Origin of the sequence: Gryllotalpicola koreensis, assembly GCF_039538185.1 — a bacterium.
In the GTDB taxonomy this organism is placed as follows: Bacteria; Actinomycetota; Actinomycetes; order Actinomycetales; family Microbacteriaceae; genus Gryllotalpicola; species Gryllotalpicola koreensis.
The window spans coordinates 102,900-157,857 of the sequence record NZ_BAABBW010000004.1 but is presented as its reverse complement, the minus strand read 5'-3'; the positions used below and the strand labels follow the sequence as shown (position 1 = coordinate 157,857).

The 54,958-nt window shown below is 70.7% G+C and carries 57 protein-coding genes and 1 tRNA gene (1 of these 58 running past the window's edge); 27 read left to right on the top strand and 31 right to left on the bottom strand.

Annotation, left to right across the window (positions count from 1 at the left end):
• Positions 1-53 precede the first annotated feature (53 nt).
• Positions 54-806 (top strand): phosphoglyceromutase, encoded by a 753-nt coding sequence (locus ABD708_RS12575; RefSeq protein WP_344754935.1) that lies wholly within the window; start codon positions 54-56, stop codon positions 804-806.
• 58 nt (positions 807-864) lie between these two features.
• Here ABD708_RS12575 and phoU read toward each other — a convergent pair whose 3' ends face one another.
• Entirely contained in the window at positions 865-1,518 is a 654-nt protein-coding gene (gene phoU / locus ABD708_RS12570; RefSeq protein ID WP_344754933.1) for a phosphate signaling complex protein PhoU, read from the bottom strand.
• A gap of 200 nt (positions 1,519-1,718) precedes the next feature.
• On the opposite strand from phoU, the gene ABD708_RS12565 reads away from it, so the two are divergent.
• Together ABD708_RS12565 and ABD708_RS12560 are read left to right on the top strand one after the other, a co-directional pair.
• Positions 1,719-2,909, top strand: coding sequence for a sensor histidine kinase (locus ABD708_RS12565; protein ID WP_344754931.1), 1,191 nt, complete (start codon positions 1,719-1,721; stop codon positions 2,907-2,909).
• Complete coding sequence (locus ABD708_RS12560) at positions 2,906-3,589, top strand: response regulator (protein ID WP_344754929.1); 684 nt, start codon at positions 2,906-2,908, stop codon at positions 3,587-3,589. The genes ABD708_RS12565 and ABD708_RS12560 overlap by 4 nt, the downstream gene beginning before the upstream one ends.
• 52 nt (positions 3,590-3,641) lie before the next feature.
• Here ABD708_RS12560 and ABD708_RS12555 read toward each other — a convergent pair whose 3' ends face one another.
• A complete protein-coding gene (locus ABD708_RS12555) occupies positions 3,642-4,169 on the bottom strand; it encodes a hypothetical protein (RefSeq protein WP_344754927.1) in 528 nt (175 codons plus the stop codon).
• Between the two features lie 203 nt (positions 4,170-4,372).
• On the opposite strand from ABD708_RS12555, the gene ABD708_RS12550 reads away from it, so the two are divergent.
• From ABD708_RS12550 to rlmB, 4 genes are read left to right on the top strand one after another with little or no spacing between them, the layout of a single operon-like run.
• Positions 4,373-4,855 (top strand): CarD family transcriptional regulator, encoded by a 483-nt coding sequence (locus ABD708_RS12550; protein ID WP_120788372.1) that lies wholly within the window; start codon positions 4,373-4,375, stop codon positions 4,853-4,855.
• A 28-nt stretch (positions 4,856-4,883) separates the two neighbouring features.
• Positions 4,884-6,020: a 2-C-methyl-D-erythritol 4-phosphate cytidylyltransferase gene (gene ispD / locus ABD708_RS12545; RefSeq protein ID WP_344754923.1), complete on the top strand. Its 1,137-nt coding sequence runs from the start codon at positions 4,884-4,886 to the stop codon at positions 6,018-6,020.
• Between the two features lie 46 nt (positions 6,021-6,066).
• Positions 6,067-7,485, top strand: coding sequence for a cysteine--tRNA ligase (gene cysS, locus ABD708_RS12540; RefSeq protein ID WP_344754921.1), 1,419 nt, complete (start codon positions 6,067-6,069; stop codon positions 7,483-7,485).
• 6 nt (positions 7,486-7,491) lie between these two features.
• Complete coding sequence (gene rlmB, locus ABD708_RS12535; protein WP_344754919.1) at positions 7,492-8,502, top strand: 23S rRNA (guanosine(2251)-2'-O)-methyltransferase RlmB; 1,011 nt, start codon at positions 7,492-7,494, stop codon at positions 8,500-8,502.
• A 97-nt stretch (positions 8,503-8,599) separates the two neighbouring features.
• On the opposite strand, the gene ABD708_RS12530 is transcribed toward rlmB, so the two are convergent.
• A complete protein-coding gene (locus tag ABD708_RS12530; protein ID WP_344754917.1) occupies positions 8,600-9,895 on the bottom strand; it encodes a DUF4032 domain-containing protein in 1,296 nt (431 codons plus the stop codon).
• A gap of 87 nt (positions 9,896-9,982) precedes the next feature.
• Complete coding sequence (locus tag ABD708_RS12525) at positions 9,983-11,074, bottom strand: ABC transporter ATP-binding protein (RefSeq protein WP_344754915.1); 1,092 nt, start codon at positions 11,072-11,074, stop codon at positions 9,983-9,985.
• Positions 11,075-11,254: 180 nt separating this feature from the next.
• On the opposite strand from ABD708_RS12525, the gene ABD708_RS12520 reads away from it, so the two are divergent.
• From ABD708_RS12520 to ABD708_RS12510, 3 genes are all read left to right on the top strand, one after another.
• Positions 11,255-12,259 carry a DsbA family protein gene (locus ABD708_RS12520; RefSeq protein ID WP_344754913.1) on the top strand — a complete coding sequence of 335 codons (1,005 nt, stop codon included), beginning with the start codon at positions 11,255-11,257 and terminating at the stop codon, positions 12,257-12,259.
• Positions 12,260-12,319: 60 nt separating this feature from the next.
• Complete coding sequence (locus ABD708_RS12515; RefSeq protein ID WP_344754911.1) at positions 12,320-13,303, top strand: beta-ketoacyl-ACP synthase 3; 984 nt, start codon at positions 12,320-12,322, stop codon at positions 13,301-13,303.
• Positions 13,304-13,340: 37 nt separating this feature from the next.
• Positions 13,341-13,413, top strand: a tRNA-Thr gene (locus ABD708_RS12510).
• A gap of 42 nt (positions 13,414-13,455) precedes the next feature.
• On the opposite strand, the gene ABD708_RS12505 is transcribed toward ABD708_RS12510, so the two are convergent.
• Both ABD708_RS12505 and ABD708_RS12500 read right to left on the bottom strand, forming a co-directional pair.
• Positions 13,456-13,650, bottom strand: coding sequence for a helix-turn-helix transcriptional regulator (locus ABD708_RS12505; protein WP_344754909.1), 195 nt, complete (start codon positions 13,648-13,650; stop codon positions 13,456-13,458).
• A complete protein-coding gene (locus tag ABD708_RS12500; protein ID WP_344754908.1) occupies positions 13,650-14,075 on the bottom strand; it encodes a hypothetical protein in 426 nt (141 codons plus the stop codon). The genes ABD708_RS12505 and ABD708_RS12500 overlap by 1 nt, the downstream gene beginning before the upstream one ends.
• 319 nt (positions 14,076-14,394) lie before the next feature.
• Between ABD708_RS12500 and ABD708_RS12495 the strand changes: the two genes are divergently transcribed.
• Complete coding sequence (locus tag ABD708_RS12495; RefSeq protein WP_344754906.1) at positions 14,395-15,051, top strand: hypothetical protein; 657 nt, start codon at positions 14,395-14,397, stop codon at positions 15,049-15,051.
• On the opposite strand, the gene ABD708_RS12490 is transcribed toward ABD708_RS12495, so the two are convergent.
• Entirely contained in the window at positions 15,048-15,677 is a 630-nt protein-coding gene (locus ABD708_RS12490) for a TetR/AcrR family transcriptional regulator (protein WP_344754904.1), read from the bottom strand. The genes ABD708_RS12495 and ABD708_RS12490 overlap by 4 nt on opposite strands.
• Before the next feature lie 122 nt (positions 15,678-15,799).
• On the opposite strand from ABD708_RS12490, the gene ABD708_RS12485 reads away from it, so the two are divergent.
• The 5 genes from ABD708_RS12485 (at position 15,800) to ABD708_RS12465 (ending at position 20,221) form a co-directional block, all read left to right on the top strand.
• Complete coding sequence (locus tag ABD708_RS12485) at positions 15,800-16,018, top strand: hypothetical protein (protein ID WP_344754902.1); 219 nt, start codon at positions 15,800-15,802, stop codon at positions 16,016-16,018.
• 219 nt (positions 16,019-16,237) lie between these two features.
• Positions 16,238-17,437, top strand: a complete 1,200-nt coding sequence (locus ABD708_RS12480) for a hypothetical protein (protein WP_344754900.1) — start codon at positions 16,238-16,240, stop codon at positions 17,435-17,437.
• 47 nt (positions 17,438-17,484) lie between these two features.
• Entirely contained in the window at positions 17,485-17,922 is a 438-nt protein-coding gene (locus ABD708_RS12475; RefSeq protein WP_344754898.1) for a MarR family winged helix-turn-helix transcriptional regulator, read from the top strand.
• Positions 17,919-19,655 (top strand): MFS transporter, encoded by a 1,737-nt coding sequence (locus tag ABD708_RS12470; RefSeq protein WP_344754896.1) that lies wholly within the window; start codon positions 17,919-17,921, stop codon positions 19,653-19,655. The genes ABD708_RS12475 and ABD708_RS12470 overlap by 4 nt, the downstream gene beginning before the upstream one ends.
• Positions 19,652-20,221, top strand: a complete 570-nt coding sequence (locus ABD708_RS12465; RefSeq protein WP_344754894.1) for an isochorismatase family protein — start codon at positions 19,652-19,654, stop codon at positions 20,219-20,221. Before ABD708_RS12470 ends, ABD708_RS12465 begins: the two co-directional genes overlap by 4 nt.
• A gap of 80 nt (positions 20,222-20,301) precedes the next feature.
• Here the strand turns inward: ABD708_RS12465 and ABD708_RS12460 are convergent, their stop codons facing one another.
• Genes ABD708_RS12460 through ABD708_RS12435 form a run of 6 tightly spaced genes read right to left on the bottom strand, consistent with a single transcriptional unit; the run spans position 20,302 to position 29,045 of the window.
• The gene (locus ABD708_RS12460) at positions 20,302-20,598 is read right to left on the bottom strand and encodes a hypothetical protein (RefSeq protein ID WP_344754892.1); all 297 of its coding nucleotides are present in this window, start codon (positions 20,596-20,598) and stop codon (positions 20,302-20,304) included.
• A gap of 51 nt (positions 20,599-20,649) precedes the next feature.
• On the bottom strand, positions 20,650-21,669 hold the full coding sequence (locus ABD708_RS12455) for a zinc-binding metallopeptidase family protein (protein ID WP_344754890.1): 1,020 nt from the start codon (positions 21,667-21,669) through the stop codon (positions 20,650-20,652).
• A 9-nt stretch (positions 21,670-21,678) separates the two neighbouring features.
• On the bottom strand, positions 21,679-22,557 hold the full coding sequence (locus ABD708_RS12450) for a transglutaminase family protein (protein ID WP_344755630.1): 879 nt from the start codon (positions 22,555-22,557) through the stop codon (positions 21,679-21,681).
• A 2-nt stretch (positions 22,558-22,559) separates the two neighbouring features.
• Positions 22,560-25,079 carry a circularly permuted type 2 ATP-grasp protein gene (locus tag ABD708_RS12445; RefSeq protein ID WP_344754888.1) on the bottom strand — a complete coding sequence of 840 codons (2,520 nt, stop codon included), beginning with the start codon at positions 25,077-25,079 and terminating at the stop codon, positions 22,560-22,562.
• Entirely contained in the window at positions 25,076-28,411 is a 3,336-nt protein-coding gene (locus ABD708_RS12440) for a transglutaminase family protein (RefSeq protein WP_344754886.1), read from the bottom strand. Before ABD708_RS12440 ends, ABD708_RS12445 begins: the two co-directional genes overlap by 4 nt.
• 34 nt (positions 28,412-28,445) lie before the next feature.
• On the bottom strand, positions 28,446-29,045 hold the full coding sequence (locus tag ABD708_RS12435; RefSeq protein WP_344754884.1) for a helix-turn-helix domain-containing protein: 600 nt from the start codon (positions 29,043-29,045) through the stop codon (positions 28,446-28,448).
• Positions 29,046-29,238: 193 nt separating this feature from the next.
• Here ABD708_RS12435 and ABD708_RS12430 point away from each other — a divergent pair, with 193 nt between their 5' ends.
• The 5 genes from ABD708_RS12430 (at position 29,239) to ABD708_RS12410 (ending at position 35,318) form a co-directional block, all read left to right on the top strand.
• Positions 29,239-30,810: an NCS1 family nucleobase:cation symporter-1 gene (locus ABD708_RS12430; protein ID WP_344754882.1), complete on the top strand. Its 1,572-nt coding sequence runs from the start codon at positions 29,239-29,241 to the stop codon at positions 30,808-30,810.
• 8 nt (positions 30,811-30,818) lie between these two features.
• Entirely contained in the window at positions 30,819-31,565 is a 747-nt protein-coding gene (locus ABD708_RS12425) for an aspartate/glutamate racemase family protein (RefSeq protein WP_344754880.1), read from the top strand.
• 95 nt (positions 31,566-31,660) lie between these two features.
• Positions 31,661-32,863 (top strand): amidase family protein, encoded by a 1,203-nt coding sequence (locus ABD708_RS12420; RefSeq protein ID WP_344754878.1) that lies wholly within the window; start codon positions 31,661-31,663, stop codon positions 32,861-32,863.
• Positions 32,860-34,083, top strand: coding sequence for a pyridoxal-phosphate-dependent aminotransferase family protein (locus tag ABD708_RS12415; protein WP_425553291.1), 1,224 nt, complete (start codon positions 32,860-32,862; stop codon positions 34,081-34,083). Before ABD708_RS12420 ends, ABD708_RS12415 begins: the two co-directional genes overlap by 4 nt.
• On the top strand, positions 34,080-35,318 hold the full coding sequence (locus ABD708_RS12410) for an allantoate amidohydrolase (protein WP_344754876.1): 1,239 nt from the start codon (positions 34,080-34,082) through the stop codon (positions 35,316-35,318). The genes ABD708_RS12415 and ABD708_RS12410 overlap by 4 nt, the downstream gene beginning before the upstream one ends.
• Here the strand turns inward: ABD708_RS12410 and ABD708_RS12405 are convergent.
• Positions 35,315-36,181 (bottom strand): NAD(P)H-binding protein, encoded by an 867-nt coding sequence (locus ABD708_RS12405; protein ID WP_344754874.1) that lies wholly within the window; start codon positions 36,179-36,181, stop codon positions 35,315-35,317. The two genes, ABD708_RS12410 and ABD708_RS12405, sit on opposite strands and share 4 nt — an antisense overlap.
• An 82-nt stretch (positions 36,182-36,263) precedes the next feature.
• Between ABD708_RS12405 and ABD708_RS12400 the strand changes: the two genes are divergently transcribed.
• Positions 36,264-36,980 (top strand): TetR/AcrR family transcriptional regulator, encoded by a 717-nt coding sequence (locus ABD708_RS12400; RefSeq protein WP_344754872.1) that lies wholly within the window; start codon positions 36,264-36,266, stop codon positions 36,978-36,980.
• 27 nt (positions 36,981-37,007) lie between these two features.
• Here the strand turns inward: ABD708_RS12400 and ABD708_RS12395 are convergent, their stop codons facing one another.
• Together ABD708_RS12395 and ABD708_RS12390 are read right to left on the bottom strand one after the other, a co-directional pair.
• Positions 37,008-37,874: a DMT family transporter gene (locus tag ABD708_RS12395; RefSeq protein ID WP_344754870.1), complete on the bottom strand. Its 867-nt coding sequence runs from the start codon at positions 37,872-37,874 to the stop codon at positions 37,008-37,010.
• The gene (locus ABD708_RS12390; protein ID WP_344754868.1) at positions 37,874-38,758 is read right to left on the bottom strand and encodes a MurR/RpiR family transcriptional regulator; all 885 of its coding nucleotides are present in this window, start codon (positions 38,756-38,758) and stop codon (positions 37,874-37,876) included. Before ABD708_RS12390 ends, ABD708_RS12395 begins: the two co-directional genes overlap by 1 nt.
• A 24-nt stretch (positions 38,759-38,782) precedes the next feature.
• Here ABD708_RS12390 and ABD708_RS12385 point away from each other — a divergent pair, with 24 nt between their 5' ends.
• Complete coding sequence (locus ABD708_RS12385) at positions 38,783-39,679, top strand: oxidoreductase (RefSeq protein WP_344754866.1); 897 nt, start codon at positions 38,783-38,785, stop codon at positions 39,677-39,679.
• Between the two features lie 22 nt (positions 39,680-39,701).
• Here the strand turns inward: ABD708_RS12385 and ABD708_RS12380 are convergent, their stop codons facing one another.
• Entirely contained in the window at positions 39,702-40,280 is a 579-nt protein-coding gene (locus ABD708_RS12380) for a nucleotidyltransferase family protein (protein ID WP_344754864.1), read from the bottom strand.
• Positions 40,281-40,316: 36 nt separating this feature from the next.
• Here ABD708_RS12380 and uraH point away from each other — a divergent pair, with 36 nt between their 5' ends.
• On the top strand, positions 40,317-41,144 hold the full coding sequence (uraH, locus tag ABD708_RS12375; protein ID WP_344754862.1) for a hydroxyisourate hydrolase: 828 nt from the start codon (positions 40,317-40,319) through the stop codon (positions 41,142-41,144).
• 1 nt (position 41,145) lies between these two features.
• On the opposite strand, the gene ABD708_RS12370 is transcribed toward uraH, so the two are convergent.
• The 3 genes from ABD708_RS12370 to ABD708_RS12360 all read right to left on the bottom strand — a co-directional run bounded on the left by ABD708_RS12370 (position 41,146) and on the right by ABD708_RS12360 (position 43,520).
• Positions 41,146-41,421, bottom strand: a complete 276-nt coding sequence (locus ABD708_RS12370) for a hypothetical protein (RefSeq protein WP_344754860.1) — start codon at positions 41,419-41,421, stop codon at positions 41,146-41,148.
• A gap of 89 nt (positions 41,422-41,510) precedes the next feature.
• Positions 41,511-43,031, bottom strand: coding sequence for an HNH endonuclease (locus tag ABD708_RS12365; RefSeq protein WP_344754858.1), 1,521 nt, complete (start codon positions 43,029-43,031; stop codon positions 41,511-41,513).
• 57 nt (positions 43,032-43,088) lie between these two features.
• Positions 43,089-43,520, bottom strand: coding sequence for a bleomycin resistance protein (locus ABD708_RS12360; RefSeq protein WP_344754856.1), 432 nt, complete (start codon positions 43,518-43,520; stop codon positions 43,089-43,091).
• A gap of 94 nt (positions 43,521-43,614) precedes the next feature.
• Here ABD708_RS12360 and ABD708_RS12355 point away from each other — a divergent pair, with 94 nt between their 5' ends.
• Genes ABD708_RS12355 through ABD708_RS12345 form a run of 3 tightly spaced genes read left to right on the top strand, consistent with a single transcriptional unit; the run spans position 43,615 to position 44,896 of the window.
• Positions 43,615-44,142, top strand: a complete 528-nt coding sequence (locus ABD708_RS12355; protein ID WP_344754854.1) for a GNAT family N-acetyltransferase — start codon at positions 43,615-43,617, stop codon at positions 44,140-44,142.
• 32 nt (positions 44,143-44,174) lie between these two features.
• Positions 44,175-44,579, top strand: a complete 405-nt coding sequence (locus tag ABD708_RS12350; RefSeq protein ID WP_344754852.1) for a VOC family protein — start codon at positions 44,175-44,177, stop codon at positions 44,577-44,579.
• Complete coding sequence (locus tag ABD708_RS12345) at positions 44,576-44,896, top strand: winged helix-turn-helix transcriptional regulator (RefSeq protein ID WP_344754850.1); 321 nt, start codon at positions 44,576-44,578, stop codon at positions 44,894-44,896. Before ABD708_RS12350 ends, ABD708_RS12345 begins: the two co-directional genes overlap by 4 nt.
• Here ABD708_RS12345 and ABD708_RS12340 read toward each other — a convergent pair.
• From ABD708_RS12340 to ABD708_RS12290, 11 genes are all read right to left on the bottom strand, one after another.
• Positions 44,893-45,414 carry a nucleoside deaminase gene (locus ABD708_RS12340; RefSeq protein WP_344754848.1) on the bottom strand — a complete coding sequence of 174 codons (522 nt, stop codon included), beginning with the start codon at positions 45,412-45,414 and terminating at the stop codon, positions 44,893-44,895. The genes ABD708_RS12345 and ABD708_RS12340 overlap by 4 nt on opposite strands.
• Positions 45,411-46,274, bottom strand: a complete 864-nt coding sequence (gene pucL, locus ABD708_RS12335) for a factor-independent urate hydroxylase (protein WP_344754846.1) — start codon at positions 46,272-46,274, stop codon at positions 45,411-45,413. Before pucL ends, ABD708_RS12340 begins: the two co-directional genes overlap by 4 nt.
• The gene (allB, locus tag ABD708_RS12330; RefSeq protein WP_344754844.1) at positions 46,274-47,635 is read right to left on the bottom strand and encodes an allantoinase AllB; all 1,362 of its coding nucleotides are present in this window, start codon (positions 47,633-47,635) and stop codon (positions 46,274-46,276) included. The genes pucL and allB overlap by 1 nt, the downstream gene beginning before the upstream one ends.
• Before the next feature lie 34 nt (positions 47,636-47,669).
• Positions 47,670-50,435 (bottom strand): molybdopterin-dependent oxidoreductase, encoded by a 2,766-nt coding sequence (locus ABD708_RS12325; RefSeq protein WP_344754842.1) that lies wholly within the window; start codon positions 50,433-50,435, stop codon positions 47,670-47,672.
• Positions 50,432-51,256 carry an FAD binding domain-containing protein gene (locus tag ABD708_RS12320; RefSeq protein ID WP_344754840.1) on the bottom strand — a complete coding sequence of 275 codons (825 nt, stop codon included), beginning with the start codon at positions 51,254-51,256 and terminating at the stop codon, positions 50,432-50,434. The genes ABD708_RS12325 and ABD708_RS12320 overlap by 4 nt, the downstream gene beginning before the upstream one ends.
• 65 nt (positions 51,257-51,321) lie before the next feature.
• A complete protein-coding gene (locus ABD708_RS12315) occupies positions 51,322-51,792 on the bottom strand; it encodes a MogA/MoaB family molybdenum cofactor biosynthesis protein (RefSeq protein ID WP_344754838.1) in 471 nt (156 codons plus the stop codon).
• Positions 51,789-52,271 carry a cyclic pyranopterin monophosphate synthase MoaC gene (gene moaC, locus ABD708_RS12310; protein ID WP_344754836.1) on the bottom strand — a complete coding sequence of 161 codons (483 nt, stop codon included), beginning with the start codon at positions 52,269-52,271 and terminating at the stop codon, positions 51,789-51,791. The genes ABD708_RS12315 and moaC overlap by 4 nt, the downstream gene beginning before the upstream one ends.
• Positions 52,264-53,448 carry a molybdopterin molybdotransferase MoeA gene (locus ABD708_RS12305; RefSeq protein WP_344754834.1) on the bottom strand — a complete coding sequence of 395 codons (1,185 nt, stop codon included), beginning with the start codon at positions 53,446-53,448 and terminating at the stop codon, positions 52,264-52,266. The genes moaC and ABD708_RS12305 overlap by 8 nt, the downstream gene beginning before the upstream one ends.
• A 38-nt stretch (positions 53,449-53,486) precedes the next feature.
• Complete coding sequence (locus ABD708_RS12300; RefSeq protein ID WP_344754832.1) at positions 53,487-53,786, bottom strand: HigA family addiction module antitoxin; 300 nt, start codon at positions 53,784-53,786, stop codon at positions 53,487-53,489.
• Positions 53,761-54,039 (bottom strand): type II toxin-antitoxin system RelE/ParE family toxin, encoded by a 279-nt coding sequence (locus ABD708_RS12295; RefSeq protein ID WP_344754830.1) that lies wholly within the window; start codon positions 54,037-54,039, stop codon positions 53,761-53,763. Before ABD708_RS12295 ends, ABD708_RS12300 begins: the two co-directional genes overlap by 26 nt.
• Before the next feature lie 169 nt (positions 54,040-54,208).
• On the bottom strand, positions 54,209-54,958 hold the 3' portion of the coding sequence (locus ABD708_RS12290; RefSeq protein ID WP_344754828.1) for an ABC transporter permease. The gene runs 102 nt beyond the window's last position; the window shows 750 of its 852 coding nt (coding positions 103-852); its start codon lies off the right edge, out of view; it ends in the stop codon at positions 54,209-54,211.

The window sequence follows — 54,958 nt, the reverse complement described above, 5'->3', positions numbered from 1 at the left end:
ATGGGGCACATGACCCAGTATCCCGGCCAGGTGGCCGCCGATAGGCTGGGAGCATGAGCGACGCCCCGTACACCCTGATCCTCCTGCGCCACGGCCAGAGCGAATGGAACGCCACCAACCAGTTCACCGGCTGGGTCGATGTGCGCCTGACCGAGCAGGGCGCCGCCGAGGCGAAGCACGCCGGCGAGCTCATCAAGCAGGCGGGGCTCACGCCCGACATCCTCTACACCTCGCTGCTGTCGCGCGCGATCCAGACCGCGAACCTCGCGCTCGACGTCGCCGACCTGCTCTGGATCCCCGTGAAGCGCAGCTGGCGCCTCAACGAGCGCCACTACGGCGCCCTGCAGGGCAAGGACAAGGCGCAGACGCTCGAGGCCTTCGGCGAAGAGCAGTTCATGACCTGGCGCCGCAGCTTCGATGTGCCTCCGCCCCCGCTGGCCGACGACGACCCGTACTCGCAGGTCGGCGACCCGCGCTACGCCGGCATCGACGGCGAGGTCCCGCGCACCGAGGCGCTCGTCAACGTCATCGAGCGCTTCCTGCCCTACTGGCACAGCGACATCACGGCGTCGCTCGCCGAGGGCAAGACGGTGCTCGTGACCGCGCACGGCAACTCGCTGCGCGCACTCGTGAAGCACCTCGACGGCATCAGCGACGAGGACATCGCCGCGCTCAACATCCCCACCGGCATCCCGCTGGTCTACCGGCTCGGCGCCGACTTCATGCCGCTCGGCCCCGGCGAGTACCTCGACCCCGAGGCGGCGGCGGCGGGCGCGGCCGCGGTGGCGGCGCAGGGCAAGAAGTAGCGCGAGTAGCGCGAACGCAGGAAAGGGGCCCCAATGGGGCCCCTTTCCCATGCAGGTCCTAAGCCTCCTCAGGCACCCAGTCGCCGGTCGCGAGGTACTGCACCTTCTTGGCGATCGAGGCGGCGTGGTCGCCGAAGCGCTCGAGGAAGCGCGACGCGAGCGTGACGTCGACGGTCTGCTCGGCCTCGCCGGCCCACTCGGGGCTGAGCACCGTCGAGAAGACGCTCGCGTGCAGCTCGTCGACGGCGTCGTCGCCGTTGATCAGCTGCTCGGCCAGCTCGACGTCCTGCGTGCGCAGCAGCTGCGCGAGCAGCTCGGCGATGCGGATGTCGTGGGCGGTCATCTGCGTGAAGGTGTCGCGCAGCGACTCGGGGGCGACGTGGTCGGGGTAGCGGCGGCGCGCGATCTGGGCGATGTGCCGGGCGAGGTCGCCCATGCGCTCGAGCGAGGCGCTCATGCGCAGCGCGCTGACGACGATGCGCAGGTCGCGCGCGACAGGGCTCTGCCGATAGAGGATCTCGATGGCGAGCTCGTCGAGCTCGACGGCCAGCTCATCGATGTTCGGGTCAGCGGCGATCACCTTGTCGGCGAGCGCGACGTCTGCCGCGTTGAACGCGGTGGTGGCGTCGCGGATCGAGTCGAGGACGAGTTCCGCGATCTCGACGAGGCGGTCCTGCACCTCGGCGAGTTCCTGCTGAAAGACTGCGCGCATCGGGTCCGTGCTTCCTGGTGATGTCTGTGAGCACACAACGGTGGCCGCCGCCGGGGCGGCCGCAACGTGGCCATCCTCACGTGGACTGGTGAACGGGCGGTTCCTGAATACTGAACAGTTCCTAAAGTACCGGCCGCATCCGCGGGCTGCGACGCCTCTCGTGCGATTCCGTCTGTCGTGGCCTCTATACGCTTGGCACCATGCACTACTCCAGCTGGTGGGTGCTGGTGGCGCTGTTCTCCGGCCTCGTCATCGGCGGCGGCTTCGTCGCGATTCTCATGTACTTCATCAATCGGAGTCGGCAGGCCGTGCAGGTGAGCAGCAACACCGTCCCCGACGGAGTCGACCAGATCCTCGACGCGATGGACTCGGCGGGCATCGTGACGGATGCCTCACTGAACGTCGTCAAGGCGACCGCCAAGGCGTTCGCCCTCGCGCTCGTCTCGAATGCGCGCCTGACCTACCCGGAGCTCACCGAGATCGTGCAGCGGGTGCGCCGCACCGGCGCCCTCGTCGACGAGGAGATCGACCTGCAGCGCGGTCGGTTCAAGGACGCGAGCATACGGGTGCATGTGCGCGCGTCGCTGCTCGGCAGCCGCTTCGTCCTGCTGCTCGTGGAGGACCGCACCGAGAGCTACCGCCTCGAGGCGGTGCGCCGTGACTTCGTCGCGAACATCAGCCATGAGCTCAAGACGCCGATCGGCGCCATCGGGCTGCTCTCCGAGGCGCTGCACACCGCCGCCGACGACCCGGAGCAGGTGCGCATGTTCGCCGACCGGCTGAACGCCGAGTCGCTGCGCATCGCCCGGCTCACCCAGGACATCATCGAGCTCTCGCGCCTGCAGGCCGTCGACGCGGTCGCGAACGCCGAGCGCGTCGAGATCGACCACATCATCGGGGCCGCCGTCGACCAGAACCGGGTCGGGGCCGACGCGCACGCGATCGAGCTCGTGGTCGGCGGCCCGACCGGTGCGATCGTCTACGGCGACGCGAAGCTGCTCGTCACCGCGGTCGACAACCTCATCTCGAACGCCATCCGCTACTCGCCGGACGGCTCCCGCGTCGGCATCGGCGCGCGCATCGCCGACGGCGTCGTCGAGATCGCCGTGACCGACCAGGGCGAGGGCATCCCCGAGGCCGACCAGGCGCGCATCTTCGAGCGCTTCTTCCGTGTCGACCAGGCCCGCAGCCGCACCACGGGCGGCACGGGACTCGGCCTTTCCATCGTCAAGCACGCTGTGCAGAATCACGGGGGAGACGTGCGCGTGTGGTCGCAGCCGGGAATGGGCTCGACCTTCACGATCCGCCTTCCAGAGGCCGACAAGCCGGCGGCCGCGCTGCGGTCCGCGGGTGAGCCGGCCGCCTCATCCCAAGGAGAACAGAACCAGTGACCCGCCTGCTGCTCGTCGAGGACGAGCCCTCGCTCTCGGCCCCGCTCGCCTTCCTCCTGCGCCGTGAGGGATACGAGGTCGACATCGCCGAGACCGGCCCAGACGCCCTCAGCGCCTTCGACAAGGACGGTGCGGACCTCATCCTGCTCGATCTGATGCTGCCGGGGATGCCCGGCACGGAGGTCTGCCGCGAGATCCGCACGCGCTCGAGCGTGCCGATCATCATGCTGACGGCCAAGGACTCCGAGGTCGACATCGTCGTGGGCCTCGAGCTCGGCGCCGATGACTACGTCACCAAGCCGTATTCGAGTCGCGAGCTGCTCGCCCGCATCCGCGCCGTGCTGCGCCGCCGCGTCGAGCCCGAGCTGGTCGACGACGGCGTCCTCGAGGTCGGCGACGTCCGCATGGACGTCGACCGGCACACCGTCGCGGTGAAGGGCGTCGACACCCCGATGCCGCTCAAGGAGTTCGAGCTGCTTGAGCTGCTGCTGCGCAACGCCGGCCGCGTGCTCACCCGCGGCCAGCTCATCGACCGGGTCTGGGGCAGCGACTACTTCGGCGACACCAAGACCCTCGACGTGCACATCAAGCGCATCCGCAGTCGCATCGAGCCGAACCCGTCCGAGCCGCACATGCTCGTGACGGTGCGCGGGCTCGGCTACCGCTTCGAGAGCGAATAAGAACGAAGAGGGGCGGATGCCAGTGGCATCCGCCCCTCTCGGACTGTGCTTCCTAGCCGGCCGTCGCGGTCTCGGTCGGCGTCGGGGTGGCCGTCGGCGTCTCGGTCGCGGTCGGCACGGGAGTCGGCGTGAGCGTCGAGTTGACCTTGAAGTCGCCCGTCAGCACCGGTAGGTCCATGGTGACGCCGGTCTTGTCGCCGTAGGTGAAGAAGACCGGGAGCAGCGAGCCGGGCTTGGCCGTGAGGTCGTCCCACTGCAGGGTCTGCTTGGGGCCGATGATCGTCGGGTCGCCCTCGGCGACGTCGAGGCTCTTCGTGTCGCTCGCGGAGGCGTTCGGCTGGATCGTCAGCGTCTCGCCCGAGTCGCCCTTGTTGACGAAGGTGGCGATGAGAGTCGCCTTGCCGTCCTGCGAGACGAGGTACGCGTTGCGGATGTGCACGTCGCCCACGTCGCCCTCGACGCCGAAGGACGTGCTCTGCGTGATGCGCTGAGTGCCCTGGGGAGTGATGAACCCGCAGCCGGCGGTCGCGAGCGCGACTCCGACGGCCAGGACGACGGATGCTGCGACACGCACCTTCACCAAGAACCTCCGTGTGTGGAACGCATCAGGGCGGGCCGGTTTCCGACCTGCTGCGCCCGTGCGATGCCGTTCGAGTTTAGCGTATGCCCACGGCCGGACTCGGGCCGCGAAGCCAGCGCCCGAGCGGCTTCGCGGGCTGCCTCCGTCCAGCTTCGGCGTGTCGCGCTGTGATAATCTGGAAGGCGCTGAAGGGACTATTATTTATGCTTTTCGAGGTTGGCGAGACTGTCGTTTACCCCCATCACGGTGCAGCGACTATCACTGAGGTCAAGAAACGGATCATCAAGGGCGAAGAGAAGATCTACCTCAAGCTGAACGTCACCCAGGGCGATCTCACCATCGAGGTTCCTGCTGAGAACGTCGACCTCGTCGGAGTCCGCGATGTCATCGGCAAGGAAGGCCTCGACAAGGTGTTCGAGGTGCTGCGTGCCCCCTTCACCGAAGAGCCCACCAACTGGAGCCGCCGCTACAAGGCGAACCTCGAGAAGCTCGCCTCCGGCGATGTCATCAAGGTCTCCGAAGTCGTCCGCGATCTGTGGCGCCGCGACCAGGACCGCGGCCTCTCCGCCGGCGAGAAGCGCATGCTGGCGAAGGCCCGTCAGATCCTGATCTCCGAGCTCGCGCTCGCCGAGAAGACCGACGAGGAGCAGGCGTCCAGCGTGCTCGACGAGGTACTGGCCTCGTAAGAGGGGTCGGCCTCATAAGCTTGCGGCCGTGAAGGTCGCCGTCATCGTCGTCGCCGCGGGCAGCGGCGCCCGGCTCGCGGCCGGGGCGCCCAAGGCGTTCGTGCCGCTCGCCGGGCGCACCATCCTTGAGCACGCATTGCATTCCGTTGCGGGCATGTCTCATGAACCGCAGGTGATCGTCGTGGCCCCCGATGACCGGCTCGACGAGGCACGCGGCGTGCTTGCTCGGGTGATCGGCTCGGGCGACGTGGTCGCCGGGGGAGCGACGCGGCAGGCATCCGTCGCCGCCGGTCTCGCGCTCGTCGGCCATGCCGACGTGGTGCTCGTGCACGACGCCGCGCGGGCACTCACGCCGGCCGCGCTCTTTGACCGGGTGGTCGACGCGGTGGCCGCGACCGGCAGCGGCGCGATCCCGGGTCTGCCGGTCAGTGACACGATCAAGCGAACGGATGCCGGCGGAGCGATCGTCGCGACCGTCGACCGCTCCGAGCTGTCGGCCGTGCAGACGCCGCAGGGCTTCCCCGCCGCGCAGTTGATCGCGGCCTACGCGAGCGCGGCGCGCGAGGTCACCGACGACGCGCAGCTAATGGCGGATGCCGGACACCCGGTTGCCGTCGTCGAGGGCGACCCGCTCGCGTTCAAGGTCACGACCGCGTGGGACCTGCGCCGTGCGGAGGAGCTGCTGCGGCCGGCATCCGCCACCCGCATCGGCGTCGGAACGGACACACACGCCTTCGCCGACGAGGACGTCCCGCTGTGGGTCGCCTGCCTCGAATGGCCGGGCGAGCGCGGCCTCGCCGGGCACAGCGACGGCGACCCCGTCGCCCATGCGATCGTCGACGCGCTGCTGTCGGCCGCCGGCGTCGGCGACATCGGCACGGTGTTCGGCACGAGCGATCCGCGCTTCGCGGGAGTGCACGGCGAGCTGTTCCTCGCCGAGGCGCGGCGGCTCGTCGAGCACGCCGGCTGGCGCATCGAGAACGTGTCGGTGCAGCTGATCGGCAACCGCCCGCGCTTCGCGCCGCGGAAAGCGGAGGCGGAAGAGCTCGTCTCGAGCCTGCTCGGCGCCCCCGTGGCGATCACCGCGACGACGACCGACGGCCTCGGCTTCACCGGCCGCGGCGAGGGCGTCGCGGCGATCGCGACCGCGCTGCTGGCACGGTGACGGTCGGGCCGGTAACGGTCAGCGAGGCATCCGTAAACTCATAGCTGTGACCATTCGCCTCTACGACACGCGCGCCCAGGCGCTGCGCGACTTCGTTCCCCTCGTCGAGGGAAAGGCGGGTCTCTACGTCTGCGGGCCGACGGTGCAGTCGTCACCGCACATCGGGCACGTGCGCAGCGCGCTCGTCTACGACATCCTGCGCCGCTGGCTCAGCTACCGCGGCTTCGACGTGACGCTCGTGCGCAACGTCACCGACATCGACGACAAGGTGCTCGCGAACGCCTCTGAGCGCGAGCCCTGGTGGGCCCTCGCCTACCGCGTCGAGCTCGAGTTCACCGCGGCGTACCGCGCGATCGGCATCCTGCCGCCGACGTACGAGCCGCGCGCGACGGCCAACGTGCCGCAGATGCACGCGCTCATCCAGCGCCTGATCGACGCGGGGCACGCGTATGCCGCGGCCGACGGCTCTGGCGACGTCTACTTCGACGTGCGCAGCTGGGCCGACTACGGCGCGCTCAGCCACCAGTCGGTCGACGACATGCAGGACGCCGCCGACGCAGACCCGCGCGGCAAGCGCGACCCGCGCGACTTCGCGCTCTGGAAGGGGCGCAAGAACGGCGAGCCCGAGTCGGCCAGCTGGGAGAGCCCGTGGGGCCCCGGCCGCCCCGGCTGGCACATCGAGTGCTCGGCGATGTCGTCGCGCTTCCTCGGTCCGGCCTTCGACATCCACGGCGGCGGCCTCGACCTGCGCTTCCCGCACCACGAGAACGAGCTCGCCCAGTCGACCGCCGCCGGCGACGGCTTCGCGGGCTACTGGGTGCACAACGGACTCGTGCACATCAATGGCCAGAAGATGTCGAAGTCGCTCGGCAACTCGCTCTACGCCGCCGAGCTGCTGGCCGCTGCGCCGCCGATCGTGGTGCGCTACGCGCTCGGCCAGGCGCACTACCGCTCGACGATCGACTACACGGACCGCTCGCTCTCAGAGGCTGCCGCGGCCGTCGAGCGGATCGAGGGATTCCTCACCCGCAGCGCCCGGCGCCTCGAGGGCACTCGCTTCACCTCGGACGAGGTGCCGGTGATTCCCGACGACTTCGCGGCTGCGATGGACGACGACCTGTCGGTGCCGCAGGCGCTCGCCGTGCTGCACGACACGGTGCGCGAGGGGAACACCGCCCTCGACTCCGAGGACCTGCAGACCGCGGCATCCGCCCGTGGCAAGGTCGTCGCGATGACGCGGGTGCTGGGCATCGACCCGCTCGCGCCGGAATGGAGCACGACGCGCGACCCGGCGGCCCGGGTCGCGCTCGGCGCGCTCGTGACGCGACTGCTCGACGACCGGCAGACGGCGCGCGCCGCCAAGGACTTCGCGGTCGCCGACCGCATCCGTGACGAGCTCGCCGCAGCGGGCGTCATGATCGAAGACACGCAGACCGGTGCGCACTGGTCGATCGAGGGGGAATGATTTCTCATGGCTAGAGCACCGCGCGCGGGTTCTGTTCGCAAGGTGAAGAAGGGGTCGACGGGCAAGGGCTCGGGCGGCCAGGGGCGCCAGGCGCTCGAGGGCAAGGGCCCGACGCCGAAGGCAGAGGACCGCGAGTACCACCCCGCGTACCGCAAGAAGATGCTCGCCGAGCGCGCCGCCCAGAAACGCGGGGCACAGCGGGGCGGCCAGCAGGGCGCCCGCTCGAACACCGGCGGCGGCGCGGCCCAGCGCCGCGCGAAGAGCGACGACACCGAGCTCGTCACGGGGCGCAACTCGGTCGTCGAGGCGCTGCGCGCCGGCATCCCTGCCACGACGCTGTATATCGCGGCGCGCGCCGAGATGGACGACCGCGTGAAGGAGGCGCTGGCGGCGGCCGCGCACCGGGGCATCCCCGTGCTCGAGGTCATGCGCCCGGAGCTCGACCGCATGGCCGGCCGTGACGCGGTGCACCAGGGCCTCGCGCTCAAGGTGCCGCCCTACGAGTACGCGCACCCAGCCGAGCTGCTGGATCTCACGATCCGCAAGGGGCAGAAGCCGCTGTTCGTCGCGCTCGACGGGGTCACCGACCCGCGCAACCTCGGCGCCGTCATCCGCTCGACGGCTGCCTTCGGAGGTCACGGCGTGATCGTGCCGCAGCGCCGCTCGGCCGGCGTGAACCCGGCGGCCTGGAAGACCTCTGCCGGGGCGCTCGCACGCACCCCCGTCGCAATGGCCCCGAACCTCACGAGCACACTCAAGGAGTTCAAGAAGGCGGGCGTCTTCGTCATCGGCCTCGCGGCGGGCGGGAACACCGAACTCTACGACCTCGAGCTCGCCGACCAGCCGGTCGTCGTGGTCGCCGGCTCTGAGGGCAAGGGGCTCTCGCGCATCGTGACCGAGACCTGCGACGTCATCGTGTCGATTCCGATCAGCGGCATCGAGTCCCTGAACGCCTCGGTCGCGGCATCCGTCGCCCTCTACGAGATCGCGAAGGTCCGCGCGCAGAAGAAGGCCTGAGCCGCGTATCCTCTGCGCGTCGCCGTTTTCGGGCCGAAAATCGCGATTATGGGCCCGAAATCGGCGACGAAACGCCTAGTGCGGCAGGGCTCCCACGTCACGAGAAAGCGTCGTCGTCGAAGGGCTGCCCGAGCGAGATCACGCCGGTGGGCAGGCCGAGCGTGAGCGTCTCGGTCGTCGGAGCGATGACGGTCGCCTCGTCGCGGCGGTGGCGCAGCACGTTGTCGAGGTAGCTCGACAGCGCCTCGGCGAGCGGCACGTCGCGCTGCTGTTCCTGTGAGATGTACCAGCGGTGGTCGAGCAGCTGGTGGAACACCTCGGCCGGCTCGAGTTTGCCGCGCAGCTCAGCGGGGATCGCCGCGACGACCGGCTCGAACACGCGGGTCAGCCATTCGTGCGCGATCGCCTCCTCATCTGCCCCGGGGCGTCTGTTGCTCGCCGCGTAGGCATCGAGATCGTTGAGCAGCCGGCGCGCCTGGTTCTCGCCGGCGTCGAGGCCCGTGAGGCGCAGCAGGCGGCGCTGGTGGTGGCCGGCATCGACGACCTTGGGCTGGATGAGCACCTTGGTGCCGGCCTCGTCGGTCTTGATGGTGAGCTCGCCGATGTCGAAGCCGAGGTCGTTGAGGCGCTCGACGCGCTGGTTGATGCGCCAGCGCTCGGAGACGTCGAAGGTCTCGGCGCCGGTGAGCTCGTTCCACAGCTCGCGGTAGGTCGAGATGATGCCGTTCGCGATCTCGACGGGGTCGAGCTCTGGGGCGGCTCGGCCGCCGGCCTCGATGTCCATCAGCTCGCCGGCGATGTTGACGCGCGCGATCTCGAGGTCGTTCTCGCGCTGCCCGTTCGAGAGGCCCTGCTCGTGCAGCTGGCCGGTCTCGGCATCCACCAGGTAGGCGGCGAAGGCGCCCGCGTCGCGGCGGAACAGTGTGTTCGACAGCGACACGTCGCCCCAGTAGAAGCCGGTGATGTGCAGGCGCACGAGCAGCACGGCGAGCGCGTCGACGAGGCGCTTCGCGGTGTCGGGGCGCAGCGTTTGCGAGAACAGCGCGCGATAGGGGAGCGAGAACTTGAGGTGCCGGGTGACGAGCACCGGCGGCAGCTCGTTGCCGTGCTCGTCGATGCGGCCCGTGATGGTCGCGACCGGCTCGACGGAGGGGATGTCGAGGCGCTGCAGCGTGCGCAGCAGCTCGTACTCGCGCCGTGCCATCTCGCCGGTCGTCTCTTTCACGGCGACGACCGTGCCGCCGAGGTTCGCGAAGCGCACCAGGTGCCGGCTGATGCCCTTCGGCAGCTGCGCGATGTACTCGGAGGGCCACTCGTCGAGCGGCGTGTTCCACGGCAGGTCGAGCAGAGCGGGCTCGGCCGTCGCGGCCGTGATGTCGATGGAGGAGACCACGAGATTCCCTGAGTGCGAAAGTGATGACGGATGCCGAAGGCCGCGGCCCCTGGGAGGAACCGCGGCCTTCGGGAATCCGTAGCGGACCTAGTCGGTGACGGCGCCGCCGAGACGCTCGCCCGACTCGGTGTCGAAGATGTGCACGTGGCCCGTCTTCGGCGTGATGTAGACGACATCGCCCGCGTTGGGGTGCTGGCGCCCGTCGACGCGGCCGACGATGTCGACGCGCTTGCCGGAGACCTCGGTGTGGCCGTACAGGTAGCCGTCGGCGCCGAGCTCCTCGACGAGGTCGACCTCGACGCGCAGGCCGCTCGACTCGCCCAGGTTGACGACGACGTCTTCGGGGCGCACGCCGATGGTGACCTGCGTCGCCGAGCCGAGCGTGGCGCGGTCGACCGGCACGACGGCGGTGCCGAACTTGACGCCGCCCTCGGTGACGTCGGTGGCGAACAGGTTCATGGCGGGGCTGCCGATGAAGCCCGCGACGAAGACGTTCTTCGGGTCTGCGTACAGCTCGCGCGGGGTGCCGACCTGCTGCAGGACGCCGTCCTTGAGGACCGCGATGCGGTCGCCCATGGTCAGCGCCTCGGTCTGGTCGTGCGTGACGTAGACGGTGGTGACGCCGAGGCGGCGGGTCAGCGACGCGATCTGGGTGCGCGTCTGAACGCGCAGCTTGGCGTCGAGGTTCGACAGCGGCTCGTCCATGAGGAAGACCTGCGGGCTGCGGACGATCGCGCGGCCCATCGCGACGCGCTGACGCTGACCACCCGAGAGGGCCTTCGGCTTGCGGTCGAGGTAGGGCTCGAGGTCGAGCATCTTGGCGGCCTCGCGGACGCGCTGGTTGCGCTCCTCCTTCGCGACGCCGGCGATGCGGAGCGCGAAGCCCATGTTCTCGGCGACGGTCATGTGCGGGTAGAGCGCGTAGTTCTGGAACACCATGGCGATGTCACGGTCCTTCGGCGGGACGTCGGTGACGTTGCGCTCGCCGATGAAGATGTTGCCGCTGTTGACCTCTTCGAGGCCGGCCAGCATGCGGAGGGCGGTGGACTTCCCGGAGCCGGAGGGGCCGACGAGGACGAGGAACTCGCCATCGGCCACATCGATGCTCAGGGAGTCGACAGCCGCGATGTTGGAACCCGGGTAGATGCGGGACGCGTTGTCGAACGTGACAGTTGACATGACGTTATGTCTCCTTCACCGGCAGGTACGTGCCGGACGATCCGTAGTGAATGGATGTTGTGGGTGCAGTCAACGCCTGACGACGCTGACAGCGCTCTCATGCTACGCCATGCATGGCTCGGCTAGCATCGACCAGGCATCCGCCACGAGCAACCCGGCTCGCACCCGCGAAAGAGGCTTATGACAGACGGCTCGCCGAGCGCACACCGCACGCCCCGAGACGCGCGCAGTGTCGCGCGTCAGAAGGCGCGGGAACTGCGCGCGACGCAGCGCAAGAGGGACCGGCGCAACCGCGTCCTGCTGCGCACGAGCATCGTCGTGGCGCTGGTCGCGATCGTCGCCATCGTGACGGTCGTGCTGGTGACCTCGATCCGCCCGACGCATCGTGGACCGGCGAACATGGCGAGCGACGGGGTGTTCATCGGCGCGGGGCTCAAGGCCGACCGCTCACCCGCGCGCTCCGTCGACGCGAAGCCGACGCCGCATCCGCTCGACACGACCGGCCAGGTGGTGAACATCGTCGCCTACGTCGACTACCTGAGCCAGTACTCCGGCCAGTTCAGCCGCGCCAACGACACCCAGCTCGAGAGGCTCGTGAAATCGGGGGCGGCGACCCTCGAGATCCACCCGCTGCCGTTCCTGTCGAACCGCTCGGCGCAGGGCACCCAGTACTCGCTGCGCGCCTCGAACGCTGCAGTGTGCGTGGCGAACTACTCGCCCGACCAGTTCTTCGCCTTCAACCGGGAGCTGTTCGACCACGAGCCCGCCCAGACAACGGCAGGGCTGTCGGATGCCCGACTGGTCGCGCTCGCGCGATCCGCCGACGTGCAGAGCCTGTCCGCCATCAAGCGGTGCATCAACCAGCGCACCTTCGAGGACTGGACCCAGGCGGCCTTGAGCCGTGCGTCGACCGGGCCGCTGCCGAACTCCGACGTCAAGAAGGTCACGGCCGAGGATCTGCCGCTCGTCCTCGTCGACGGGCAGCGCTACACCGGCTCGCTCACCGAGCCCGAGGACTTCCGCGCCTTCATCCAGCAGGCCCAGGGCGAGCGGTTCTCGACGCCGCAGCCGACGGCCACCCCCGGCGCCACCACGACGCCCTCGCCGTCGCCCACCGCGATCATCGTCACCGCCCCGCCCACCACCCCGGCCTCCCCCTCGGCCAGCACGCCGCCCGCCGGGTGACTCCGCGACGTGCGGGGAACATTCCCGCCGTGGCATCCGTCTCATAAGAAAATGGCATACATGCTGAAGGCTCAGCGCGCGGTCGCAGGCTCGCGCATCATCGGACTCGGTCACTACCAGCCAGAGCGCGTGCTCACCAACGCCGAGCTGGCGTCCATGGTCGACACCAGCGACGAGTGGATCCGCACCCGCACCGGCATCGTCGAGCGTCACATCGCCCGCGACGACGAGACGGTCGCCGACATGGCGACGGCGGCGGCGCGCGCCGCGATCGCCGACGCGGGGCTCGAGCCCGACGAGGTCGGGCTCATCGTCGTCGCCTCGACCTCGGTCATGGACCACAGCCCGAACGTCGCCGGCCGCGTCGCCGCGGCGCTCGGCATGACCTCGCCCGTCATCATCGACGTCAACACGGCGTGCTCGGGCTTCGAGCACGGCATCGCGATGGCGGATGCCGCGATCCGGGCGGGCCAGGTCGAGAAGGCCGTCGTGATCGGCTCGGAGAAGCTGTCGGCGATCACCGACTGGACCGACCGCACCACCTGCGTGCTCACCGCAGACGGCGCCGGTGCCTTCGTGCTCGAGGCCGCTGCCACCGATGCCGAGATCGGTGTGGGCCCGACCGTGTGGGGTTCGGAGCCGACCATGTCGCGCGCGGTGATCGTCGAGGACGAGACGGGCAACAAGTTCTCGCAGGACGGGCGCATGATCCTGCGCTGGGCGATGTCCAAGGCATCCGGCATCACGCGCGACGCCGTCGAGCAGGCGGGGCTCACGATGGACGACATCCAGGTGTTCGTGCCCCATCAGGCGAACCTGCGCATCATCGAGCCGCTCGCGGAGCAGCTCGGGCTCACCGACCGCACGGTCGTCACCGACGTGCAGGTCTCGGGGAACACCTCGGCCGCGTCGATCCCGCTCGGGCTGTCGAAGTGGTGGCACGAGGGCCGCATCCCGGCGAACGCGCCGACGCTGCTGTTCGGCTTCGGCGGCGGCTTCGCCTACGCGAGCCAGGTCGTGCTCACCCCGAACCGGGAGCCGTGAGGCTCTCCCGTAGGATTGTTCAGGCCCTTGGGCCCACGCCGGCTTAGCTCATCGGGTAGAGCGCCGATCTTGTAAATCGGAGGTGGCGGGATCGTGACCCGCAGCCGGCTCTCTTCATGGGTGCGCAAACACGAGGGTCGCCCCCGGAGCGCTCACGCGTCGGGGGTGAAGAGCTGGTCGATGCGCTGATCGAAGACGGATGCCAGGCGGAACGCCAGCGGCAGAGACGGGTCGTACTTCCCGGTCTCGATCGCGTTCACCGTCTGCCGTGAGACTCCGAGCTGCTCGGCCAGGTCTGCTTGCGTCCACCCGCGCTTCTCGCGTTCTGTGCGGATGCGGTTCTGCATCAGAACTGCTTCGAGGCGCCCGTGAACTGGTTGACCACCCGCCAGGTGCCCCCGCCGATGAAGAGGATGAGCCAGGCTGTGAACGGCAGCGTCAGCCCCGCGAGCGAGAGGAATCCGAAGGTGACGCTGCTCAGCATCGCGGCCGCGAGACCGGCGCCGACGCCGGGGAACGCGAGTCGGAGCTGGTATTCGTCGAGCTCTCGGAAGCGCCTCACGATGACGGTGAACATCCAGGCGGCGGGCAGCAGCGGCAGCAGGGCGAAGACGAAGCGCCACGGCGACGTGCCGTCGAGGCCACCCCAGAAGGCGACCGGAGCGAGCACCGCGACGTACACGAGGGTCGCCGCGAAGATGTGGCGGCGATAGCGCCGCCGCAGCTCTTGCTCGCGAGGAGTCTCATCATCCATGTCAAGGTCGCTTGTCATGCTGCAAGTCTGTGGCGACGCCCTCAGCATGTCAAGCGAGCTTTACATCGCGTAGGGGGCGGCGTGTAGTAGATCCGGGGCCGTGCTGTCAACGGGATGGCGACGCGGATTCCCCGGCCATAACGTAGAACTCGTTGAGACGGCCCAGTGGGAAACCGGTTGAGGTCGAAGAGCACCGCATGGCGGCGCCGCAGCACTGCTGTTCAGAGGACCCTCCGGCTGGGGAGGTGCAACCGTCTCGAGCGCCCCGCACTATTCGGGTTGGTGCGGGGCGCTCCACGTTTCGCGACGAATCGCGGCCGTGCGCTATGAAGGGCTCATGATCGCGCAGCAACTGCTCGATGAGCTCTGGGACTTCGACGACCCGGCCGGCTCTGAGCGGCGCCTCGCCGACGCTGCCGCCGACGGGGATCTCTCGGCAGGCGAGCGCGCCGAGCTGGTGACGCAGCTCGCGCGTGCCCTCGGCCTGCAGCAGCGCTTCGACGACGCGTTCGCCGCGCTCGACTCGCTGCGTGGCAACACCGACCCTGTGGTGCGCACGCGCGTCGCGCTCGAGACGGGGCGACTGCGCAACTCCGCGGGGGCGCCCGCGCAGGCATCCGTCGCCTTCGAAAGGGCGCTCGCGCTGGCCCGCGCCGCCGGCCAAGCGTTCCTCGAGATCGATGCGCTGCACATGCTCGCCATCGCCGATGCCGAGCGCGGCGAGGAGTGGGCGCGTCGCGGCATCGAGGCGGCGGAGCGCATGACGGATGCCCGCACGCGGCGGTGGCTCGTCTCCCTGTGCAACAACCTCGGCTGGCGCCGCTTCGACGCGGGCGAGCTGGATGCCGCGCTCGACTCCTTCCGCACGGCAGCGCGCTGGGCCGACGAGCTCGGGACGGCCGAGCAGCGGCAATGGGCCGCCGAGGCGATCGCCGAGTGCGAGGCCGCCATCGCGGCGCGCGCCGCGGCGGATGCTCGCGAGTCCGGGGCTTAGTTCTCCCCGATGGCGCGGGGGCGCGGCGTCGCGACCGGGGTGGGCAGGCCGAGCCACCATTCCGGGCCGGAGAGGAGCACGACCTGTGCGTAGTGGCGCACATCGGCGAGGTCGTCGCCGTTGATCCACGCGAAGAAGGACGCCGTCGCCCCCGATGAGGCATAGGCGAGCGACATCTGCCGCACGACATCGGTCATCGGCTTGAGCTGGTCGGGGACGATCTCGGGGTGGTTGTCGAGGTGCGTCTCGATGACCTGGCGGGCGGCCGCCTCGATGATCGCGGTCAGCCGGGCGCCGCTCTTGCTGCCGGGCGCCTGCCGGTAGATCGCGGTGTGGGTGCGCATGTGCTCCATCACCGCGGCGGCAGGGGCGAGGAAGACGCTGTCGTCGTCATCGCCGACGACCGGCATCGCGAGATACGCGGAGACCGAGTCGGCGAGCTCCTCCTGCAGGGCGGAGCACAGCAGCTCGACCGGATCGGCCGCGTGTCGGTAGAAGGTGTCGCGGCTCACTCCCGCCTCGGCCGCCACGTCGGTGACGGTCAGGTGGTCGATGCCCTTCTCGACGCAGAGGCGGTAGACGGCGTCGACGAGGGCGCTCCGGGAACGGCGAGAGCGAGCGTCCATGGTGTCCCACCCTACTCTCGAAAAAATTCGTTTCCGCGACACTTGTCCTATAGACAACGCGACAAGTGTCCGATAACATTCCTGACAGTTGTCGTGCAACACCACGGAGGAAGGTAAGGATCATGGCCGGTGCGATCGTCGTTCCGAGCCCCACGCTGTGGGATCAGCTGCTTCAGCGTGTGGGGCTCAGCCATGGTCCGCGCCGCCGCTCCGCGCTTGCGCTGCAACCGTATGTCCGCAGCCCGCACGCTGAGATCTTCATGAGTGAGCGCACCGGCGACTGGATCCGCGTCGGGTGCGACTGCCAGCTGGCTTACGACCACTGGCACGCGAGCCACTGAGGTACGTGACAAGGGGTTGGGCGCCCTCAGTGCAGATCCGCCCCGCTCCACCGGCGATTCGGGAACGCCGGTGTTGAGCGGGGCGGATCAATTCCGTTAAGGGCGGATGCCTGCCGGGTTGATCATTTCGAGACGCCGCAACGCGGCTCCTCAATGATCGAAAGTGGCTACGCCGATGCGCGTATTCCCGAGTGGGCAGCGGGCTCCTAGCTTCACCGCATGGCTCCCATCGACGTCCCCGTGCCCGCCCATGACGGCCTGCCCAAGCCCGAGGTGTACCTGCTCACCTTCGGCTCACGCGGCCACTCCGTGCAGACCCATCGCATCGACTCGCCGCGCATGGTCGACGCGAACGGCGTGCGGACGCACGACTCCGACGCTCCCGCGGTGATCTTCGACCGCCTGGCGGAGGCGCGCGCGGCCGGGCATCCGTATACCGACGTGTTCGTCATCAGCCACGGCTGGCTGACCGATACGGATGCCGCGATCGAGGACTACGCCAAATGGGTCGAGCTCGCGATCGGGCAGCGCGCCCGTCATCGGCTCGCGGCCGACTACCACGGCATGGTCGTGTGCGTGCACTGGCCGAGCGACCCGCGCGACACCGGGTACCCCGTGCGGCGCGCGGTGCACTATGCCGGCTGGTGGCTCGAGAAGAAGCTGCCGTTCCTTTCCTTCTACCGGATGAAGGACCGCGCGTTCCGCATCGGCAGGAACGGACTGGGGCCGATCCTGCGGAGGCTGACGGCCGAGTACGCGGACGCGCGGATCCACGTCATGGGGCACAGCTTCGGGGCGATCGTCACCTCGAACGCGATCGCCCAGGCGGGAGTCTCGGTCGACTCACTGTTCCTCATCGAGGGCGCGATGTCGACCTGGTCGTTCGCCGACCCGGTCGCGCAGGGCCCGCGCGGGGCGAAGGCGGCGAAGTCGAAGGCGAGCGAGGCGGTCGAGAGGGCCATCGACCGGGTCACCGGGGTCGTCGTCGGCTCGAGCTCCTCCCACGACCGCGCGCTCTCGATCTGGTACCCGCTCGCCGAGTCCACCCGCTCGGTGTTCTGGTGGACGCGCAACCGCGAGCCGGCGTGGGGCGGTTTCGGGCGGGACCGCTACGGCGCTCTCGGCTTTCGAGGCGTGAGCGGGATGCTGAACGGGGCCCCCGCGCAGCGGCGCGCCGTTCCGCACGGGACGCTCGACATGGACTACGAACTCGAGCGCGGCGCGATCTACAGCATCGACGGGAGCGCGGTGGTCACGCCGCCGACCGGCAAGGGGTCGTGGTGGACCGCGAAGCTGATGGGCGCGCACAGCCAGATCCTGAAGCCCGAGATCTCGAACCTGTATTGGCAGGCGGCCGGGTTCCCGCTCATCGGAGCGGCGGCCGAGCCCTCCGAAGCGCCGATGAGCGCCACCGGCTGATCCGCAGGATTTGGTAAGCCTGGATTTATCAATCTAGGCTTACGAATATGACAGATGCCCAGGACACCGAGGAACTCGCGGGGTCGCTGCTGGAGAGCATCCGTCTCTTCATCGCCGCGGCGCGCACCGCCCGGCCGCAGGGGGAGCTGAGTGCCTCCGAGATCGCGGCGCTGATCCATATCAGGCGCGCGGTCGAGACCACCTCGGGCGCGCTCGCGCGGCTGGCCGGCATCAGCCCGCAGGCGATGGGCGCGACGATCGCGGCGCTCGAGGCGCGCGGGCTCATCGAACGCGAGAAGGACACGGGGGATGCCCGTCGCATCCTGCTGCGATTGACGGATGCCGGGCGCGAGGTCATGGACGCGCGCCGTGACGCGCGCGCCGCAGCCATCGCCCGCGAGCTCGGCCGGCGCTTCGACGCCGCCGAGATCGAGACCCTGCGCGCGGCCGCGCCGCTGCTCGCGCGACTGGCGGAGGGTCTGTGAGCGCCGTCGCCGCGCCGACGGCGAAGCCGGACCGCTATCGCTGGGTCGCGCTCACCAACACCACCATGGCGGTGTTCATGTCGAGCCTCGACGGCTCGATCGTGCTCATCTCGCTGCCGGCGATCTTCACCGGCATCCACCTCGACCCGCTCGCCCCGTCGAACATCGCGTTCCTGCTCTGGATGATCATGGGCTACCGGCTGGTGCAGTCGGTTCTCGTCGTCGCGGTCGGCAAGTTCGGCGACATGTTCGGCCGGGTGCGCATCTACAACGCCGGCTTCCTCGTGTTCACAATCGCGAGCGTGCTGCTGTCCTTCGACCCCTTCCGGGGCGAGCCTGCCGCGCTCTGGCTGATCGGCTGGCGCCTGCTGCAGGCGTTCGGCGGGTCGATGCTGACCGCCAACTCGCAGGCGATCCTGACGGATGCCTTCCCGAAGGAGCGGCGCGGCTTCGCCCTCGGCATCAACCAGGTCGCCGGGCTCGCCGGCATGTTCATCGGGCTGACCGCCGGCGGGCTGCTCGCCGCGTGGGACTGGCGCAGCGTGTTCTGGGTGAACGTGCCGGTCGGAATCGTGGGCACCCTGTGGGCGTATTTCATGCTGCGCGACAACGGCGACCGGCATCCGTCTCGCATGGACTGGTGGGGGAACGGGACGTTCGCGATCGGCCTGTCGGCCGTGCTGGTCGCGATCACCTTCGGGCTGCAGCCGTATGGCGGCCACACCATGGGGTGGACCAACCCGTGGGTGCTCGCCGGGCTGATCGGCGGGGTGCTGCTGCTCGCCGCCTTCGTGTGGATCGAGCTCAGGGTCACGGACCCGATGTTCGAGCTCCGTCTTTTCCGTATTCGGGCGTTCGCGTTCGGGAACATCACGCGCTTCGGCGGCTCGCTCGCGCAGGGCGGCCTGCAGTTCATGCTCGTCATCTGGCTGCAGGGCATCTGGCTGCCCCTGCACGGGTACTCGTACGCATCGACGCCGCTGTGGGCCGGCATCCTGATGCTGCCGCTGACCTGCGGATTCCTGGTGGCCGGGCCGATCTCCGGAGCGCTCTCCGACCGCTTCGGCGCGCGGCTCTTCGCGACCGGCGGCATGGTGGTCTTCGGGCTGTCCTTCATCGGGCTGATCTTCCTGCCTGTCGACTTCACCTACTGGCAGTTCGCGGCCCTGCTCGCGCTCAACGGCATCGGCATGGGCATGTACTCGTCGCCGAACTCAGCGGCCATCATGAGCTCGGTGCCCGCGCGCTATCGCGGCGTCGCGAGCGGCATGCGGGCGACCTTCCAGAACTCCGGCACCTCGCTGTCGATCGGCGTGTTCTTCTCGCTGATGATCTCGGGCCTCGCGGCGACGCTGCCGCACACGCTCACGGCGGGACTCGCCGCGCACGGCGTACCGCAGGCGATCGCCGAGAAGATCGGCGGGCTGCCGCCGGTGTCGTCCCTGTTCGCCGCGATGCTGGGAACGAACCCCGTGAAGTACCTGCTCGACAGCTACCACGTGCTCGGCCAGCTGCCCGCGCAGGCGCAGGCCGTGCTCACCGGGCACACCTTCTTCCCGAACCTGATCTCCGGCCCGTTCCACGACGGACTCGTCGTCGTGTTCATCGTCTCGGCCGCCATCTCGCTCGTCTCCGCGGTCGCCTCCGCGATGCGCGGCACCGGCGTCGCGGTCGACAGCGCGAAGACCCTTCCCCCGACCCAGACCACCGAACTCCCGAAGGAGAACGTATGACCATCCAACTCGAGCAGACCCCCGCCCTCGTCGTCATCGACCTGCAGACCGGCCTGAAGGGCTTCCCCACTGCGCACTCGTTCGACGACGTCGTGGCGAACTCAGCGAAGCTTGCCGAGGCGTTCCGCGCCGCCGGGCTGCCGGTCGTGCTCGTGAACGTCGCCGGGGCCGCGCCCGGCCGCACCGAGCGCAGCAAGGCGTCCGGCCGTCCGACCGGGGGCTCGCTGCCCGCCGAGGCGACCGTGCTGCTTCCCGAGCTGAACCAGCAGCCGAGCGACATCACCGTCACCAAGACGACCCTCGGGGCGTTCCTGTCGACGGATCTCGACGCGAAGTTGAAGGCCGCCGGCGCGACCCAGATCGTGCTGACGGGCGTCTCGACCACCTCGGGAGTCGAGTCGACCGCGCGTTCGGCGTACGAGCTCGGCTACCACGTCGCGTTCGTCACCGACGCGATGACCGACACCTCGGAGGCCGCGCACGACGCGTCGATCGAGCACCAGTTCCCGAAGCTCGGCGAGCTCGGCACGACAGCAGAGGTGCTGGAACTGCTCGCCGCTCGCTGAATCCCGCTCGTCGCCGCTTTCGGGCCCAAGACAGCGATTTTGGGCCCGAAACCGGCGGCGCAATGGGGTGGCCCCTACAGTTAGCTCGGGTCCAAGACCCGCAGGCGCCACTCGGGGAAAGTCGCCTGCTCGAAGGGGCCGCGGCCGTCGCCGGTGTAGCTGGGGTGCTCGAACGCGACCGTCCAGTAGCGGGGCAGCTGCAGGCCCGGATACGGCGCGATCTCCTTGTTGCCCGGTGCGATGACCACACCCACGGGGTCGTCCTCGAAGGGCTCCGGCTGATCCGCGCTGCTCACGACGGCCACGAGCATGCCGATGCCGACCGCGGGCCCCAGAGATTTCGGGGCCTTCGGGAAGAAACGGTCGAGCCAGCTCATGGGGACAGGGTATGACGGAGTGGGTTTCGATACGGCCGCTTCGCGGCCTACTCAACCAACGGGCAGGGGGAGCGGCCGCAGGCTCGCCACGAAGTCGAGCTTGTCGAGCACCGGGCCGGCGATCACGAAGGGGTACAGGTCGTCCTTGCCCATGGAGCGGTTGATCATGTTGAGGGCGGTCGACAGCGGCACCCAGACATCCGTCACGAGCTGCCGGAACGGCATCCGCCAATCGATCGGGTCCACCGAGATCAGCCCGTAGGCGGCGGCCGTCTCGACGGTGTCGCAGATGTGCAGGTAGTGCGCCCACGTCTCGGCGAAGTCCTCGAACGGATGCATCGTGGCGTAGGCCGAGATGAAGGAGTCCTGCCAGCCGTCCGGCGGCCCCGACGCGTAGTGCCGGTCGAGCGCCGCCTGGTAATCGGCCGACTCGTCGCCGAACAGCTCGCGGCTGCGCGCCATGCGCTCGTCGCCGCGCACCAGCAGCCACTCGTAGTAGTGCCCGACCTCATGCCGGAAGTGGCCGAGCATCGTGCGGTACGGCTCGTCGAGCTTGTCGCGGATCTGCTCGCGGTAGGCGTCGTCGCTCTCGGCGAGGTCGATCGTGACGACCCCGTTCTCCTGCCCGGTCACCACCGGCTGGGCGGCGCTCGAGAGCAGGTCGAAGGCGAGGCCCTCTGCGGGGTCGCCCGGTGCGGCATCCGTGTCCACCTTGCCGATCACCGGGAAGCCGAGCCTGTCGAGCTCGGCGATGAGCTGCCGCTTCGCCCGCTCGGCGACGGGGTACTCCGCGATGCCGGCCGCGTCGGCGTCGTTCGGGCGGGTGCGGGTGAGGCTGCAGCTGAAGCACAGGCCGCCGGGCGTCGGCGTGAGCCAGGTGCACCCGGACAGGTTGAGGTTCGCGCAGACGTGCCAGACACCGCCACTCGTGTCGGTGTAGGTGCCCGTGTCGTCGACGGGCACGATCTCGTGCTCGGCGCGCGAGTAGCCGAGCGAGGTGCCGCATGAGACGCAGACCGAGTTCTCGAAGTACAGGGCGTTGCCGCAGATACGGCACGTGAAGGACTTCATGCCTCTTCGTTACCCCTGCGGCGCCACATCGACCGCGACGCGCAGGGTCGACTTCGTCGCCTCGGTGAAGATGACGCCCTTGAGCGGCGCGACGTCGCCGTAGTCGCGGCCCCACGCGACGGTCACGTAGCGCTCGCCCGCGCGCTGGTCGTTGGTCGGGTCGACCGCGAGCCAGTCGCCCGAGCCGGGCACCCAGACGGCGAGCCAGGCGTGCGAGGCATCCGCCCCCACCACTCGCGGCTTGCCGGGCGGGGGATCCGTGGCGAGGTAGCCGCTCACATAGCGCGCGGCGACGCCGTGGCTGCGCAGGCAGGCGAGGGCGAGGTGCGCGAAGTCCTGGCAGACACCGGCGCGCTCCTTCAGCGTGTCGGCCACGGTGCTCGTGACGGTCGTCGCCGTCGGGTCGTAGTCGAAATCGGCGTGGATGCGGCTCATCAGCTCGGCCACCGCCTCGCCGAGCGGGCGGCCCGGGGTGAGCGAGGTCGCGGCGTAGTCGCGCGCCCCCGTGACGAGCGCCACCCCCGGCGAGGCGAGCGCGAACTCGGTCGCGGCCCACGCGCCGGGGGTGTCCGGCTCGGCGAGCGGGCGAGCGCGCTCCCACGGCTGATCGAGCGCCGACTGGTCGTACCACGGCGTCATCGTCGTGACCTCGCTCGTCGCCTCGACGACGAGCTTCTCGTGTGCGTCGGTGACGTGGAAGTAGCTCAGCGCGTTGCCGAAGTAGTCGAGCTGCTCGCTGACGTCGTCGGGCAGGGGGTCGACGGCGACGGCGTGGGAGTGCACCTCCTGCCAGGGCAGCTGCCGGGGCACGAGGTGCGCGATGCCGAGGCTGTCGCTGACCTCGTCGTCGTAGGAGTACTCGGTGCGGTGCGAGACGCGGTACCTCATGCTCACCCCATCACCTCGACGAAGCTGCGCGCGGCGAGCGGCAGGCGCGGCGGCCCGCCGGTCAGGTGCAGGGCCGTGATCGCATCGGAGATCTGCATCAGGGCGACGGATGCCTCGCCGAGGAATCCGTCGAGCGCCGGCCTGCCCTCGCCCTGGGCGACGACGAGCTCGCGGGCGTCGAGGGCCTCCACCGCCCCGCGCAGCTCATCGACGAGGCGCTCGGGCCGCGTCGAGCCGGTCGAGAGCGGCAGCCTCTCGAGGTGGAAGCGCAGCCGGGTGAGCGCGAACAGCAGCGAGCGCGGGTTGTCGGGGGCGGCGAGCAGCAGCTCGAGCACGCCCTGGGTGCGGGCGCGGCCGCGGTAGCGGCGGCGATAGGTGACCGCGCTCTCGGCGGCGGTGAGCACGGCCTCGAGCACGGGCCGGTCGAGTTCGCGCGCGCTCGCCGGCGCGAGTGCGGCCGAGAGCAGCGCGCACAGCTGCAGCGCGCGCTCGAGGTAGCGGCCCGCCTCGATCATGTGCCAGGCCGAGTCGCGCATCATGCTCGCGGTGACGCCCTGGAACGCGAGGATGCCGGTGAGCAGCTGCTCCGTGGTCTCGGCGATCTGCCGGCTGCGGCGCTCATCACGCAGGGCGCGCAGCGCGCGCTCCGACGAGCCGAACAGCCGCCAGGTGTCGCCGGAGAGCTGGTCGCGCACACCCTCGAGCGCCTCGCGCATGCGGCCGAGCGAGTGCGCCGCGCTGCCGGGGCGCTCGTCGTCGAGCAGGACGGATCTGAGCTCGTCCTCCGGGTTGTCCTGCCACCGGCCCGCGAGGCGCTGCAGCGCGCTCATCAGCTCGGCGGCGCCGACGCCCGCGAAGGCCGGGGCGAGCGGGCTCGGCGGGGTGAGCCGCACGTGCGCTTCGAGCACGATGCGCAGCAGGTCCTCGGTGCGCTCGGCGTAGCGGCCGGCCCAGAACATGTCGTCGAGCGCGCGCGGCGCGGGCAGGGGCACGGATGCCACGGCGGGAAGCGGCGCGGCGGCGGCGAGGCCCTGGTCGGCGTCCTCCGCGTCGGCCTTGAGCACCCAGACGTCCTTGCTGATGAGATTCGCGGCCGCCCGGCCGGACACCGTCGCGATGCCGCCGAAGAGCGGGCGGTAGGCCGAGTGGTAGTCGACCGTGAAGGTGCGCAGCACGAGCGGCTGCGGGGTGGCCTCGCCGCCCGCGCTCCAGACGGGGCCCTGCGACAGCGGCAGGCGCTCGATCGCGACGTGCCCGCGCGGGTCCGCGGCGAGCAGCGCCGCCTTCTGGCGGGGCGTGCTGCCCGCGCCCGCGCGCGAGCCGTCAAGGCGGCGCAGGTCGAGGGACTCGTCGCCGTCGCTGAGGCGGGCGAGCAGGCCGTCGAGGGCGGCCGCGTCGCCGCCCCACCAGGCCGGTGCGGACGGCAGGCGCAGCTGCTCGCCGAGCAGCGCCTCGCACACCGCCGGCATGAAGGCGTGCAGCGCGGGGTTCTCGAGCACACCGGAGCCGAGGCCGTTCACGAGCCGCACGCTGCCGCGGCGCACCGCTTCGACGAGGCCCGCGACGCCCAGCTGCGAGTCGCCGCGCAGCTCGAGCGGATCGCACCAGTCGGGGTCGACGCGGCGCAGGATCACATCGACGCGCTCGCGCGGCGCGGTGCGCGGCCAGCCGGCCGGCTTGACCCACACCGCGCCGTCGCGCACCACGAGATCGTCGCCCTGCACGAGCGGGAAGCCGAGGAGATTGGCGAGGGATGCCTGGTCGTACGCGGTCTCCGAGAGCGTTCCCGGCGAGAGCACGACGACGAGCGGCTCGCGGGCGTCCTCGGGCGCGGCATTCAGCAGCGTCTCGCGCAGCGCCGTGTAGTACGGCTCGAGCCGGTGCAGCTCGGCCTCGCGGTAGAGCTCGGGCAGCACGCGCGAGATGACACGGCGGTTCTCGACCGCATAGCCGAGGCCGGAGGGCGCCTGCACGCGGTCGCCGACGACGCGCCACTCGCCCTGCGCGTCGCGGCCGAGGTCGGTGCCCACGATCATGAGCGGGCGCGGGGCCGCGGGCGCCGCGGCGCCGGGCGGCAGCGCGGCGGCACGGGTGAAACCGCCGTGCCCGAAGACGGCGGCCGGGGGGATGAGACCCGCGGCAAGCATCCGTCGCTCTCCGTACAGGTCGACCAGAAGCGCATTCAGCAGCTCGGCGCGCTGGGCGAGGCCGACCTCGAGCTTCGCCCACGACGCCGCGTCGATCACGAGCGGCACGGGGTCGAGCCGCCAGGGGCGCGGGCGGGTGCCCTCGCTCGCATACAGCACGCCGTCGTCGGCGATGAAGCGCGCGATCTCGTCCTCGACGCGGTCGAGCGCGTCCGGCGTCAGCCGGGCGGCGGCGTCGGCGAGGCGCTTCCACGGCGTGCGCAGCGATCCGTCGGGGTCGATCACCTCGTCGAACCGTGTCGCGCGGTCGACCCCGCCTGCGAAGGGCAGGGTCGGCTGCGTGAGCGCCGCGGCGTAGTCGCGCAGAATGCTCACAGGGCGGGCGCCCGCCGCAGGTCGAGGGTGTGCGGGTAGTCCTCGCTCGCCGCGCGGCGGCCGGCCTCGCGCAGCCGCGCCACGTCGATGCGGCCGCTCGTGTGCCCGCGCGGCTCGAAGCGGCTCGCGCGCCGCGCCTCGGCCTCGTTCGCGTTGATCGGCGGGTGCTCGTAGTTGCGGCCGCCCGGGTGCACGACGTGGTAGCTCGCACCGCCGAGGGATGCCGCCCCGTCCACGTCGATGACGTCGAAGGTCAGCGGCGCGTGCACCGCGATCGACGGATGCAGCGCGGACCAGGGCTGCCAGGCGCGGTAACGCACTCCCGCATAGTACTCACCGGGGCGGCCGGTGCTCGTGAGCGGCACGGCCACGCCGTTACAGGCGACCAGGTGGCGCGCCGGGTCGAGGCCGCGCACGCGCACCTGCATGCGCTCGAGAGAGGAGTCGACGTAGCGCGCGGTGCCGCCGCTCGTCGCCTCCTCGCCGAGCACGTGCCACGGCTCGATCGCCTGACGCAGCTCGAGCTCGATGTCGGCACCGTTGTTGCCGTCGCTGCCGTCGCTGCCGTCGCTGCTGTCGCTGCTGTCGCCGCGCCCCGCCGGCACCCGCGTCACCCCGACGCGCGGGAAGCGGAACTCGACGAAGGGGTCGAGCCAGTCGCCGCGGAAGTCGATGCCCGCTGCGCGCAGGTCGGCGACGACCTCGGCAATGTCGTTCGCGGCGCCCTGCGGCAGCAGGAAGTCCTCGTGCAGCCGCGTGCCCCAGCGCACGAGCGGCTGCTCGTACGGCTTCTCCCAGAACATCGCCACCAGACTGCGCACGAGCAGCGCCTGCACGAGCGCGAGCTCGGGGTGCGGCGGCATCTCGAAGCCGCGCAGCTCGAGCAGGCCGAGCCGCCCGCGGCTCGAGTCGGGGCTGTACAGCTTGTCGATGCAGAACTCGGCGCGGTGCGTGTTGCCGGTGAGGTCGGTGAGCAGGTGCCGCAGCGCGCGATCGACGAGCCACGGCCGGGTCTCCTCGCCGATCGCCGCCGCCTGCGCCTGCAGCCGCCGCACCTCGGCGATCGCGATCTCCATCTCATAGACCGCCTCTGGCCGCCCCTCGTCGAAGCGCGGCGCCTGGCTGGTCGGGCCGATGAAGCGGCCGGAGAAGAGATAGGAGAGCGAGGGATGCCGCTGCCAGTAGGCGACGAGACTGACGAGCAGATCGGGCCGGCGCAGCAGGGGCGAGTCGATCGGGGTCGGGCCGCCGAGGGTGATGTGGTTGCCGCCGCCCGTGCCCGTGTGCAGCCCGTCGAGGTCGAATTTCTCGGTCGACAGCCGCGCCTGCCGCGCCTGCTCGTAGAGCTCGAAGGTGAGTGCGCGCTGCTCTGCCCAGCTCTGGGTCGGCTGCACGTTCACCTCGATGACGCCCGGGTCGGGAGTCACGACGAGCTGGGTGAGCCGCGCGTCCGGCGGCGGGCCGTAGCCCTCGAGCACCACTTTCACCTGGAGATCGGATGCCGCGTGCTCGACCACCCGCAGGAGAGCGGCGTACGCCTCGAGCGTCGAGGTCGGCGGCAGGAAGACGTGCACGTGCCCGTCGCGCGCCTCGAAGGCGACCGCCGTCGTCGCGGCGCCCGCCGGGTCGGCGAGGCGCACCTTGGGCACGGTCACATCGAGCGGCTCGCCCGCCTCGAGGTACGAGGGCTCGCCGGGGTACTCGGGGTCGTGCCATGAGATGGCGTCCAGCGGCAGGCGCAGCCCGGCGGGGCTCGTGCCGGGGGAGAGCACGAGGCGGCCGCGGCGGAACCGCCAGCGCGGGCTCGTCCAGTCGCCGTCAGTGATGATCGGCAGCACCCATGCCGTCGGCGTCTCGGTGAGCAGGTCGAGCGCCGCGATCTCGGCGGGTGTGCGCGGGTCGTCCGGCTTCGGCTTGGGGCCTGAGGGCAGTCGGCGCTCGGCGGCCAGCACCGCGAGCGGGTCCTCGAAGGCGGCGAGCAGCTGGGTGGTGGGCAGGCCGAGGAGCTCGGTGACGCGCTCGCCGAGGCGGGCGGCATCGGCCGAGGCATCCGTCGTCTCCCGGCGAGCTGGCCCCCACGGATCCGCGAGCAGCGCCGGGTCGCCCCACAGCGGCTCGCCGTCCGTGCGCCACTGCAGCGCGATGTTCCAGCGGGGCAGCGGCTCGCCCGGGTACCACTTGCCCTGGCCGCGGTGCACGACTCCGCCCTGCGCGTAGACGCGCCGCAGCCGCTCGGCGAGGTCGTTCGCGAGCGCGCGCTTGTGCGGGCCGTCGGCGTCGGTGTTCCACTCGGGGCTCGTCGCGTCGTCGAGCGCGACGAAGGTCGGCTCGCCGCCCATCGTGAGGCGCACGTCGCCGCGGGCGAGCCGCTCGTCGACGGCCTCGCCGAGCGCGTCGATGCCCTGCCACTGCTGCGCCGGGTACGGCTTCGTCGTGCGCGGGTCCTCGTGGATGCGCCGCACCTCGTTGTGGAACGCGAAGGTCACCTCGACCGGGTCGGTGGCGCCCTCGATCGGCGCGGCGCTCGAGGGGTGCGGCGTCGCCGAGAGCGGGATGTGCCCTTCGCCCGCGAACAGCGCACTCGTCGGGTCGAGGCCGACCCAGCCCGCGCCCGGGATGAACACCTCGGCCCAGGCGTGCAGATCGGTGAAGTCCTGCGCGGGGCCGCTCGGGCCGTCGAGGGATTCCTGGTCGGCGGCGAGCTGCACGAGGTAGCCCGAGACGAAGCGCGCGGCCAGGCCGTACTTGCGCAAGAGGCTCACGAGCAGCCATGCGCTGTCGCGGCACGAGCCGATGCCCCGCGCGAGCGTCTCGTCGGGCGTCTGCACGCCGGGCTCCATGCGGATGTCGTAGGCGACGTCGCGGTACACCGCGGCGTTCAGCTCGGCGAGGAACTGCACGGTCGGCGTGCCGCCCTCGGTCAGCGGGGGAAGCGCGGCCTTCCAGGCATCCGTCTGCTCGCTGTTCTCGACGGGGCGCAGATAGGGGGCGAGATCGGATGCCAGGGCGGGCTCGTACTGGAACGGGAAGCGCTCCGCGTACTCCTCGATGAAGAAGTCGAGCGGGTTGATCACCATGAGGTCGGCGACGAGCCCCACGGTGATCTCGAGGTGGTCGACCTTCTCGGGGAAGACAAGGCGGGCGAGCCAGTTGCCGAAGGGGTCCTGCTGCCAGTTGATGAAGTGGTTCGCGGGGCTGACCTCGAGCGAGTAGGCCTCGATGGGGGTGCGGCTGTGCGGCGCGGGCCGCAGCCGCACGATGTGCGGGGCCACGTTCACGGGCTTCGCGAATTCGTAGCTCGTGTAGTGCTCGAGCGCGACCTTGATCGACATGCGCACAGTCTTCCTGCGCCGTGTTGCGGGGTGATTACGAGTTCGGGTGCACGATCAGCCAGACCGCGACCGCGGTGTCGTCGTGCGGGTTGGCGATCAGGTGCGGGGTGCGGCTGGGGTAGGTGATCGAGTCGCCCGCGCTGAGCTCGACCAGCTCGTCGGCGAAGGTGATCGTGAGGGTGCCCTGCGTGACGTTGCCGACCTCGTAGCCCTCGTGGGCGTGCAGCACCGCCGTCTCGTCGCCGGTGCTGTGCGGCGGGTAGGTCGACTCGAAGAAATCGACGCCCTGCATGTGCGCGGGGGAGAGTCGACGGTAGACGACGCCTGTGCCGAGTTCGACGGGCTCGGACTTCGACGCGGCGCGCGTGACGACGACTCGGTCGTGCGGAGCATGGGCGACGGATGCCACGGGCCGGTCCTCGAACACCTCGGCGAGTGGCACGTCGAGCGCCGCGACGATCGCCAGCAGCCGGTTCACCGACGGCTGCATCGCCCCCCGCTCGATCTGGGACAGCGCGCTCGCCGAGATGTCGAGCTCGGCGGCCAGCGCGCGCAGCGACCGCCCCGACTGCTCGCGCAGCTCGCGCAGCCGTGCGCCGAGGCGCTCGGGGCTCGCGGAATCGGGGCTGTCCACACGCTCACCATAACCGGCGCACTCACCCGAAACCGGGGCGCAAAGTGTGAAGTCATCGCTTTACACACCTTTTACACAAGCGAAACGGGGCGACGGCGGCGCCGCCGTAGCTTTTCGGCATCCGTTCATGTGAAGTGATCGCTTCACATCACGATCCCCGCCCTGCTCCAGCTCTCCCGAAAGGCACATCGCCATGTCAGAGTCCGTAGCTCCACCCACCAAGCCGCACGATCTGGTCGAAGCGGCCGGCCTGCCCGAGGGCGCCGGTGTCGTCAAGCCCGAGTACGACCCGCGCCTCGCCAACGAGGACCTCGCCCCGCTGAAGAAGCAGAACTGGTCCTGGTACAACATCTTCGCGTTCTGGATGTCCGACGTGCACTCCGTCGGCGGCTACGTCACCGCGGGCAGCTTCTTCGCCCTCGGCCTCGCCGCCTGGCAGGTGCTGCTCGCCCTCGTCATCGGCATCGTCATCGTGTTCTTCCTCGCGAACCTGATCGCGAAGCCCAGCCAGAAGGCGGGGGTGCCCTACCCCGTCATCGCCCGCTCGGTGTTCGGCGTGCTGGGCGCGAATGTGCCGGCCATCATCCGCGGCCTCATCGCGGTGGCCTGGTACGGCATCCAGACCTATCTCGCCTCTGCCTCGCTGATCATCGTCGCGCTCAAGCTGTGGCCAGACCTCGCGCCGCTCGCCGATGTGCATCAGCATGGCTTCGCGGGCCTCTCGACGCTCGGCTGGATCACCTTCGGCATCCTCTGGGTCGCCCAGGCCGCGGTGTTCTGGACCGGCATGGGCACGATCCGCCGCTTCATCGACTTCGCCGGCCCCGCCGTCTACGTCGTGATGCTCGCCCTCGCCATCTACCTGCTCTCGCGGGCAGGCGGCTTCGGCAACATCAACTGGAACCTGGCGCCGCACCTGCACCTCTCCGGCGGCAAGGAGTTCGCGGTGTTCGTCAGCGCGATCGCCCTCACGGTGTCCTACTTCTCGGGCCCGCTGCTGAACTTCGGCGACTTCTCGCGCTACGGCAAGACGTTCCGGGCGGTGCGCGTCGGCAACTTCTGGGGCCTGCCGGTGAACTTCCTGCTCTTCTCGGTCATCACGGTCGTCACGACCGCGGCGACGCTGCCGGTATTCGGCAAGCTCATCACCGACCCGGTCGAGACGGTCGGCAGCATCGACTCGACCTTCGCGATCATCCTGGCGGCGCTCACCTTCACGGTCGCGACCATCGGCATCAACATCGTCGCGAACTTCGTGTCGCCGGCGTTCGACTTCTCGAACGTCTCGCCGAAGCGCATCAGCTGGCGCATGGGCGGCATGATCGCCGCCGTCGGATCGGTGCTGATCACCCCGTGGAACCTCTACAACAGCCCGTCGACGATCAACTACACGCTGAACACACTGGGTGCGGTCATCGGCCCGCTGTTCGGCGTGCTGCTCGCGGACTTCTACCTGATCCACAAGCAGAGGGTCTTCACCGACGACCTGTTCACGATGAGCCCGTGGGGCAAGTACTTCTACAAGAAGGGCTGGAACCCGAACGCCGTCATCGCGACCGCCATCGGCGCCGCGGTCGGCCTGCCGATCGTGCTCATCCCCGCGCTCGGCTCGGTGCTCGGCGACTACTCGTGGTTCATCGGCTGCGCGGTCGGCCTGGTCTGCTACTGGGGGCTCGAGAAGCTGTTCCCCGTGGTCGCGCCGACCCTCGAGGATGGGCCGAAGTCGGCCGAGATCCCCGTGGTCGCAGACCTCGTCGCCGAGTAGCGCCCGCCGTGCACGTCCGCGCGATCAACCCCAACACCACCGAGTCCATGACCGCCGCCATCGGGCGGGCCGCGCGCGCCGCGGCCTCCGCTGGGACGACGGTGACGGCGGTGGGCCCGGTGATGGGGCCCGCCTCGATCGAGAGCCACTACGACGAGGCGCTCGCCGTGCCCGGTCTCCTCACCGAGATCGGGCGCGGCGAGGCGGACGGAGTCGACGGCTACGTGCTCGCGTGCTTCGGCGACCCCGGCCTCGACGCCGCCCGCGAGCTGGCGTCGGGGCCGGTCGTCGGCATCGCCGAGGCGGCGATGCACGTGGCCACTCTGCTCGGCCGCCACTTCAGCATTGTCACGACGCTGCCGCGCACGATCGGGCGCGCAGAGGAGCTGGCGGAGCGCTATGGATTCCGCACGGCATGTGCCGGCATCCACGCCGTCGACATCCCGGTGCTCGAGCTCGATCTGCCGGGGTCCGACGCCCGCCGCGAGACGACGGCCGAGTGCCGGCGCGCGCTCGCCGCGGACGGCAGCGACGTCATCGTGCTCGGCTGCGCGGGGATGGCGGATTTCTGTGCGGAGGTCTCCGCAGAGCTCGGCGTCCCCGTCATCGACGGGGTCGCTGCCGCGACCCGGCTCGTCGAGTCGCTCGTCGCGCTGGGGCTCTCGACGAGTCGCCGCGGCGAGTACGCGAAGCCGCCCGTCAAGCCGTACGCGGGCGCCCTCGCCGACTTCGGCCTCGGCACGGGCGTGCGGTGAGCCGCGGTGCCGCGAAGACGGAGTCGACGTCGCCACGACCGCCTGATGACCGCAATAACCCCGTACTCGGCGGCGGTTCGCGAGATGATCAGAACGTGGAATCCGCTCGCCCTCCCTTCGACCCCTCGATCTGGCGCGTCGTCGGCCCGCACGTCCTGCACGGCACGGGAACCGGCCCGCTCGCCGGCCGGACCGTCGCCGTCAAGGACCTGATCGAGGTCGAGGGCTTCCCGGTCGGGGCGGGCGTGCCCGCTTATCTCGCCGAGCAGCAGCCGGCCGCGGCATCCGCCCCCGCCGTCACCGCGCTGCTCGACGCCGGTGCCGACGTCGCCGGCATCGCCCAGACCGACGAGTTCGCCTACTCGATCGCCGGCCGGAACGCGCACTACGGCACCGCCCCCAACGCCGCGGTGCCCGGCGCGCTGCCGGGCGGCTCGTCGAGCGGGCCCGCCGCCGCGGTCGCGCTCGGCCAGGCCGACATCGGGCTCGGCACCGACACGGGCGGGTCCATCCGCGTGCCGGCGTCGTACCAGGGCATCTGGGGCCTGCGCACGACGCATGGCGCGGTGCCCGTCGACGGCGTGCTGCCGCTCGCCCCCTCCTACGACACCGTCGGCTGGCTGACCCGTGACGCCGAGACGCTCGCGGCCGTCGCCCGGGTCGGTCTTGCGAACGCCCCGCAGCACGCGGGCGACATCCGCTTCGCCCTGCTCGACACACACTCCGCCGGGCTGCCGCACGAGCTCGACAAGCGCTTCCGCCACACCGTCGACGCGATGATCGCCGCCGGGTTCGAGGTCGCGGAGGCCGTCGACCCCGGCGACTTGGCCGAACTCGCCGAGCTCTACCGCATCACCCAGGCGCGCGAGGCGTGGCTGAGCCACGGGGAGTGGATCCGCAGCCACCCTGGCGCGCTGGGGGCCGACATCCAGGCGCGCTTCGACGCGGCATCCCTCGTTACCGCGGCGGAGGCCGCCGACGCGCGCGACGCCGTCGCCGCCTTCCGCGCCCGACTCGATGAGCAGGCGGAGGGACGAGTGCTGCTGCTGCCGGCCGCCGCCTCCGCGGCGCCGCGCGCCGACGCCCCGACGACCGACGTCGAGGCCGTGCGCGCCGCGACCATGCGCCTCACCTGCGTCGCCGGACTCACCGGCCGCCCCGCTCTCTCCGCCCCCCTGATGCAGCTCGACGGCGGACCCGTCGGCCTGTCGCTGATCGGGGCGAGGAACACCGATGTCGCGCTCGTCGAGCTCGCGGCATCCGTCGCCGACGCACTCAACGGAAAGGCCGCCGCGTGACCGCAGAACCTGTGCACCCTCCCCACCGCCTGCTGATGGGCCCCGGGCCCATCACCGCCGACCCGCGCGTGCTGCGCGCGATGTCGGCCGCGCTGGTCGGCCAGTACGACCCCGTGATGACGGAGTACATGGCCGAGACACAGGAGCTCTACCGCGAGGTCTTCCGCACCCGCAACGCGGCGACGCTGCTCGTCGACGGCACCTCGCGCGCCGGCATCGAGGCGGCGCTCGTCTCGCTCGTCTCGCCCGGCGACCGGGTGCTGGTGCCGATCTTCGGCCGCTTCGGATTCCTGCTGCAGGAGATCGCCGAGCGGTGCGGCGCCGAGGTGCACACGATCGAGCGGGAGTGGGGCACCGTCTTCCCCCCTGAGGAGGTCATCGCCGCCCTCGACGAGGTGCGGCCGACGCTGCTCGCGCTCGTGCACGGCGACACCTCGACGACGCTCGCGCAGCCGCTCGCCGAGATCGGCGCGGCCTGCCGCGAGCGCGGCGTGCTGTTCTACACGGACGTCACGGCCTCGCTCGGCGGCAACGAGTTCGAGACGGATGCCTGGGGCGTCGACGCCGCGACGGCAGGGCTGCAGAAGTGCCTGGCCGGCCCCTCTGGGTCGTCGCCGATCACACTCTCCGACCGGGCGCTGGCGGTCATCGAGGCGCGCAAGAGCATCGAGGCGGGCATCCGCGACGCCGACTCGCAAGTGGTCGCCCATCCGATCCGCTCGAACTATTTCGACCTCGGCCAGATCCTCGACTACTGGGGTCCGAAGCGCCTCAACCACCACACCGAGGCGACCTCGATGCTGTACGCCGCGCGCGAGTGCGCCCGACTGCTCGTCGACGAGACGATGGAGGCGGCGGTCGCGCGGCACGCCCTGCACGGCGGGGCGATGGCGGCGGGACTCTCGGGCCTTGGCCTCGAGCTGTTCGGCGACCAGGCTCATCGCATGAACAACGTGATCGGCGTCGTGATCCCCGAGGGGGTCGAGGGCGAGGCGGTACGCGGGGCGCTGCTCGCGGACTATGCGATCGAGATCGGCACGTCGTTCGGACCACTGCACGGCCGCATCTGGCGCATCGGCGTCATGGGCTACAACGCACGCCGTGACACCGTGCTCACGACCCTCGCCGCGCTCGAGCAGGTGCTGCGGCGGGCGGGGGCCGCGGTGCCAGCGGGCGGAGGCGTCGATGGGGCGCTGGAGTACTACGGGAGTGTTCTGTGAGCGTCGACATCGCCGAGCGCATCATGGCGCGCGCCGACGAGCTGGGCGCGATCAGCGAGGTGGCGGAGAACCTGACCCGCACGCACCTGAGCGAGGCGCACCGGCGCGCCGCGAAGCTCGTCGCCGGCTGGTTGCGCGAGGCAGGACTCGCGGTGTGGACGGATGCCGCGGGCAATGTCTGCGGGCGGTTGGAGGGCGCCTCGCCCGATCTTCCGGCCGTGGTGCTCGGCTCGCACATCGACACCGTGCCTGATGCCGGGAAGTACGACGGTCCGCTCGGCGTGCTGCTCGCGATCGAGGTGGCGCGGTCGTTCGCCGACGAGGCCGGTGCGCTGCCCTTCGCCCTCGAGGTCGTCGCCTTCAGCGACGAGGAGGGCACCCGCTTCGGCAACGCCCTCTCGGGATCGCGTGCTTTCGCCGGCGCGTGGGACGAGGCGTGGTGGGAGTACGCGGACCGCGACGGGACGACCCTGCGCGAGGCATCCGTCGCCTTCGGCCTCGACCCCCGCAACATCGGTGACGCCGCGCGCCGGCCGCGTGATCTCGTCGCCTATCTCGAGGCGCACATCGAGCAGGGCCCGTATCTCGAGAGGGCAGGCCTGCCGCTCGGCGTCGTCTCGTCGATCGCCTCGGCACGGCGCTTCGCACTCGAGATCACCGGGCACGCGGGGCACGCGGGCGGCACTCCCTACGAGCTGCGCCGCGACGCGCTGGTCGGCGCGGCCGAGCTCGTCGTCGAGATCGAGCGGATCGGCCAGGACCTCGACGTGATCGCGACGGTGGGGAAGCTGCAGGCGTACCCGGGCGGGGTGAACGTGATCCCGGGGAAGGTCGAGCTCACCCTCGACCTGCGTGCGGAGCTCGACGACGACCGCGATGACGCGTGGGCGCGGATCCAGGAGGCGGCGGAGGAGATCGCGGCGATCCGCGATCTGGAGTGGTCGGCGACCGAGTTCTACCGTGCGGACGGCGTCGCCTGCGCGGACGAGCTGATGGAGGCGGTCGAGACCGGCATCCGTGCCGCGGGCATCGATGACCCGCTCACGCTGTGGTCGCGCGCCGGCCACGACGCGATGGCCGTGGCGGACGTCGCGCCGATCGGCATGCTGTTCGTGCGCAACGGCCGGAACGGGGTGAGCCACAGTCCGGACGAGATCGTCGCGGTCGGGGACGTCGCGCTCGCGTTCGACGCGTTCCTGGCGGCCGTGCGGGCGCTCGCGGAGAGCCGGGGTTAGGGCGTCGGTGAGTCTCGGCGTTGTTCCGCACGGAACAGCTCGACGTGGTCCGCGACCCAGTCGCGGAAGGTCCGCGGCTGCCTGCCGGTGATTCGCGTGTACGCGTCCGAGATGGCCGGCGCGGTGCCGACCGCTTCTCGCCAGTCCTTGATGATCTGACGGACCCACACCTCGGGAAGGTGCCGGGAGAGCATCGCGGCGCTCTGCTCCTCTGTCTGATCGAGGACCGCGATGGGCCGGCCGACGACGTCGCCGATGATGCCGACCTGCTGCCGCAGGGTGAGTCGCTCCGGGCCGGTCAGAACGGGGGACTGGCCCATCATGGCGTCGCCGGTCAAGGCGGCCACGGCGACGTCGGCGATGTCCTGCTCGTGAATGGGGACCTGCACCGCCTCCGGGTGCGGCAGCGGCACGACGCCGTCGCTCGTGATGCTCCAGCTCCACCGCGCCGCATTGCTGGCGAAGCCGCCGGGGCGCAGGAAGGTGTACTGCAGGCCGGATTCCTCGACGGCGCGCTCTACCCGGATGAACCGCGACCCGTTGAAGTCGTCCTGCGCGCCGGGGAACGTCACCGCCGATGATGACAGCAGCACTACGTGCCGCACTCCGGCCGCCCGCACGACAGTGAGCAGTCCGACCGGATCATCGAGATCCGCGTAGAGGAACAGCCGCTCGACGCCTCCGAGGGCCGCAGCGAACGAGGCGGGGTCGTTCAGGTCTGCGGCGAAGGTGCGCACCTCGCGGGGGAGGGACAGCCGCTCAGGCATCCTGCTCGTCGCCCGCACATGCGCTCCACGCTCCAGAAGCCCCTCGACCACCGCGCCGCCGACCGCGCCGCTTGCTCCGACTACAAGAACCGTCATCATCCGTCTCCATTCACACGAACATCGTTCGCGAACATTGTTCGTTACAAACGATGATCGTGTCAAGTGATAGCGTCTTCGCATGGCAGTGCGAGACGAGCCGGTGTCGCGACGGGAACGACCGGCGAAACCGGCGTTGTCGCGCCGCTCGATCCTCGACGCGGCGCTGACCCTGATCCGCGAGCGCGGGGTCGAATCGGTGTCCCTACGCCACGTCGCGGAGCGGGTGCAGACCGGGCCGGCTTCGCTGTATGCGTACTTCGCCAGTCGAGATGTCCTGCTCGAGCATGTGCTCGATGATGTCTACGGCACCGTCGAGCTCGTCGACGCCGGCGCCGGCGATCGCGGCTGGCGGGATGCCCTCGCGGGGACGATCGTCAACACGATCGATGCGCTCGGGCGCTACCCCGGCTTGGGCGCCGTCGCGCTCGGCATGATCCCGACCCTGCCCGGCGCGCTTCGGCTCGCCGATCACGAGCTCGGCCTCATGAGCCTCGGCGGCATCCCGGAGGCACAGGCCGGCCTTGCCATCGACCTGATCGCACAGTTCGTCGCGGCCACGGCGACGGAACGCACCGTGCGCGGGGCGCCGCTGGGCGCGCCGGAGCGCGACGCGATCCGCGATGCCTTCCGCAGCGCGGACCCTGAGCGATTCCCGCACCTCGTCCGATCCGTCGACGCGCTCACCCGGCCGACCGAGCAGGAGCGCAGGGACTTCGCGATCCAGGTCATCATCGCGGGCATCGCGGGCGCAGGTGGCAGCGTTTGGGCGGCCGGGCCCGCATCCGCGCGCGCCTGAATCTGGTGCGCGCGGGCGCGACTGCGATCACGCGCTGATGGCGGCGATCCCCGCGAGCACGACCGCGGCGCCGACGAGTCGTCGCGCGAGCAGCCCTTCGTGGAACAGCCACCAGGCCAAGAACGACCCGAGCACGATCGATGACTCCCGCAGCGGTGCGACCACGGCGACCGGCGCCGAGCGCATCGCGAAGAGGACGAGCACGTATGCGACGGGCGAGAGCACCGCGATGGCCGGTATCAGCGGCGCGTTCTGCCGCACCGACTCCATCACGGGCGCGGCGCCGCGCCGGAGGGCCTGAGGCGCGAGCAGCAGGGTCTCGACGACGAGCGTCCCGGAGAAGTACGTGAGCGGGTCGACCCGCAGGTTCGTCATAGCGTGGGCGTCCCAGAGCGTGTATGCGGCGATCATGACCCCCGTGGCAGTGCCCCACAGCACGCCGCGCAGCCTGCCGCGCGTGCTCGTGCGGAAGGGGTTGCCCGTGACCACGACCACGCCGGCGATGACGAGGGCGGCGCCGAGGGTCTCCGTGCGCGAGATCGCTTGGCCGAGGAAGAGCACGGCGCACAGCGTCGTCAGCACCGGCCCGGTGCCGCGGGCGATGGGGTACACGACTCCGAGGGGCGAGTGGTCATAGCCGATCTGGAGCGTGAGCGAGTAGGCGACGTGCAGCACCCCGGACACGGCGACGGCGAGAACGAGGGTGTACCCGACATCGGGTGGATGCCTGACAGCCGACCACACGGCCACCGTGGCGAGGCACAGAACGGCGGACAGGGCGGTGTATGCCCAGACGAACCGGACGGTGTCCCCGCGCTTGCCCTTGGACACGGTGTTCCAGACGGCGTGCGCCACCGCGGCCACCAGGACGATCGCGATCGTTCCCGGCGGCATCAGTCGATGTCAGGCAGGTCGATGCCGGCGTACTCGGCCCTGTTGCGGCGCTCGGGGTCTGCGAGAGCGAGCGCGGCGGCGAGGGCGTCGACGACGGTCAGCTGGGCGAGCCGGCTACCCGCGGCGGCCATCTGGGTGGTCAGCGGCGCGCCACCCACGACGAGCGCGATGTCGGCGAGCGACGCGAGCGGCGTGCCGTATTGATTCGTGATCGCGATCAGGGTGGCGCCGGCGCCTGAGGCGGCGTCGGCGATGGCCAGCGTCGACGTTGTGCGCCCCGTCGAGCTCACCGCGATCAGCACGTCCCCGTCGTCGAGCAGCCGCGCGGCGATCAGCGCGGACTCGTGGTCTTGGATTCCGGCGGTGCGCGCACCGAGCGCTCGGAGCCGGAACACCGCATCGGCGGCGACCGTCGCGGAGGGGCCCGCCCCGAAGGCGAGCACCTGCCCCGCGTCTCGCACGGCGTGCACGGCGCCCCCCAGCGCCTCCGGACGAAGCGCGCCCGGAAGGGCGGTCAGTGCGTCCTGGCCGGCGCCGACTGACGCGGCGATGATCTCCGCAAGCGATGCGTCGGCGGCGAGGCTGTGCGGCGGCGCGAAGAAGTCGGCCGCACCCCGTGCGCGTGCGATCTGCAGCTTGAGCTCCGCAAAACCGTCGTATCCCACCGCGCGGGCCGCGCGCACCACGCTCGGCGGTGACACCCCGGCGCGGGAGGCGACCTGCGCGGTCGTGCTCGAGCCGACGAACAGCGGGTCGGTGAGGACGAGGTCGATCACCCGCGCCTCGCTCGGCGCGAGGCTGCCGCTGCGCGCGTGCAGGTCGCCGAGCCAGCGGCGAAGCGATTCTTCGCGTTCGGAACCTGAGTTACGCGAGCTGTCATCCATTCGTAACAGAGTAACCTTTAATTCGTGACGGATCGAGATCTTCCCCGTGTCGCTCTGATCGGGCCGGGCGCAATCGGCACGACCGTGGCGGCAGCGCTGCACCAGCGTGGTGCGACGCCGCTGCTCGCCGGGCGCACGCCCCGCACCGAACTCCGCCTCGACACGAGCGAGGGGCCGGTGGTCGTCCCGGGGCCCGTGCGAACGCAGCCGGAGGACATCCGCTCACCGGTCGATCTGGTCTTCCTCGCGGTCAAGGCCACGCAGACCGCAGCCACCGCCGCGTGGCTGCGCGCCCTGTGCGGGCCCGAGACCGTGGTGTGCGTGCTGCAGAACGGGATCGAGCAAGAGGATGCCGTCGCACCGCTCGTACCAGGACGCCCGGTGGTGCCGGCCGTCGTCTGGTTTCCCGCCGTGCGCGGCGCAGACGACACGGTGCGGCTGCTCGCCGAGGCGCGACTGACCCTGCCCGATGTGCCGACCGCTGCAGGCATCCGTGATCTGCTTCACGGCACACGATGTGCTGTCGACGTGACGGCCGACTTCCGGACGATCGCCTGGCGCAAGCTCCTGCAGAACGCGGTCGCCGGCCTCATGGCTCTGACCGGCCGGCGGTCAGGAATGTTCCGGCGCGACGACGTCGGCGGCCTCGCGCGGGTCTATCTCGAGGAGGGTCTGGCGGTTGCACGAGCAGACGGCGCGAACCTCGATGACACCGTGATCCAGCAGGTGCTCGACGGATTCCGTCAGGTGCCGGCCGATCGAGGCACCTCGATCCTCGCCGATCGCGAAGCCGGCCATCCCCTCGAGTGGAGCGCCCGGAACGGTGTCATCCAGCGGAAAGGCCGTGCACTCGGCGTGCCCACTCCGGTCAGCGACGTCGTCGTGCCGCTTCTCGCCGCGGCCAGCGACGGGCCGGGGTAGGGGAGGGCTGACCGGCACTCGGCTATCGCACGTCGACGTCGCGACCCGACCACAGGTCGCCCGACTCGATCTCGCGCACGCCGTGCGCGAGCAGGTACTCGCGGCCGCCGGTGTCGCCGTGCAGGGTGCCGATGAAGTCAGCCCAGTGCTGCCGGCCCACGATGACCGGGTGCCCGGGGCGGCCGGCGAACACGGCCTGCCTCAGGCTTGTGATTTTCACGCCGCTGAGCAGGCGTTTGACGACCGCGACGGGCAGGTCGGGCAGGTCGACGAGCGTGATCGCGGCGCTCGAGACAGAGGGAGGGGCGGATGCCTCGAGATGGCGCATCGCGGCGCGCAGCGACGTGCCCATGCCGTCCGTCCAGTGCGTCTCGACGACGATGTTCACCCGCGGATCGCGGGGCACGAGCTCGCGCGCCTCGGCGGCGGAAGCGCCGAGCACGACGGTCACCTGCGAACAGCCGCCATCGAGCAGCTTCTCGGTTGCAAGCTGCACCCATGGCGTCCCGTCGGCGGCGCGTGCGAGAGCCTTCGGAACCCCGTACCGCGTGCCCGCACCCGCGGCGAGCACGACACCGGCGGAGGGGAAGGTGATGGCCATAGATAAGGTTATAGCGGCATCACGAGGAGGTCGCTCATGGCCGGAAACCCGATCACCGCCGACGAGCTGCGTCCCCATCTCGCAGACGCGCTGGGCGTCGCGCGATGGGTCGACGAGATGATCGCGGGCGCGCCGTACGGCGACGTCGACGCGCTGGTCGAGCATGCGCGCGCGGTCGCGACGCCGCTCACCGAGGCGGAGCTGGACGAGGCGCTCGCGCAGCACCCGCGGATCGGGGAGCAGGGCGATCGGATGTCGCAGTCCGAGCAGGCCGCGCCGGACGCCGACGATGCCGAGCTCGCGGTGCGCATCGCCGAGGGCAATCGCGAGTACGAGGAGAAGTTCGGCCGGGTGTTCTTGATCAGGGCGGCCGGCCGCACCCGTGCCGAGATCCTGATCGAGCTGCGGCGCCGGCTGGCGCTGGATGCCGAGACCGAGCTCGCGACGGCGATCGAGCAGCTGCGCCAGATCATGGAGCTGCGGCTGCGGACGTTCTTCAGCGATGTCGCGCTGCCCGCGTCATCCGATCGCTCCCAGATCACCACGCATGTGCTCGATACGGCGCGCGGTCGCCCGGCACCGCGCGTGCCCGTGCGGCTCGACGCGTTCTCAGAAGGGGAATGGCACGAGCTCGGCCGCGGGATCACCGACGAGGACGGCCGCATCGCGCAGCTCGGGCCGGCGCAGGTGCCGGCCGGCCGCTATCGCGTCGTGTTCGACACGGCGGCGTACTTCGCCACGCAGGACCTGATCTCGTTCTTCCCGGAGGTCGCCGTCGACTTCGAGGTGTGGTCGGTCGACGAGCACTTCCACATCCCGCTTCTGCTGAGCCCGTTCTCGTACTCGACGTACCGCGGCAGCTGAGTCACGCGCCGCGGCGCTGATCGGCAGCGCGCTCGATATCGGGCTTCAGCCCGGCCGCGAGGGCGTACACCCGGTCGTCGAGGCGCTGGATGTCGGCCTTGAGCTCTGCCTTCAGCGCGGCGCTCTCTGACGCGAAGCGCTTGTCGAGATGGTCGATGTCGGCCTTGATCTCCGTACGCAGAGCGCGGAACTCGGAGCGCGACGCGGTGTACAGCCCGGTGCCGACGGCGATGAAGCCGGCAATGCAGACCCAGGTATCGAGGGATAAGGCGATCACCCGCCGCCCGCGGCGCCGGGACCGGGCACCGGGAGATCGGGCTGTGGATGGCCCACGTTCAACGTCGTTCAATGGAAACCGCCCACGTGTCATTCGTCGTCTTCCGACGGTTTGTCGAATGGGGTGTTGTCGGCGTAGGCGTCCCAGTCTTGTGCCCAGGGGTCGGGTGGGGGTGGCGCGGGCATGATGAGGTCGGGTCGGGTTTGGTACCGCCTGCCGGATGGGCTTCTCCAGTCGAGGATGCCGTCGGCGTATTGCCGTAGCGTCCACCCGGTTTCGTGTTTGACGTAGTGGTGGTTCTCGCACAGCCCGGAGAGGTTCTCGCGGCTGGTGGTGCCGCCTTTCGCGTAGTCGATCGTGTGGTCGAGATCATCCGGCGGTCTCGGGCAGCCTGGGGCGCGGCAGTGCTCGTCGCGGATGCGGATCATGCGTTTCAGCTCGGCGGGCACCCGGTAGGTGGTGCGGTCGAAGTCGAGGATCGCACTCGTGATCGGATCCGTGAGGATGCGGCGCAGGCTGGGGGCACGGGTGATCAGCTGCCGTGCGGCGACCGGGTCGATCATGCCGATCCCGGGGATCCTCCCCGGTGCGGCATCGTCTCCGGCGGCGGTCGCGGCCGGCACGAGGACCTCGATGCTGATCGGCGCCTTGTCGACCAGCTTCTGCCGCCGCAGGCGCGGACGCGCCGCGGCGGGCCCGGCACCATCGCTGCCGGAGGCGGCCTGCCCGGCGTCGTCGCTCCCGGCGTCGCCCGCGGGGGCCTCGTCGGCTCGCGCCGCGTGCTCGCCGTCGCCGTCGCAGGTGACGACTTCTCCGTCCATGAGGAGCTCGACGAGGAAGTCGGCCTCCAACTGGCCCCGCGTACGCGAATCGCCGTCCTGGCGGGCCTCCCGGGCCGCGTTCGCCAGGCCCGTGCGGATCACGGCCGCATCCGCGGCGTCAAGGTACGCGCTCAGCGTGGCCATGCCGTCCCGGGCGCCGTCCACACTCACATTGCGCCGCTCGTACGCGCGCCGGTGCCGGTCATGCAGCCTCTGTGTGTCGTTCGCGTCGAGGACCTCGCGGGCCTTCTTCGCGAACAGGCCCGGCGAGAGCCTTCGCGCGTACGGCAGCAGCGCCTCCTGCGCCTCCCCCGCAGCAAGGACGTCCAAATCGGCGACCTCGCGCGCGATCGTGAGGGCGTGCCCGAAGGAGATCTCCCCGCACGACAGGGCCAGCAAAGCGACCTGGCACTTCTGCGTCAGGACCCACGCCTCCGCGAGCTGCCTTTGCGCGGCATCCGTGCCCGTATTCGATGCCGCGGCGAGCTCCAGCGCGAGTGAGCGCTGGTGCGCGTTCAACCGCCGATCCAGAGACAGGGTGGGGTCGATCTCGACGTCGAGCTCGGCCTGCATCACCGCCTCCTCCCCGAGACGCCCCAAAAGCTGCACCCGCTCGGCCTGCAGGCCCGCGATTGCGGCGTCGATCTGCCGCACCCGCTCCAGCACCCGCGGCCGGCCCGCCGCCGCCAGCTCACCCGCCGACAGCCCGAACCCCGGGGAAGAGTCTTCCCCGGTATCGAACTGATCTGCGATGCTCACGAAACCCACGCTACCCACCACCACTGACATTCACGATGGAATGTTCGACGCTGTGGAAAACTCGAACGTTGCTGCCCGCTGGAACCCTCAGCGGGCGATGTCGCGTCGACCGGTCGAGGACTGAAAGCGGATGAGATATCCATCTGGGTCGGTGACGAGGAACTGCTCGACGCCGGCTTCATGATCGTCGATGCGATACCACTTCGTCTCCGGCTCCATGAAGAGATCGACGCCTGCAGCACGCAAGGCATCAGTGATCGGCGTGCAGGCAGGCACACTGACTTGGAAGTTGACGCCGCGTCCCAGCGGAGGTTCGAGAGGCCCGGTGATCCAATTCCGCCCGAGGCCGGTCTGTTCGAGCATCACGTGCGCCGTACCGAGCGTGAGGTATGCGAATCTTTCCTCTCGCCGGGAGTACCGCACCGAGAACCCGCAGAGGTCCACCCAGAACGACAGGCTTCGCGTCAGATCGGAGACGAGCAGTTCGGGCACCAGCGCGGGTTCGAGATCAGCAGCCACGAGGTCATCGTGGCAGCAACACGGACGCGGATCCCTGCGTGTCGATAGAATTACCTCGTCGAAGCCTCCACCCAGTGGGTGGAGGTTTTTCAGTATGACCACTTCACAGCTCCCGCTTTCCGTCGTTGCCGCGCAGACGGCTCATCGACCGGTGCTCGAGCAGCTCTGGGCGATGTTCCGTCACGACATGTCGGCATTCAACCGATCGCTCCCCGATGCGCGCGGACGATTCCGGCAGGAGCGACTCGACACCGCGCTGCACGACCCTGATTGGGCTGCCTACCTGTTCCAACTCGGTCATTCGGCGGCCGGGCTGGCGATTGTCCGCGGCCTCGATGCCGACGAGCGAATCATCAGCAGTTTCTTCCTCGTTCACGGCGCTCGGCGTGCGGGGCACGGCCGAGCTGCCGCGCGGGCGATCACCCGTCTGCATCCTGGACGGTGGGCGGCCGCCTATCAGGATGTCAATGCCGCTGCCGCGCGATTCTGGGCCGCGGTGGCTTTCGAAGCTGACGAGCGCTGGACCCTTGAGCATCGCGCTGTGCCAGGACGCCCTGATCTACCGCCAGATGCCTGGGCGCGATTCACCGTCGAAGAAACGGCGAGCGGCCCAGACCCTTGACGCCGCACTTGTTTTTTGCAAGTATCCGCCGCATGAGCCTCTTCATCACCTGCCCGGTGGACAGCGTCGAGCGCGCCACCGCCTTCTACACGACCCTCGGCTGGATCCTCAACACTGAGATGTCCGACCACAACGTGTCGTGCTTCGCGATCGCGCCGAACCAGTACGTCATGCTCGGCAGCCGCGAGATGTACGCGAGCGTCGGCGGCACCGAGGAACTGGTCGGCGGCCCGGACACTCCCTCGAAGGTCACGGTCTCGTTCGATCTCGACAGCCGCGAGGCGGTCGACGAGCTCGTCGAGCGTGCCGGTGCCGCAGGCGGGCGCGTCGGCGATACCGACGACTACCCCTTCATGTACCAGCGCCAGTTCGACGATCCTGATGGCTACCACTACTCGCCGTTCTGGATGAAGCCGGATGCCGATCCGACCGCGTGAGCGATGACCTCGCCGCCGCCCTGAGCGTCGTCGGAGCACGGTGGGCCCTGCTCATCGTGGAGCAGCTGCTCGACGGACCGCAGCGATACGGCGATCTGCAGCGCGAGCTCGGCGTGCCGACGAACATCCTCGCGACGCGCCTGCGCGAGCTCGAAGAGGCCGGCGTGCTGCGCCGGCTGCCCCTCCGGCACAACACCCGGGCCTACGCGCTGACCGACCGCGGGCTCGCCCTGCGCGAGGCGATCGTCGCGCTCGGACGCTGGGGCGAGGACCAGGGCAAGGACCACGACCAGGCCCAGAACCAGGACCCGTCCTAGTACTCCACCCGCCCCGCGCTCCGGTCCCACAGCTCGAACGGCTCTGAGGCATCCGTCGTCCGCAGCTCCTGCACGACCGGCAGCGTCCAGCCGTCGCGCGGGCTCGCCATGAGCTCGTAGAACTCGTGGTCGTCGAAGCCGGCGGCCGCGGCATCCAGCCTGTTCGCCGAATACACGACGCGGTCGACCCGCCCCCACAGGGCGGCCGACAGGCACAGCGGGCACGGCTCGCACGAGGTGTACAACGTCGTGCCCGACAGCACGAAGGTGCCCAGCGCGCGGCCCGCCGCGCGGATCGCCTGCACCTCCGCATGCGCCGTCGGGTCGTTGTCGCGGGTCACCCGGTTCTGACCGACAGCGACCTGCGCCCCGTCCTTCACGATGACCGCACCGAAGGGGCCGCCGCCGTCACGCACGTTGTCCTCGGCGAGGCGCACCGCGGCCTCGAGCCAGTAGACGTCGGCCTGGCGGCGCAGCTCGGCCGCGGCATCCGCCTCGCTCGCCCCCGGCTCGCTCATCGGCTCACCGTCGCCTCGATCATCCCGTACGGGCGGTCGTCGGCGTGGAACACCTCGTTCTCGTTCGGGATCGGCGGCTCGACCGTGAAGCGGGTGAAGTCGTAGAGGAAGTGGTGCTTGTTCGGCGCCTTCAGCGTCACCGTAGAAATCGACGGCACCGCGTCGAGCACCGCCTGCCCCATCTGCCACAGCGTCTGCTGCAGGGCGAGCGAGTGCCAGGTCGCGAACGTCGACACCATCGCCGTGCGGGCCGCGTCGAAGGCCGCATCCCAGTCAGCCGGAACAGCCCCGAACACCCACTTCACGTCGAGTGACGTCGCCAAGATGCGGTCGTCGGTCTCACCGAGCGTCGTGTACGCGTCCTTGTGGAAGCCGTGGAACTCGCTTCCCGTCGACTTGAGGATCACGAGGTCGACGACCCCGCCCGTCACCTCGACGCGCGCCTCAGCACCGCTCCCGGAAGCCACGACGCCCACCGTGCGCCGCTCCGGCCCGCGCCGCACCCACGTGAAATCGTGCGGAGCCCCGTCGACCACGACCCGGTCCCAGGCGTCGACCAGCACGTCGACGTCGGCCTCGGTCGCGAACGGGTCCGACTCGACGAAGTGGCGGGCGAGTGCGATCGCATAGTCCTCGACCGCACCCTCGCCGTGCGTCTTCGCGAAGGCGAACGCTGTGTTCTTCTGCGTGTCCGTCGGCAGCACCTTCGACTGGTCGCCGGTCAGGTAGGCATCCGCGAAATCGCCGCGCAGCGCCGTCGTGACCGTGAGATCCCTGATCTCGTGCCGCGGGCTGTCGCGGTAGATCCGCACCAGGTGGATCTCGCCCTTGCCGTACTGGTTAGCGCTGAGCGTGTACATCAGCCGTCCTTTCTTGCGTTCGACGTTGCTATCGGACGCGTGATGAGTTCGCCGGACGGCGCCGCGTCGTCGACGAGCACGCCGCGCAGCCAGGTCGCGCGCACGAGACCGCGCAGGGTGCGGCCGTGATACGCCGTGATCGGATTCTTGTGCTTGAGTGCCGCCGCATCGACCGTGAACTCCGCATCGGGGGCGAAGACCACGAGATCGGCGCGGATGCCTGGGGCGATGCCGCCGCGGTCGGCGAGGCCCGCGAACGCGGCGGTGTTCGCCGACATCCAGCGGACGACGTCGGCGAGCGGGATGCCGCGCCTGCCGGCTTCCGTCCAGATGGCCGGCAACCCGAGCTGCAGCCCGGCGATGCCGCCCCACGCCTGCCCGAAGTCGTGGCCGCGGGTCTTGAGGTCGACCGTCGCAGGGGAGTGGTCGCTCACGATGATGCTGAGCGTGCCGTCGGCGAGCGCGGCCCACAGGGCGTCCTGGTTGGCGTGGTCGCGGATGGGCGGAGCGCACTTGAACGCCGTCTCGCCGTCGGCGATGAGGGCGGCGTCGAGGGTGAGGTAGTGCGGGCAGGTCTCGCCCGTGATCCGCACGCCCTCGGCCTGGGCCGCGCGCAGCAGCGGCAGCACGGCGGCGCTCGAGACGTGCACGATGTGCACGCGGGCGCCGGTGCGGCGGGCGGCGTCGATGACCATCGCGACGGCCGCCGCCTCGGCCTCGTCAGGGCGCGAGGCGAGGTAGCCGGCGTAGTCGGCGCCGCCGTCGTACGGGTGCGCGGCGAGTTCGGCCGGGTGCTCGGCGTGCACGATGAGCAGTCCGTCGAAGGCGGCGAGCTCGGTGAGGGCGGCCTCGAGCTGCGCGGCGGAGAGGTGCCCGAACTCGGGAACGCCGGTGTCGGCGAGGAAGCACTTGAAGCCGAACACGCCTGCGTCATGCAGGGCGCGCAGCTCGCCGGTGCCGAGGTTGTCGGGCACGGCTCCGCCCCAGAACCCGACGTCGACGCGGGCCTGCCCGCGCGCCGCCGCCTGCTTGACGCGCAGCGCGTCGAGCGTGGTCGTCGGCGGGATCGAATTGAGCGGCATGTCCACGATCGTCATGACTCCGCCGGCCGCGGCGGCCGCGGTGGCGCTCGCGAAGCCCTCCCACTCGGTGCGGCCGGGTTCGTCGACGTGCACGTGCGTGTCGATGAGGCCGGGCAGCAGCACCTCGTCGGGCGCGAGCACCAGCTCGGTGCGGGCCTCGAGCGCGGCATCCGTCTCGAAGACGCCCGCGATCAGCCCGCCGGAGATGGCGACGGATGCCGCACGCTCACCCTCGGGCGTCACGATGCGCCCCCTGATCACGGTGTCGTACACAGCCATGTCGCCATCTAAGCGGGCGTTCGTTGCGGGCCGGTTACACGGCGTCGTTCGCGAGCGCCCACACTGCGTCGCGGGTGAGCTGCGTGGCGTGCGGGCGCACGCCGAGCGCGTCCCTGATCGCGTTCGTGAGCGCGGGCGCCACCGGGTTGTACGGCGCCTCGCTCATCGACTTCGCGCCGCGCGGGCCCAGCAGGTCGTAGGTGTCCGCGAAGAACACCTGCGTGTAGGGCAGGTCGGCGTATTGCGGGATGTGGTACTGCCGCAGCACGGGCGTCTCGACGACGCCGTCCTTCAGGATGTGGTTCTCGAACAGCACGGTGCCGATCGCCTGCGCGACCCCGCCCTCGAGCTGGCCGCGCAGCTGCTCGGGGTTGATCACGGTGCCCGCGTCGGCGGCGTGCACCGACTGCAGGATGCGCACCTCGCCCGTGCCGCGCGACACCGCGACGCGGAAGCCCTGCACATTGAACGCGACGGAGCGCGGCGTGCCGTCGTTGCTCGCCCGGTGCGTCACCCGGCCGGTGCGCGGCGCGAGCGCCTCGACGAGCGCGTCGAGGCCCACGCGCGCCCCCGAGGGGCCGATCACACCGTCGCGGTCGAGCGTGCATTCGCCCGCATCGGCGCCCAGTTCGGCCGCACCGGCCGCGATCAGCCGATCGCGCAGCCCGAGCGCCGCCGAGTGCACGGCACGACCCGCGACGACCGTGCCCGCCGAGCCGAATGCCCCGGTGTCGTAGCCCGTGGCATCGGTGTCCGACTGGTGGATGGCGACCCGCGCGGCATCCGTGTTCAACGCCGTCGCGGCGAACTGCACATGCGCCGTCGTCGTGCCGTTGCCGAATTCGCTTGTGCCCACGCCGACAAGGTAGGTGCCGTCGCGCAGCAGGCTGACGGAGCCTTCCGCGAAGTGCCCGCGCGGCGGCATCGTCGCGATCATCGCGATCGCGAGCCCGGTGCCCTCGACCCACTCCGGGCCGACGGGCCGCGAGATCGTCGCGAGCGGAAGGGCCTGCGGCCGCCACTCGGGCGCGGCGCTCTCGCGCAGCCGCGCCTCGACCCAGTCGAGGCACTGGTCGAGCCCGTAGCTGCCGACCGCGAGGTCGTCGGACGGACCGCCGCCGAAATCGGTGTCCGCGGTGATCATGTTGCGCCGCCGCAGCTCGGCGGGAGCGATCCCGAGCTGCAGCGCGAGCTCGTCGACGGCCGACTCGAGCGCGAAGATCACCTGCCCGAGGCCGTAGCCCCGGAACGCCCCTGAGGGCTGATTGTTCGTGTACACGCCCTCGACGTGCACGTGCTTCATACCCCAGCGGTAGATGCCGGTCGACTCGGTGACCGCGTGGTGCAGCACGCCGCGGGTGTGGTTGCCGTAGGCACCCGCGTCGGCGAGCAGGTCGAGGTCGAGCGCGGTGAACCGGCCGTCGTCGTCGGCCGCGATCGAGACGGTGAGCCGCATCGGATGCCGCACCGGCATCGCCGTCATCACTTCGGTCCTCGTGAGCTCGTACTCGACCGGTGCGCCCGTCTTGAGCATCGCGAGCAGCACGAGGTCTTCGACGAGCAGCTCCTGCTTGCCGCCGAAGCCGCCGCCGACGCGGCCCGTGAGCACGCGCAGCTGCTCGGTCTCGAGGCCGAAGATGCGCGCCAGCTCGGCGCGCGCGAGGAACGGCACCTGCGTGCTCGCGCGGATCACATAGCGCCCGCCCTCGTCGATCCAGCCGCGCGCGCCCGGCGTTTCGAGCGCGGCATGCGTGACGCGGTGCGTCTCGAAGGTGCCGGTGTAGCGATGCGGGGCGGATGCCAGCGCCGCAGCGACCTCGTCGGCCGCCGCCCCCTCGTCGAAGGCGATCACGCGGTTGTGCGCCGCGTCGTCGACCCGGTCGGCGGGGGTGCGGTCGGGGTGCAGCACGGGGGCGCCGTCGCGGCGCGCCTCGTCGGGGTCGTAGACGGCGGGGATGAGCTCGTAGCCGACCTCGATCAGCGCGCAGGCCTGCTCGGCGATGCGCTGCGACTCGGCCACCACGGCGGCGACGCGCTGCCCGCGGAAGCGCATCACGGTGTCGATCACGAGCTGGTCGTCGGGGTCGTCCTCGCGGTGCTCGTGCCGCGCGGTCGAGAAGCGCACGGCGGGGGAGTCCTCTGCGGTCAGCACGGCGCGCACCCCGGGCAGCGCGAGGGCGCGCGAGGCATCGACGTGCACGACCCGGGCGTGCGCGTGCGGGCTGCCGAGCACGGCGAGGTGCAGCATGCCCTCCGGCGGGTCCTGGTCGAGGGTGTACGCCTCCTCGCCGCTCACGACGCGCCGCGCGGCGGGCGGCGCGACCGCCTGCCCGTAGGCGGGGTCGCCGTTGCTGATGCCGGCGGGCTGCATGTTGCGGCTGCCGACGATCGCGTCGCCGATCGAGCGGTAGCCGGTGCACCGGCAGAGATTCCCCTTGATCGCCTGCGGCAGCTCGGCGAGGTCGCCCTCGTCGAGGGTCGAGGCGGCGACGACGAATCCCGCGGTGCAGTACCCGCACTGGAATCCGCCCGCCGCGACGAAGCGCTCCTGCACGGGGGCCAACTCGTCGGACGAGCCGAGGCCGTGTACGGTCGTCACCTCACGGCCGTCGGCGCGGTGCGCCGGGATGATGCACGAGTTCACCGCCTGGCCGTCGAGCAGCACGGTGCACGCCCCGCAGTCGCCGGCGTCGCAGCCGCGCTTGACGTCGTAGTGCCCGAGCCCGCGCAGCACCGTGCGCAGCACCTGGCCGGGCTGCGGCTCGAACTCCTCCGGGGTTCCGTTGACGGTCAGCCTCATGCGCGAGCCTCCTTGTCGCCATCCGCGAGCTCGGCGCGCACCTCGTCGGCGAGCCGCAGCGCCATCGCGCGCCGCCATTCCGCCGTGCCGTGCGGGTCCGCGTACCACTCGCCGAGGGAGCGCACGGCGTCCGCGAGCTCGCCCGGCTCCGGCATCCGTTCGAATTCGAGCACGCCGGGCCGGGTGCGCGCGGCCGCAACCACGATGACGGTGCGATCGGATGCCTCACGCCGTCCGCCCACGAACACGCCGGCGCGCCCCAACGGCGCGAGCGCCAGCCGGCGCCAGGCCGTGCGCGCCCCGAGCGCGGCGGCGGGCACGTCGACGGCCCGGACGAGCTCGCCCTGCGCGAGCACGTTCTGGGCGACCCCGGTCACGAAATCGGCGGCGGGCACTCGGCGCTTCCCGCTGGGCCCCCAGATCCTGATCGACGCGTCGAGCACCGCGGCGAGCGCCGGGATCGGGCTCGCGGGCGCCGAGAAGCACAGGTTGCCGCCGACCGTCGCCGTGCGCCACACCTTCGCGCCCGCGAGGAACGAGCGCACCGCCTGCGCGAACACCGGCTGGGCGGTGCCGCCGAGCTCAGGCGAGATCGCGTGCAGCTGCTCGAGCGTGCAGGTGGCGGCGATGCGCAACCCGCCGTCGCCGCGCCGCTCGAGCGGCTCCCAGCCCATCGTCATGAGGTCGACCACGCCCGTCACGGCGGGCTGCGGCTCGCTGTACAACCAGGTGCCACCGCCCAGGAACACCTCGCCGGGCGCGAGGACCAGCTCGTCGCGGGTGCGCGCGGTACGCACTGAGGCCAGTCGGGTCAGGTCCATTGGAGTACTCAATCACGCCGTGCCGCCGCGGGCCCAAACGGCATCCAGGGGCGTGTCCGGGCCGCTCAGCGACGGTGGTCGCCGCCCGCGATCTGCTCGAGCGCGTGCCGGTAGAAGCCGTCGAGCACCGCGAGCCCGTCGCGCACGCCGCCCTCGCTGCCGGGCAGATTCACGATCAGCGTGCGCCCGGCGACGCCCGCGACGCCGCGCGTCAGCAGGGCGTGCGCGCTGTGGGCGGCTCCCACGCGGCGGAACTCCTCGGCGAATCCCGGCAGCTCGAGGTCGAGCACGGCGCGGGTGTGCTCGGGCGTGCGATCGGTCGGGCTGATGCCCGTGCCGCCGGTCGTGACGACGATGCGCAACCGGGCCGACACAGCGCCGCGCAGCGCCGCTTCGACGCCCGGCCCGTCGGGAACGACGCGCCGCGAGGTGTCGAAGCCGCGCTCGGTGAGCCAGTCGAAGATCAGCGGACCGCCCGTGTCCTCGTAGACGCCGGCCGCGGCCCGGGTCGAGACGGTCAGGGCGAGCGCGGTCAAACCGCCCTCCACGCGCCGGACTTGCCCCCGTCCTTCTCGAGCACCCGCACGTCGGTGATGACGGCTCCCTTGTCGACGGCCTTGATCATGTCGTAGACGGTGAGCGCCGCGACCGAGACGGCGGTCAGCGCTTCCATCTCGACCCCGGTCACGCCGACGGTCTTCACGGTCGCGCGGATCTCGACCCGGTCGCCCTCGGCGCGCAGCTCGAGGTCGGCGCCCGAGATGGGCAGGGGGTGGCACAGCGGCACGAGCTCTGAGGTCTTCTTCGCTGCCATGATGCCCGCGATGCGCGCCACAGCGAGGGCCTCGCCCTTGGGTAGTTTCCCCTGCGCGATCAGCTCGACGACGTCGGGACGGGTGATAACGGATGCCGCGGCCACGGCCCTGCGCGCGGTGACCTGCTTCTCGCTCACGTCGACCATGTGCACGGCGCCGTCTGCGCGGACATGGGTGAGAGCGTCGGGCGCGTCACTCATCGATCCTCCAGACTTCGACGGTCTCGCCCGCCTCGGCGCGGGAGAGGCCGACCGGTAGGTGTACCAGCACGTCAGAACGAGCGTACGCCGCGAGCAGGTGCGAGCCGGGGCCGCCGACGAGTTCGACGGTGCCCGCGTCGGTCAGGCGACCGCGGCGCACCTGGTGCTTGGTTCCAGGGGAGTCGACGGATGCCGCGAGCGGCACCCTCAGCATCGGGCGGTCGCCGCGCAGCACCGGGCGCAGGAACAGCTCGAACGAGACCAGCGAGCTGACCGGGTTCCCCGGGAAGCACAGCACGGGGGTCGCCGCACCCGCGACGGTGATCGCGCCGAGTCCCTGCGGGCCGCCGGGCTGCAGGGCGACCGAGCCGAAGCGCACTCCGAGCGGCTCGAGCGTGTCGCGCACCACCTCGTGCGCGCCCGCGCTCACGCCGCCGCTCGTGACGACGAGATCGACCGGGCCGGCCGCCTCGAGGGCGAGGCGCAGGTGGCCGGGCTCGTCGCTGTACACGCCCGTCGCGAGCGCGATGCCCCCGGCGAGCGTGATCGCCGCCGACAGCGAGACGGCGTTCGCGTCGTAGATCGCGCCGGTGCGCAGCGGCTCGCCGGGCTCGGCGAGCTCGGCGCCGGTCGAGACGATCAGCACGCGCGGCCGCGCGCGCACCGGCGCGGTGGAGAGACCGGATGCCGCGAGCGCGCCGAGCTGCGCCGGCCCCAGCGTCGCCCCGGCCTCGAGCAGCACGGAGCCTCCGGGCAGATCGCTGCCGCGGGCGCGCACGAACGTGCCGCGCTCCACCGGCTGCCGCAGCTCGATCGTCTCGCCGACGGCGGCGAAGTCGCCCGGGGTGCCGACGGCCTCGACGGGGACGACCGCGTCGGCACCGACCGGCATCGGGGCGCCGGTCATGATCGCGACGGCGCCGCCGGCGAAGCTCGTGATGGGGTCTCCGGCCGCGACGTGGCCAGTGACGCGCAGCGGGCCGGCCGCGGCATCCGATCGCACGGCGTAGCCGTCCATCTGCGAGTTGTCGAAGGGCGGCAGGTCGATGGGGGTGCGGGCGTCCTCGGCGAGCACGCGGCCGAGCGCGGCGCCGAGCGGTACGACTTCCGTCGCGGGGTGCCAATGGGACTCGACGAGGCCACGCACGGCGGCCCTGTGCTCGGCGACGGTGGTCATGGGACCACGCTATGCCGTCCGGCGAGCACCCGGAGGAATCAGGCGCTCAGCGGGCGGATGCTGCTGATCGGTGCCTCCGCGCGCGCAATGGCGAGGTCGTAGCCTTCCTGTAGCCGCAGCCAGAACTGCGGGGTGGTGCCGAAGAACGCGCCGAGGCGCAGCGCTGTGTCAGCGGTGATCGCCTGCTTTCCGCGGATGATCCGCGAGATGCGCGACTGGTCGACGCCGATGCGCTTGGCGAGCTCGTACTGCGTCACGCCGAGCGGCTTGAGGAACTCCTCGAGCAGGATCTCGCCGGGCGTGGACAGATCGTCAGTGATAGTCGATGAATACGACATCGATCGCCTCTCCTCCGTCCCAACCGAAGACCAGCCGCCACTGGTCATTGACTCGGATGCTGTAGCTGCCCGCCTGGTTGCCTTGGAATTTCTCCAGGTGGTTCGAGGGCGGGATTCTCAGATCTTCAAGCTCCCCTGCTGCATCCAGCAGCTGGAGCCTGCGCACCAGGCGCTTGCGGACGTCGGGTGGCACGCGTCGCGGGGCCGCGCCACTGAGCCAGTACTCCTCGGTGTCACGGTCCGCGAACCTCACGCGCCGATACTAGCGCACTGCGCAAGTATCGGTGAGTCGGGCTCCGAGAGCGGAATCGGTCATTGCGCACACCCGTTCTGCCTCACTCCGTTCACGCCCTGAGCGTCGCCGCTCGGCGAATCGTCCCCTCGATCACCCCATCGACTAGCCTGCGGTTCCTCGCCCCGGCCTATCTCGGAGCCGGAGCCTTCCTGCCTGCATCGCCGTTGAACACGTCGAGCAGCTCGGCGAGAGCCGCGCGCCGCCACGGCTGGCCCGCGACGAGCACGACGGCCAGCGCGATCACGACCAGCAGCAGGGACAGCGCGACCGCTGCGTCCGGATTCAGGTTGTTCTGCAGGTAGATCTCGAGCGGCAGGGTGCGCGTGACCCCCTGCAGCGACCCGGCCACCGTGATCGTCGCGCCGAACTCTCCGAGGGCACGCGCGAATGACAGCACGGTGCCCGAGATGAGCGCGGGGGCGAGGCTCGGCAGCGTGATCTTGAAGAGCACCTGCGTGCGGCTGGCCCCGTAGGCGAACGCGATCTCATCGTGCGTCTCGGTGACGGTGCGGAGCGCCCCCTCGAGGCTGATCACGATGAACGGCAGGGAGACGAACGACTGCGCGAGCACGACCGCCGCCGTCGAGAACGGCACCTGCAGGCCGAGCTTCAGCAGCACGGGCCCCAGCAGGCCGCGGCTGCCGACCGCGTACAGCAGCGCGAGGCCGCTCACCACGGGCGGCATGACGAGCGGGACGAGCACGAGCGCCCGCGCGATCGACTGGCCGGGGAAGCGCCCGCGGGCGAGCACGATCGCCATCGGCACGCCGAGCACGATGCACACGACGGTCGACAGAAGTGCCGTCTGGATGCTGAGCTGCAGCGCGGCCGACGACGATGCCGAGGTGACGAGCTCGCCGAAGTGCGGCCAGTCGAC

Bases quoted from the DNA above. Each gene is read 5' to 3' on its own strand.
- ABD708_RS12575 (WP_344754935.1), top strand. From the start codon at position 54: ATGAGCGACGCCCCGTACACCCTGATCCTCCTGCGCCACGGCCAGAGC.
- phoU (WP_344754933.1), bottom strand. From the start codon at position 1,518: ATGCGCGCAGTCTTTCAGCAGGAACTCGCCGAGGTGCAGGACCGCCTC.
- ABD708_RS12565 (WP_344754931.1), top strand. From the start codon at position 1,719: ATGCACTACTCCAGCTGGTGGGTGCTGGTGGCGCTGTTCTCCGGCCTC.
- ABD708_RS12550 (WP_120788372.1), top strand. From the start codon at position 4,373: ATGCTTTTCGAGGTTGGCGAGACTGTCGTTTACCCCCATCACGGTGCA.
- rlmB (WP_344754919.1), top strand. From the start codon at position 7,492: ATGGCTAGAGCACCGCGCGCGGGTTCTGTTCGCAAGGTGAAGAAGGGG.
- ABD708_RS12525 (WP_344754915.1), bottom strand. From the start codon at position 11,074: ATGTCAACTGTCACGTTCGACAACGCGTCCCGCATCTACCCGGGTTCC.
- ABD708_RS12520 (WP_344754913.1), top strand. From the start codon at position 11,255: ATGACAGACGGCTCGCCGAGCGCACACCGCACGCCCCGAGACGCGCGC.
- ABD708_RS12515 (WP_344754911.1), top strand. From the start codon at position 12,320: ATGCTGAAGGCTCAGCGCGCGGTCGCAGGCTCGCGCATCATCGGACTC.
- ABD708_RS12505 (WP_344754909.1), bottom strand. From the start codon at position 13,650: ATGCAGAACCGCATCCGCACAGAACGCGAGAAGCGCGGGTGGACGCAA.
- ABD708_RS12500 (WP_344754908.1), bottom strand. From the start codon at position 14,075: ATGACAAGCGACCTTGACATGGATGATGAGACTCCTCGCGAGCAAGAG.
- ABD708_RS12495 (WP_344754906.1), top strand. From the start codon at position 14,395: ATGATCGCGCAGCAACTGCTCGATGAGCTCTGGGACTTCGACGACCCG.
- ABD708_RS12490 (WP_344754904.1), bottom strand. From the start codon at position 15,677: ATGGACGCTCGCTCTCGCCGTTCCCGGAGCGCCCTCGTCGACGCCGTC.
- ABD708_RS12485 (WP_344754902.1), top strand. From the start codon at position 15,800: ATGGCCGGTGCGATCGTCGTTCCGAGCCCCACGCTGTGGGATCAGCTG.
- ABD708_RS12480 (WP_344754900.1), top strand. From the start codon at position 16,238: ATGGCTCCCATCGACGTCCCCGTGCCCGCCCATGACGGCCTGCCCAAG.
- ABD708_RS12475 (WP_344754898.1), top strand. From the start codon at position 17,485: ATGACAGATGCCCAGGACACCGAGGAACTCGCGGGGTCGCTGCTGGAG.
- ABD708_RS12465 (WP_344754894.1), top strand. From the start codon at position 19,652: ATGACCATCCAACTCGAGCAGACCCCCGCCCTCGTCGTCATCGACCTG.
- ABD708_RS12460 (WP_344754892.1), bottom strand. From the start codon at position 20,598: ATGAGCTGGCTCGACCGTTTCTTCCCGAAGGCCCCGAAATCTCTGGGG.
- ABD708_RS12455 (WP_344754890.1), bottom strand. From the start codon at position 21,669: ATGAAGTCCTTCACGTGCCGTATCTGCGGCAACGCCCTGTACTTCGAG.
- ABD708_RS12450 (WP_344755630.1), bottom strand. From the start codon at position 22,557: ATGAGGTACCGCGTCTCGCACCGCACCGAGTACTCCTACGACGACGAG.
- ABD708_RS12440 (WP_344754886.1), bottom strand. From the start codon at position 28,411: ATGTCGATCAAGGTCGCGCTCGAGCACTACACGAGCTACGAATTCGCG.
- ABD708_RS12430 (WP_344754882.1), top strand. From the start codon at position 29,239: ATGTCAGAGTCCGTAGCTCCACCCACCAAGCCGCACGATCTGGTCGAA.
- ABD708_RS12405 (WP_344754874.1), bottom strand. From the start codon at position 36,181: ATGACGGTTCTTGTAGTCGGAGCAAGCGGCGCGGTCGGCGGCGCGGTG.
- ABD708_RS12400 (WP_344754872.1), top strand. From the start codon at position 36,264: ATGGCAGTGCGAGACGAGCCGGTGTCGCGACGGGAACGACCGGCGAAA.
- ABD708_RS12395 (WP_344754870.1), bottom strand. From the start codon at position 37,874: ATGCCGCCGGGAACGATCGCGATCGTCCTGGTGGCCGCGGTGGCGCAC.
- ABD708_RS12390 (WP_344754868.1), bottom strand. From the start codon at position 38,758: ATGGATGACAGCTCGCGTAACTCAGGTTCCGAACGCGAAGAATCGCTT.
- ABD708_RS12380 (WP_344754864.1), bottom strand. From the start codon at position 40,280: ATGGCCATCACCTTCCCCTCCGCCGGTGTCGTGCTCGCCGCGGGTGCG.
- uraH (WP_344754862.1), top strand. From the start codon at position 40,317: ATGGCCGGAAACCCGATCACCGCCGACGAGCTGCGTCCCCATCTCGCA.
- ABD708_RS12365 (WP_344754858.1), bottom strand. From the start codon at position 43,031: ATGTCAGTGGTGGTGGGTAGCGTGGGTTTCGTGAGCATCGCAGATCAG.
- ABD708_RS12355 (WP_344754854.1), top strand. From the start codon at position 43,615: ATGACCACTTCACAGCTCCCGCTTTCCGTCGTTGCCGCGCAGACGGCT.
- ABD708_RS12350 (WP_344754852.1), top strand. From the start codon at position 44,175: ATGAGCCTCTTCATCACCTGCCCGGTGGACAGCGTCGAGCGCGCCACC.
- ABD708_RS12340 (WP_344754848.1), bottom strand. From the start codon at position 45,414: ATGAGCGAGCCGGGGGCGAGCGAGGCGGATGCCGCGGCCGAGCTGCGC.
- pucL (WP_344754846.1), bottom strand. From the start codon at position 46,274: ATGTACACGCTCAGCGCTAACCAGTACGGCAAGGGCGAGATCCACCTG.
- allB (WP_344754844.1), bottom strand. From the start codon at position 47,635: ATGGCTGTGTACGACACCGTGATCAGGGGGCGCATCGTGACGCCCGAG.
- ABD708_RS12325 (WP_344754842.1), bottom strand. From the start codon at position 50,435: ATGAGGCTGACCGTCAACGGAACCCCGGAGGAGTTCGAGCCGCAGCCC.
- ABD708_RS12320 (WP_344754840.1), bottom strand. From the start codon at position 51,256: ATGGACCTGACCCGACTGGCCTCAGTGCGTACCGCGCGCACCCGCGAC.
- moaC (WP_344754836.1), bottom strand. From the start codon at position 52,271: ATGAGTGACGCGCCCGACGCTCTCACCCATGTCCGCGCAGACGGCGCC.
- ABD708_RS12305 (WP_344754834.1), bottom strand. From the start codon at position 53,448: ATGACCACCGTCGCCGAGCACAGGGCCGCCGTGCGTGGCCTCGTCGAG.
- ABD708_RS12300 (WP_344754832.1), bottom strand. From the start codon at position 53,786: ATGTCGTATTCATCGACTATCACTGACGATCTGTCCACGCCCGGCGAG.